The organism is Hymenobacter amundsenii, assembly GCF_002204745.1.
Lineage (GTDB): Bacteria > Bacteroidota > Bacteroidia > Cytophagales > Hymenobacteraceae > Hymenobacter > Hymenobacter amundsenii.
Map to the genome: position 1 here is coordinate 1 of NZ_NIRR01000007.1, position 57,671 is coordinate 57,671.

Here is a 57,671-nt window from a genome sequence, read left to right on the forward strand (position 1 = left end):
GCTGCACTCCAGCATCGACTATCAGACCCCCTATTACGCTCACCAACAGCTTCTTCCACTTAACGCCCTAAACTGTCCAGCGTAACTAGACCACCTCAGTTGACCCCACATAGGGCCGTACCAGAGGGTAATCTATTTAGTTTGGTGATGTCTTAATACACACTTAGTGTTTACGTATTGGCTCCATTCACTGGTACTGCATGATTACCTTACCTTTGCACCCCGACTTTATCCCTTTCAACCGCCCTTACCTGGTGGGTCCAGAGTTAGACTACATCCAGCAGGCGGTGGTAGCGGGTAAGCTTTCGGGCAACGGAGAATTTACGCGGCGTTGCCAGCATTTCTTTGAGCAGCACTACGGCATTCATAAGGCGCTACTAACTAACAGCGGCACTGACGCGCTGGAAATGGCCGCTTTGCTGCTGGATATTCAGCCAGGCGACGAGATAATTATACCCAGCTACACCTTTACTTCCACCGCCAATGCTTTTGTGCTACGCGGGGCCCGCATCGTTTTTGTTGACAGCCACCCCGACCATCCTAACCTCGACTTTGCGCAGCTGGAGCCGCTGATCACACCCCGCACTCGGGCCATCGTACCCGTGTACTACGGCGGCCAGCCTCCTGCTGAGTTACCGAGGCTATTAGCCTTGGCCGAGCGCTACAACCTGTGGGTAGTAGAAGACGCTGCCCAAGCTATCGAAGCGCGCTACGAAGGCCGCCCATTAGGCACTTTTGGTCACCTCGCGGCTTTCTCCTTCCACGAAACCAAAAATCTGAGTGCCGGCGAAGGAGGCTTGCTGGCCATTAATGATCCGCGCTTAGCCGCCCGAGCAGAAATTATTTGGGAGAAAGGCACTAATCGTGCAGCCTTCGCCCGGGGCGAACTGACACCCGACTAAACAGGAGTGTCAGCACGAAAGTCTCACCTCTCACTTCTTGGTACTCACTTCTAAGTTCAAAACAGCTTCTCATTCTCCCTGTGGCGGGTGGCGTCGCGCTGGGTTTTCTTTACTAGGTTCTGGGTCAGGGCCTCGGTGAGGTTGATACCGGTTTGGTTGGCCAGGCAGATAACCACGAACAGTACGTCGGCCAGTTCGTCGGCCAGTACCTTATCCTTGTCCGACTCTTTAAACGACTGTTCTCCGTACTGCCGGGCGATGATGCGGGCCACTTCGCCCACTTCCTCGGTGAGCATGGCCATGTTGGTCAGCTCGTTGAAATAGCGCACGCCGGTGGTCTGAATCCAGGTATCCACTGTTTGCTGGGCCTCGTCAATGGTCATAATTCTTGCATTAAACGTTGTTGGTGCTAACTGTCGAGCACAATAGTCACGGGGCCATCGTTGAGCAGCTCCACCTGCATATCGGCCCCGAACTCGCCGGTGGCTACGGGCTGGCCCAGTAGCTCGGCTACGCGCGCCACGAACTGCTCGTAGAGGGGCTCGGCCAGCGGCGGTGGAGCGGCCCCGGCGTAGCTGGGGCGGTTGCCCTTGCGGGCATCGGCCAGCAGCGTAAACTGGCTCACGATGAGCACCTGCCCGTCCACGTCCTGCACCGAGCGATTCATGCGGCCTTCCTCATCAGCGAAGATGCGCAACTGCACCAGCTTGCGGGCCAGCCGGTCGAGAATAGCGGCATCATCGTCGGGCGCGAAACCAGCCAGTACAAGCAGCCCAGAACCAATTTGGCCGGTAATCCGGCCCTCAACGGTAACGCGGGCGTGGCGGACACGCTGAAGCACTAGGCGCATAGGTAGAACGTGAGAAGTGAGAAACGGGTCGGCGGGCTCCGGCGGAGTTGCGGGCCCACCACCGGATACCGGTGCAAGTTCGGTGGTATCGGCGGCAATCTGCCATCTTCGGGGCAGAAAACCCGCGGGGCCAACCGGCCGGGGCGGGCGTTGCTTTGTTATTTTGCGCCTTGAGCCGTTTGCTGCCTTCTTCCTCGTCCGTCAACCAGTCGCGCCTTTGGCTCGGGGTGGCCCTGCTACTGCTGGTGCCGATGCGCCTGCACGGACTGCTGCACACAGCGCTACCCGATTACGATTCGGTACGCAACTGGCAGGTGGTGCAGGAAATAGCGGCCGGCAACCTGAGCCACCTGTTCCGGCACGGCAGCCCGCTGTTCATGCTGTGCTATGCTCCAGTGGCTTGGTTTACCACCGATTACCGCGTGTTCCTGGTTCTCAATGCCTTGCTGGCCGTGGCAGCGGTGGGGCTGCTCACCCGCTTTATGGTCCGCGCTACCCGCTTGCCCGGCTGGCAGACCGGCCTACTGGTCCTGCTGGTGGGCACCGGCACCTTCCTCACGTTCTCGGGCCGCGACTTCACCATGAGTTCGGCCAGCCTGCTGTGCTTTGCGGGTCTGCTGGGCGGCTACTACCAACGGCTCCGGCAGCCGGGGGCCGTTACGCTTTACCGGGCCGTCGGCTGGCTGGTGCTGGGCCTGGGCTTCAACTACAAATTCATCCTGACGCTGCCCATTCTGGCCGTGCTGGAGTGGTGGCAGGCCGACGGGTTGCTGTGGCAGCGGGGTCACTGGTGGCGCGTGGGGCTGCTGGTGGCCGCGCCCTACGTGGTACTGGGGTTGGTGGGCGTGTTGGCCGGCGTGCCCTGGTATGCTTGGGCGGCCGTGTATTATAAGGTCGCCTTCCCCGATGCAGCCAACGCCGCCGGCCGCACCACCACCATCCAGCCCGATTTTCTGTACTACCTGCGCTATGTGCTCGATTTCGAGTCGGTGCTGGTGTGGGTGGGGCTGCTGGCGCCGCTGGGGCTGCTTTGGCAGGAGTGGCGGGCGGGCCGGTTCGGACGGGGCCGGGCACTGCCCCCCGAACTGTACCTAGCCACCTGGGGCTGGTGCTTGCTGGCGGGTATGTCGCTGCTGCTGAAGGCCCCGCGGGGGCTGCTGTGGGCCTACGGGCTGTGGTATGCGCTGGGCTGGCTGACGCTGCGGCGGCTGCCGGCCCCGGTGCTGGCCGCCCTGGGGCTGCTGGCACTGGCCGGCAATGGCTACCGGCTCCAACGCCACATTTACGCCTACACCGCCCAGTCCACGAGCTACCCGGCCGTAGCCGCCTGGCTGCAAGCCCACGGCGGCGGGCCGGTGGCCAGTACCGTAAGCCTGGGTCTGGCCCCCTTCCGACCCGCTTCCGACACCGTGTGGGTAGTTATGCACGAAGCCGACCTGCCCGCCCTGGCCCGCCAGGGCTACCGCTACGTGCTGCTCGACGCCTACTGGCGCGTGGCCAACGTGCGGCAGTTCGACTCGCTGCGCCGCCGGCCGCCGCTGGCCGCCTGGCCCGAGCCGGCCCTCACCTCGCCCCTACTGTTTCTGGAGCACTCCGAATTTACCGGCCTCAGCTACCAGCAAACCCTGCAACGCTGGCAGCAAGCCCGCCAGGATTCAATGCAATTGCGAGTGTATGAGGTGAGAAGTGAGAAGTGAGAAGTGGAACGTCATTCAGAGCGGAGCGAAGAATCTTGCGTGCTGACGCTGCAATGGTATTACTACTACTGCAACGACCGCACGCGAGATTCTTCGCTGCGCTCTGAATGACGTTCCTTTCCACTCCTATCTTCTTACCGCTTTACCCCTAAACTGTCCAGCCGGTGCTGGTAGCGGCGGGCGTTGCGCAGGTGCTCGGCGTAGGTTTCGGCGAAGTCGGAGAAGCCGCTGCCGTCGGGGCGGGCACAGAAGAAAACGTAGTTGTGGCGAGCGGGGCGCAGCACGGCGTCGAGGGTCTGGCGGTTGGCCGACGTGATGGGGCCGGGCGGCAGGCCCTTGTGTTTGTAGGTGTTGTAGGGCGAATCCACGAGCTTATCGGCGTTAAGCACCCGCTTCACCCCGAAGTTGCCAATGGCCCAGAGCAGCGTGGGGTCGGCCTGGAGGCGCATGCCTTTGCGCAGGCGGTTGAGGTAGGCCCCGGCAATAAGAAACTTGTCGGTGGGCTGGGCCGTTTCGCGCTGCACGATGCTGGCCAGCACGTGCACCTGGGTAATCGTGAGGCCCAGCGAATCGGCCCGGTGGCGGCGTTCGGGCGTCCAGAACCGCTGGTGGGTGGCAGCGGCCGAATCGAGCAGTTGCCGGGCCGAGGAGTTCCAAAGCAGGCGGTAGGGCCCGGGCAGAAACAACGTCAGCACGGTGGTCGTATCGACGCCGTAGCGCCGTTGCAACAAAGCGTTGTCGTTGAGCAGCCGGCGCAGACCAACCGAATCGGCCTCGAAGGCAGCGGCCAATTGGCGAGCCAACTGGGGCTTGTATTTGAAGGCGTTCAGCGTGAAGGCCACCGTGTCCTGCTCGCCCCGGAGCAGCATATCCACCAAGGCCAGGTTGCCCATCCCCGACCGCAGCAGGTAGCGGCCCGGCTTTACCTGGGCGGGGTAGTCGCGCCAGCGGGCCACCCAATCAAACGTCTGCTCATCGCGCAGCAGCTCGTACTTGCGCAGCGAATCGAGCACCGCCCCGTAGCCCGCACCCGTACCGATGTACAGGTAAGCCGGCCCAAAGGCCGACTCGCGCACGTTGGGCCGACGCAATACCCACCAGCCTGCCCCCAGACCTGCCAGCACGGCCACGCTCAGAACAATCAGGAAGAGGAGCCAGAATTTACGCATTGGTTGATTTTCGGGGTATTTTGGGAACGACATCCTCCAGTCTCACTTTCCCCTCACACCTCGTTCACGAGGGCGGCTACGGCGGCCTGCAGTTCCTGCTGGCGCTGGCGGCGCTCCACTTCAAGCGGGGCGGCGGCGCGCACTTCGCAGTCGGGGATGGTGCACCGCTCGCAGGTCTCGTTGACGTCCTTCACCACGATGGCTGGGTCGTCGAGGAAGCGGACTTTCTGGCGCAGGTTCTCATCGCAGAGCAGGCCCACCGTAACGCTCACGGCTGGTTCGGTAGCCGTGCCGGCGCGGGCCAGCGTCAGGCAGAGGTACTCGTCGCCGTTGGGGTAGCGCGAGCGTTGGGCCCCGAGCGTGAACGAGGGCGCTTCGGCGGCGGGCTGTTGGCGCAGCTCGGCCAGTAGGCGCAGCGAAATCCAGCGGCGGCAGTAGTGTTCGTGCAGCTCGTTGCCGTGGGGGTTGTGCAAGCGCGAGAGGTGCAGTTCCTTGGTCAGCTTGTAGTCGGCGGCGCTATTGGCTTGGTCGAAGCGCAGGAAAAACAGGCTCTGGATGCCGAAATGCCGGGGCAGCAGATTGGTGATGCGCTGCATAAACATCTCCGGCGACACGTCGTAGCGGGCCAACAGGTCCAGCAGCAGCGCGGGCTCCCACTTTTTGGCGTTGAAGAAGCCCGTCAGGTCGCGCACCAGCGTTTCCTCCTCCATCAGCAGGGCCCCGGCGAAGTAGGATGCCTTGAAATTGTTGAGCACTTCCTCGAACGAATGCACCGGAAACGAGGCATTCACGTAGGGCCGCTCCTTCAGGCCCGCGTAATTAAAGGCTACCTCGCGGCCCAGAACGAAGCCCTCCTGGGCTCCGCTCAGGCCGGGGCGTAACAGCAGCCGCTTACTTTTGGGCTGAAAAACCGACCGTAGCCGGCCCAGATGAGCATAGTCGCTCAGCCCGGTCCGGTCGAGGGTATAGCCGTACTTTTCGGTGAGCACCTGCTCCAGCCGCCGCCGGTCGAGCGGGGCCGGGGCCGCCAGGCCGTGCTCAACGCTGAACGTGCGCACGTCCTGCTCCAGCTCCTCGAAGTAATTGTCATGCATTTCCTGAAACGAGCGCAGCGCGGCCAGAAAAAAGTGCTCCTGCCGCATCTCGTAGTTGCGGGCAATTTCGAAGAGCGTGCTGATGAAGGCGTTCATCTTGGCCGGGGCGTTGGCAATCAACTCCACGATGCGCAACGGGTCGAGGCCGAACATCTCCAGCGGAAACTCCTTGAGCAAATCCGACTGCAGCAGCTCCGAAATCGGCTCCAGCCGCCGCGGCAGCGTCAGCGACACGAGCTGATCGTAGCTTACCTCCAGAGCCTTGCTCAAACTCAGAATTTTATCGGCCTTGGGGTACTTTTTGCCCTTCTCAATCTCGTTGAGGTAACTCACCGACACGTCGCAGACCTTGGCTAGCTCGGCCGGCGTAAAGCCCCGCTCCTGCCGCAACTCGCGCAGCTTCAATCCAAAAATCAAGCGAACAACCTGGCCGTGACTCAGCATAAGGGAAATGGTGAAATGGTGAGTTGGGGTGTTGCGGTGGAGACAATAAGCTAGTGCCATGCTCGCCTCCGGCTGCGCGGACGCCAGATGGATCATGACAACCTTTTGGGGAATGAAATTCATTCACCGGTAAGCCCGCAAATCTACGGGTTCGAGGATAGTTTTCATCTTTAGCGAATATTCGCTTGTTTAATAAAATTCGCTAATGTACATTTGATTCATTACTACCAGAAACACCTTCATCCCTCATTTTAAACTCCTGCTTATGTCGCCTTTCGCCGAGCCCCAAACTCTTATTCCGTCGTACATCACGCCCGAGCGGGTTAAGTTGACGGGCGACTACTCGCCCGAATACGCTGAAATCCTAACACCCTCGGCCCTGGCGTTCGTGGCTGAACTGCACCGCCGCTTCGAGCCCACCCGCCGCGACTTGCTCGGCCAGCGCCAGGACCGCCAGCGCGCCCTGGCCGCTGGCGAGGCCCTCGATTTTCTACCCGAAACCCGCCTGCTCCGCGAGAAGGACTGGACCGTGGCCGCCCTGCCGGCTAACCTGCTCGACCGCCGGGTGGAAATTACCGGCCCCGTGGAGCGCAAAATGATTATCAACGCCCTCAACTCGGGGGCCAAGGTGTTCATGGCGGATCTGGAAGATTCCAACGCGCCCACCTGGGACAACGTGGTGGAAGGCCAGCGCAACCTGCGCGACGCCGTGCGCGGCACCATTTCGCTCAGCACGCCCCAAAAGGAGTACAAACTTAACGAGCAAACCGCCGTGCTCATGGTGCGGCCCCGGGGCTGGCACCTGCTCGAAAAGCATCTGCTCGTCGATGGCGAAACGGTCAGTGGGTCGCTGTTCGATTTCGGCCTCTACTTCTTCCACAACGCCCACGAGCTCTGCGCCCGCGGCACGGGCCCTTACTTCTATCTGCCCAAAATCGAGAGTCACCTCGAAGCCCGCCTCTGGAACGATGTGTTCAACTTCGCCCAACACGCGCTGGAGCTGCCTAAGGGCACCATTAAAGCCACCGTGCTGATTGAAACCCTGCCGGCCGCCTTCCAGCTCCACGAGATTCTGTGGGAGCTGCGCGAGCACTCGGCCGGCCTCAATTGCGGGCGTTGGGACTACATTTTCAGCTACATTAAGCGCCTGGGCCTCGGGGCCGAATTCCGGTTGCCCGACCGCGCGGCCGTGACCATGAGCGTGCCCTTCATGGACGCCTACTCCCAGCTCGTGATTCAGACCTGCCACCGCCGGGGCGTGCACGCCATGGGCGGCATGGCGGCCCAGATTCCGATCAAGAACGACCCCGAGGCCAACGAGCGGGCCCTCGAAAAAGTCCGCCAGGACAAAGTGCGCGAGGCCCGCAACGGCCACGACGGCACCTGGGTAGCCCACCCCGGCCTGGTCCCGATTGCGCTGGAGGTCTTCAACGAACTCATGCCCCAGCCCAACCAGATTGCCAACAAGCGCCTCGACGTGCACGTAACGGCCCAGGATTTGGTAAAAGCGCCCGAAGGCGACATAACAGAGGCCGGCCTACGCCTCAACATCGACGTGGCCATCCAGTACCTCGAATCGTGGCTGCGGGGCAACGGCTGCGTGCCCATCTATAACCTGATGGAAGACGCTGCCACTGCCGAAATTTCGCGGGCTCAGGTGTGGCAGTGGCTGCATACGCCCGGCACCCAGCTCGCCGACGGACGCCCGGTAACTGTGGAGCTCTACCGCGAACTGCTGCCCGCCCAGCTGGCCAGCATCAAGGAGCAGGTAGGGGCCGAAACCTACGCCCAGGGCAAGTACCTGGAAGCCGCCCGCCTCTTCGACCGGCTGGTGATGAGCGAGCAGTTCATCGAGTTCCTCACCCTGCCCGCCTACGACCAGCTGGCGTAGGGCAGAACGGCACCCAAGAACGTCATGCTGAGCATGACGGGCTAATGGACTGGGCTTACACGCAGTTGTCAGCCCCTTTTCCCCTCAATTTTTTCGGGTTTCCTCAACCGGGGGCGAAGCAGTGCTTTGCCTTCCTAAGGCCCCTTTTGCCCATATTTTCACTCCTTACCCCTACCCTTATGAACAAGCAAGAACGCATTGCCACCATCGAGAAGGACTGGTCGACCAACCCGCGCTGGAAAGGCATCGAGCGGCCCTACACTGCCGCCGACGTGCTGAAGCTGCGTGGCTCGGTAGACATTGAGTACTCGCTGGCCCGCAACGGGGCCGAGCGGCTGTGGCAGCTGCTGCACTCCGAGGAGTACGTGGCAGGCCTCGGGGCCCTCACCGGCAACCAGGCCGTGCAAGAGGTGCAGGCCGGCCTTAACGCCATCTATCTTTCGGGCTGGCAGGTGGCGGCCGACGCCAACAACTCGGGCCAGATGTACCCCGACCAGAGCCTCTATCCCGCCGATTCGGTGCCGGCCGTGGTGCGCCGCATCAACAACGCGCTGCTGCGCGCCGACCAGATTCAGAGCGTGACGGGTGAGGGGGAGGTGCATTGGCTGGTGCCCATCGTGGCCGACGCCGAGGCTGGCTTTGGGGGCAACCTGAACGCGTTTGAGCTCATGAAGATGATGATTGAAGCCGGGGCCGCCGGCGTCCACTTCGAGGACCAGCTTTCTTCGGCCAAGAAGTGCGGCCACCTGGGCGGCAAGGTGCTCGTGCCCACCCAAGAAGCCATCAATAAGCTCGTAGCCGCTCGCCTGGCCGCCGACGTGATGGGCGTGCCCACCCTGGTAGTAGCCCGCACCGACGCCGATGCTGCCGATTTGCTCACCTCCGACATCGACCCGCGCGACCAGCCCTTCGTTCTCCAGGAAGCCGAGCGCACCTCCGAGGGCTTCTTCCGCGTCCGGTGCGGCATGGACGCCGGCATTGCCCGCGGCTTGGCCTACGCCCCCTACGCCGACCTCATCTGGATGGAAACCTCGCACCCCGACCTGGACCAGGCCCGCCAGTTCGCCGAAGCCATCCACGCCGAGTTCCCCGGTAAGCTACTGGCCTACAACTGCTCGCCCTCGTTCAACTGGGCCGCCAAGCTTAGCGTGCAGGAAATGGAAACCTACCGCGAGGAGTTGGCCGCCATGGGCTACAAGTTCCAGTTCATCACGCTGGCCGGCTTCCACGCCCTTAATACCAGCATGTTCGAGTTGGCCTTGGCCTACCGCGAGCGGGGCATGGCCGGCTATTCGGAACTTCAGGAGCGCGAGTTTGCCCTTCAGAAGAAGGGCTTCAAGGCCGTCAAGCACCAGAGCTTCGTGGGCACCGCCTACTTCGATTCAGTCCAGGATCTGGTCACCGCCGGCCGCTCCAGCACCGGCGCGCTGGTCGGCAGCACCGAGGAAGCGCAATTCAATAATCACTAATTAGCGCGGATTTTAACGGATTATACGGATTTTGTAGCCGATTGAAAATCAAGAAAGCCACCTCAGTTGAGGTGGCTTTCTTGATTTTACTATTGAAGAACAGCAACAGCAGGATCAGCTACAAAAATCGTGAAATCCGTTAAAATTCGCGCTAATCCGTGATCCGGCCATCCTTAAATACCGGCACCAAATCGTACTCGTCCTGGCGGATGCAAAAGGCCATGTCCTGGTGGGCTTCGAGGTGGTTGAGGCGGCGCACGTGGGCCGAGCGGAGCAGGTAGCCGCCAAGGTCAGGCGCGGCGGCGGCCCAGAGGTCGAGGGCAGCCAGGGTGGCATCGGAGGCAGTGGTATCGAAATCGGCTTGCAAACGGGCGGCCAGGGCCCCACCGAAGAGGGTGTCTTCGAGGCAGAAGTGGCCCTTCCAACCGGCGCAGACGACCACCACATCCTTGTTCAACTGGCGCAGATGCGCGGCTACGGCCCCCAGATTAAGGAAGGCCCCGACCACGATTTCATCGGCGGCGGCTGAGAGGTGCAGGGCGCGGGTGCCGTTGGTAGTCGTCAGGGCCACGGCCCGACCTTGCACGGCCACTGCCCCATCTAGGTAGCCGAAGGGCGAGTTGCCCAAATCTACGCCGTCGGCCTGCTGGCCGTCGCGCTCGGCGGCTGTCAGGTAGCCCTGGGCGGCCATGGCCCGGCACTCCGCCAGCCCACTGAACGGCACCAAGTGGGTGACGCCCGCCGCCAGCGCCGTCACGATGCTGGAGGTGGCCCGCAGCACATCGACCACCACCGCCACCTTGTCCTTCAGGTCGAAGAGCGGCAGCAGCTCGGGCGAGAAACAGATATCAAAAGTGGGCATTGAACGTCCGAGAAAAAACCTCATGCTGAGCGCAGCCGAAGCATCTCTACCGCAACAGTAATCATATACTATTGCGGTAGAGATGCTTCGGCTGCGCTCAGCATGAGGTTCTGGGTTATATCACCAATTTATCTACACCTCCTCGGTACCGGGCACGAAGGGCAGCTTGACCACCGTGGCGGGCAGGTTTTTGCCGCGTACCTGCACAAAAATCGGGGTACCGGGCTTGGCCAGCGCGGTTTGCACGTAGCCCAGGCCCACGCCCTTGCTCAGGCTCGGCGACTGGGTGCCGCTGGTGACTTCGCCAATGACTTCGCCGGCCTCATTTACCAGCGGGTAGTGGCTGCGCGGGATGCCGGCCCCGTCCATGAGGAAGCCTACGAGCTTGCGCTCCACGCCGGCCTCTTTCTGGGCTTGCAGGCTTTCGGAATTCGTGAAGTCCTTGGTGAACTTGGTGATCCAGCCCAGACCGGCTTCCAGGGGCGAGGTGGTGTCGGTGATGTCGTTGCCGTAGAGGCAGTAGCCCATTTCGAGGCGCAGCGTGTCGCGGGCCCCGAGGCCGATGGGCTTGAGGCCGTAGGGCTGGCCGGCCTCCATCACCGCATCCCAGACCTGCTTGGCGTACTGGTTGGGCACGTACAGCTCGAAGCCGCCCGCGCCGGTGTAGCCGGTGGCCGAGATGATGACATCGGGCGCGCCAGCGAACGTGCCCTGCACGAAGGAGTAGTACGGAATGGCGCTTAGGTCGGCGTCGGTGAGAGTTTGGAGGGCAGCGGCGGCTTTAGGGCCCTGCACGGCCAGCAGGCTCAGCTCGTCCGACACGTCCTGCATGTCGGCGCCTTCTGTGTTGAACTGCTTGATCCAGTTCCAGTCCTTTTCAATGTTAGAGGCATTCACGACCAGCAGGTAGTCTTCCTCGGCCAGCATGTACACCAGCAGGTCGTCCACGATGCCGCCGTCCTGGTTGGGCAGGCAGCTGTACTGGGCCTTGCCGGGGGCGAGCTTGCTGGCATCGTTGCTCGTTACGCGCTGAATCAGGTCGAGGGCTTTCGGGCCGCGCACCCGAAACTCACCCATGTGCGAAACATCGAACATGCCGGCGGCCCGGCGCACGGTGTGATGCTCGTCGAGGTCGGAGGAGTAGCGCACGGGCATGTTGTAGCCGGCGAAGGGCACCATTTTGGCCCCGAGCTGCTGGTGCACGTCGTTGAGGGGAACGGTTTTGAGCGTATCGGACATGAAAGTGGGTGGTGGATGGGAGGATAAAACAGCGGATCAACCCAAAAAACCAAACGGCCGCGCCGCCCGTTCTTTGGCTGGGCGAAAGTAGCCAATTATGCCCGGGTGTTACGGCAATGGTTGCCTATCTTTGACCAACTACCACTTCGGCTTCCGGTCCGCCGCACCCGTATTTCGCCCTTGCCGGGCCTCTCTTGCATGTCCGATGATACCAAGCAGGAATTTGATGCCGCTCGCATCAAGCACCTGCTTTTCAAGTCCAAGCTTCGCTCTTTCCTCTACGGCAGCAATACCGCCGAGGGGCCTATCCGCGACCCCGACCTCTGCTCGCTGGGTCAGTGGATCAATCAGCGCGTGCTCCTGGCCTACGCGCACCTGCCCGAAAGCCGGGAACTCGACCAGGTACACCGGCATATTCATACCGAAGCCAACCGCCTCATGGACCTGCGCCTGAGCGGCCGGTCTGACGAGGCCACAGCCGGCCTGGGCCAGATCAACCAACTGGCCGACCAGATTGTGGTGCTGCTACACACGCTTGAGGCCTCTGTGCAGGCCCATTAACCCGCTCAAGGCCGCGTTATACGGCCCTTTCCTGCATGAAGCTCAAGCTCCAACTTTCGACCAAGTTATTCGCAGGATTCCTCGCCATTTCCCTGCTTTTCGCAGCCGTCGTCTTCATCAACTACCAACTTTCGCGGGCCGTACTGCGCAATTCGCAGCGGGTGGCTAACTCCCAGCGCATCACGGGCGAGGCTACCACGCTGCTGCGCAACATCATCGACATGGAAAGCGGCTTCCGGGGCTATATGCTCATTGGCAACGAAGCCGTACTAGCCCCCTACTACGAAGGCGAACGGAACTTGCTGGGCCGCTTTACCCGGCTGCGCAACGACGTACCTCCCGACGATACCCAGTTTCAGCGCCTGCAACGGGCCCAGATGCTGTTTCAGCAGTGGGCCGCATTTTCGCACTTGCTCATCAGTGAAAAGCGCGAAGCCCTGCGCCGCGACCCCACCCACGTGGGTGTGCGGGGGCTGGAGCACGAGGACCTGGGCAGCAGCCTGACGGGCAAAGTGGTTATGGACCAGATCCGGGTGCTATTTACCGCCTTCGACCGGGAAGAGGCCCAGACCCGTTACAAACAGCGCGTACGACTTCAGGACAGCATCCGCGAAACCCGGGTGCTGTCGGTGGGCGTTACGCTGCTCACCATTGCGCTCGGGCTGCTTTATGCCGCGTATCTGGTGCGGCAGTTTTCGCAGCGCATCAACGGCATGGTCGACCAAGCCCAGCGCATTGCCGGCGGCGATTACTCGACCCAGTTACCGGACACGGAGGGCGACGAGCTGACCAAACTTTCGGCGTCGCTCAGCACCATGACTAATACCATCAACACCAATATCCGGCAGCTGGAGCGGCGCAACCAAGAGCTCGACCAGTTTTCCTACGTGGTATCGCACGATTTGAAAGCACCGTTGCGGGGCATCGAAACAGCTTCGCGCTGGATCGAGGAAGACATGGGCCAGGATGTACCGGCCCACATCAAGGAGTTTCTGGTGCTGATGCGCACTAGAGTGCGGCGCATGGAAAACCTGATTACCGGCATCCTCGACCTAGCCCGGGTAGGCCGCACGCCCCAGGCCGACGAAGCCGTGTTCGTGCGCCAGCTGCTGCGCGAAATCGTGGACTCGCTGGAGCTGCCGGCCGGCTTCGAAGTGGAGCTACCCTTCTACCTGCCCACGCTGCAAACCAACCGCGTGCAGCTCGAACAGGTATTCACCAACCTGATCAGCAACGCTGTAAAGTACCACCACGACCCGGCCCACGGTCGCATTACCATCGGCTGCGTAGAAGGCCCCCAGTTCTACACCTTCGCCATCACCGACAACGGCCCAGGCATCGCGGCCGCGTACCACGAGCGCATTTTCATCATCTTCCAGACCCTGACCGAGCGCGACACGCTGGAAAGCACCGGCGTGGGGCTGGCCATCGTCAAGAAGATGGTGGAGCGCCAGGGTGGTACCATCCGCGTCGAATCGGCCGAGGGTGCGGGCGCTTCCTTCATATTTACCTGGCCCAAAGCCAGCGCCCGCCGCCCGTCGCCGGCTGCCGCCACCGCCCTCACCCCCTAACTGCCGTATAAACCAACTATCCCTTGGTTTTACTTGTCCTATCTGCCTTATGACCCCCGACACGCAACACCCTGCCATTCTGCTCGTCGAAGACGACCAGCTCGATATCATGAACGTGCAGCGCGAGCTACGAAAAAACAACGTCAACGTACCCCTGCACATTGCCCGCAACGGCCGCGAAGCCCTCGATATGCTACGCGGCGAAGGTGGCCAGGAGCGCATTCCGCTCCCGAGCGTGGTGATGCTCGACCTGAACATGCCCCGCATGAATGGGCTGGAACTGCTTGAAATTCTGCGCTCCGACTCCGAATTTGTGAACTTGAACGTCTTCATCACCACCACCTCCGACCTCGAAACCGACCGCCTAAAAGCCCAGGACCTCGCCGTGAGCGGCTACATCATCAAGCCCCTGAGCTTCGACAGCTTCGGCGAAGGCGGCACCACCGTCGATGGGTTCAGCCTGTTTCTGGACCTATTGAAGTTGAAGAGCTAAGCGTTCTGACCCGCGTTATCCTGAACAAAGCGAAGGACCTATACAAAAGCTAACCTCAAGAGGAAATAGCTTTGTATAGTCCTTCGCTTTGTTCAGGATAACGCGGGTTAAGCCTTACAGCAGCCGAAAGCTCATCCGGTGGTGCTCGGTGGGGCCGTGCACCCGAATGGCGGCGCGGTGGGCGACAGTTGGATAGGCCGCGTTCTGGGCCCAACCGTAGGCCGGATAAAGCGCATCCAACTCCCGCATCCGGTCGTCGCGGAAAGTTTTGGCCAGCACCGAAGCCGCAGCGATATTGCGGTAGAGGCCGTCGCCGCCCACGATGCAGGTGTGGGGCAGCGCAGGGTGAGCCCGGAATCGGTTGCCATCGACGAGCAGATGGGTGGGCTGGAGCAGGAGCTGGGCCACGGCCCGATGCATGGCTAAGTAGCTGGCCTGGGCGATATTGAGGTTCGTGATTTCCGCCACCGACGCTTCGGCTACCGCCCATGCCACCGCTTCGCGGCAGATTTCGGTCCGCACCAGCTCCCGTCGCCGGGCCGTCAGCTGCTTCGAGTCGTGGAGAAATTCGGAGGTGAAATCGGGCGGTAGGATAACAGCGGCGGCAAACACCGGCCCGGCCAGGCAGCCCCGGCCAGCTTCATCGAGGCCAGCTTCCAACGGTTCGCCGGTATAGGAAACGAGTAACATCAGCGCTAGTAGTTGTTAATGGTTGATCGTCAAGGCCGCTGATCAGCCTGACGCAGAAAGAACCTTATCGAGCTAAAACGGCCGTAAAGATGGTCGTTCTAACGAGACAAGGTTCTTTCTGCGTCAGGCTGATCAGCGGCCCTGACGATCAACATTTATTACTGGTGGCTACCGGCGCTAGAGCCTTCGCGCGACGGGTCCTGTTCGCCGCGGCGGGTGCCTTGGCTGTCGCGGGGCCCATCGTCGATAGTGGATTCTTCGGCTTCGGTCATGTATACGTTGGTGGTGGGGCCCAGGCCGCCGTTCTTTTTAGCCAAGTCGGCTTCGGCCTCAGCGTGCTTCAGATTGAATAGCGGGTCGCCTTCTTTGGGCGTAGCGGGCTTATTTTGGGGCTTGTTGGCCATAAATAGTTGGTACCGGCCGGAATGTGAACGGCTGGCACCCATAAGATACGCGGCGGTTTCGTGGGGGTTGGGGCAGGTGGCCTACAGGATTTGGGCCCGACAGGCTGGGCACCTGAGGCAGGGGCACTTATCCCGACAGAGCCAACCGGCCAAAAAATTGGGCAATAAAAAAGCCGCTACCCGAGGTAGCGGCCTTTTCCATCGCATTGGCTGGCAAAAAATCATTCATCCACCCTACTAATTTTGCCAGGTCCCAATACTACGCGGTAAGAGCCTTCCTTTCCATAAACCTTACCAGCGCTGAATAATTAGTAGGTCAAAAGTATACGAAAGCGTTGGGCGTTTTGGATTTTTTGGCCCAACAACACGCTTCACCCGGCCAACGAATGGTTCCGCCCGGCGAGCTCAATTGGGCATACGGCCCCACCCCCGCCGACCATAGTATCTTTGGGCCAGATTCATTTTCTGGCTTCTACTTCTTTATGATGGGCTACCCCGCCGACCTAAACGAGCACCACAACCCCTGGCAAGTACGCGGCACCGCCCTTCAATACCAGAACCCCTGGATTGAGGTGCGCGAGGATCAGATAATTAACCCCGCCGGCAAACCCGGTATCTATGGGGTAGTATCGATGAAAAACAAGGCCATTGGCATCGTGCCCGTCGATGCCGAGGGCAATACTTGGCTTGTGGGCCAGTACCGCTACACGCTCAGCGAATACTGCTGGGAGATTCCAATGGGTGGTGGCCCCGTAGAACTCGATGTGCTGGAATCGGCCCAGCGGGAGTTGCGCGAGGAAACCGGCCTGCATGCCCGCCGCTGGACCAACATCATGCGGCTGCATACCTCCAATTCGGTTACCGATGAGGAAGGCTTCGTGTTTCTGGCCCAGGAGCTGGAGCAGGGCGAAGTAGAGCCGGAGGAAACCGAAGACCTACGCCTCTGGAAATTACCGCTTGCCGAAGCCGTGCAACTGGTCATGGATGGCCGCATCACCGATGCCATCAGCGTGGCCGGCCTGCTCAAAGCAGCCCGCCTATTGGGCGTGTAATTTGGTGAGCGGTGAGAAAGAACGTCATTCAGAGTGAAGTGAAGAATCTCGTTTGCTAACGTTGAGCTAGGATTACAACATTGGCACGCGAGATTCTTCACTTCACTCTGAATGACGTTCTACTTACAGCCCCACTACCCTACCACTAAATCCCTCTTAACCTGGCCCTCATTTTTGCGGCCTTAACTTGCCGGAATGACGCAGTTGCTTCGTTACGTTGGTCATCGTTTATACACCACCTGGGCCACGTTCTGGTTCGTGGCGCCGTTTCTGGTCACCTACCCGGTACAGTGGGCGCTGAGCCAGCGACCAGCCGGGCACCCGTACCTGCACGCACTCAACCGGGCCTGGTCGCGCTTTTTTATTGCCGTGTGGGGGGTGCCGGTCGAAACCATCAGGGCCGCCGAAACGGTACCGGCGGGCCAGCCTTGCCTGTACCTGGCCAACCACAGCTCCTTGATTGATATTCCGCTGCTGTTCACCACGCTGCCGGGCTGGCTGCACGTGCTGGGTAAAAGCTCGCTGGCTAAAATCCCACTCTGGGGCCCTATTTTCGGCCGTTCTCACATCATCGTCGACCGCAACAGCGCCGTGAGCCGGGGCCGCTCGATGGTGCTGGCTCGGCGGGTGCTGGCGGCCGGCCACTCGGTTATCATTTTCCCCGAAGGCCAGATTTCGCGCCACCCCGGCCAGCAACTGGAGCCGTTCAAGGATGGTGCGTTTCAACTCGCCATTGCCGCCGGGGTACCCATTGTGCCCATCACCATGCCCCTCAACCACCACTTTCTGCCCGATGTGGGTGGGCTGCGGGTGCGCTGGGCCCGGCTGGCTATTATCGTGCACGCCCCCATCAGCACGACTGGCCTGGGCGCCGCCGACGCGCCCGCCCTTAAGCAACAGGTCTACGAAATTATTGCCAGCGCCCTACGGCCCGAAGCCGGTGGCGTGCCCGGCCCCAGCACTTTCCGGCGGCCAGCAGCCTTGCCCGCTCCGGCCACCGACCGTGCCCACCAAGAGTCGGCCGACCACCAGAAAACGTCGGCCTGAATCAGGGCGAGGCGAGGCAACGGGCGGCAACCCGCCCCCAGACCGTATCTTGCGCCCGGCAACTGCCTTTCACCTTCGATTCTTTTTCCGTGAGCACCGACTTAGCAACCCTCCGCGGCCTAGCCCACCTGGCCCGCCTCGAATTCGACGCCACCAAAGAGCAGCAGATGCTCGGCGACCTGAACAAAATCCTTGACTGGGTGGACCAGTTGAGCCAGCTCGACACCACCGACGTGGAGCCGCTCGTGCATTTATCGCAGGAAATCAACGTGCTGCGCCCCGACGAGGCTCACAACACCGTTAGCCACCAGAACGGCCTGCTCAATGCCCCACGCAAGGATTCCGACTATTTCCGGGTACCCAAAGTGCTCGACTAATTTCCTTTAGTTGTAGTTGTTGGGGCTTCGTTGTCAGGCCGCCGGGCATTGTGCTTGAATAACCACAGCACGATGCCCGGCTACCCGATAACGAAGCCCCGATACTTGATACCCGGTAACCAAACCCTGCTTTGACTCCCGCTCCCTCCTCCCTTACTTCCCGCTGGCCCTGGCCGCTGTTGCTGCTGGCCCTGTGCGCGGGGCTGGCGGCCGGGCTGGCCGGTTGGCACTACTTCACAGCCGAGGATGCGGTGCTGCCCCTGCGGCCCGTCGCCCAACTCACGCCCGTACCCCTGACGGTGGCCGAAGTGGCGGTGGGGCTGGCTCGCCTGCCGGTGCAGGCCAACGGCTACCTGCTCACCCAGACCTATGATGTAGCCGGGCCGTTTCTGCGGCCCGGGGCGGCGCTGGGGCTAGTGGTGCTGCTGGGCGTAGCGCTGGCCTACTTTCTGGCCGCTGCCAGCTCGCTGGCCCGGCCGGCCTTCGTGGCGGGCATGGCGCTGGTCATTTTTCTACTGATGTCGCTCAACGCTGATTTGCTGGGCGTTTTCGTTACCGGGAAGCAGTATGTGCTGCTGGTGGCGCTGGCGGCGCTGGTGGGGCCGGCGTACTACTTCCACGCCTTCCGGCCCGACGTGTCGTTTGGGCGGCGGCTGGGCACCTTTGCTTTCCTCGTGACGGGGCTGGGGCTGCTGGTGTTTCTGCGCAACCCCAACCCCGCCGACTACACGGCCCTGCACCTAAGCGCGTATTTTACGGTAGCCGGGGCCGTGGCCTTTGGGCTGCTAGTGCTGTGGGTAGGGTTTGAAAACGTGCATGGGCTGCTCTGGCTTAATACCCAAGCCGATACGCCCGCTGGCCGATACGGGCTCTGGCCGTTCCTGCTGGCGGCCGGGCTGTACCTGGGGGCACTGCTCCTCTACTATCTCAACCAAAGCCAGTTATTGGTGCTGCCCGGCCTCTACCTCGACCCCTACCTACTGCTGCTGCCGGCCGTGGTGGTGGGCTGGCTGGGCCAACGCCGCCGCGCCGCAACTTACGCGGACTGGGTGCCACCAGGGGCTGCCACCGTGCTGTACCTGGTGCTGGTGCTGCTGGCCGCCGCTACCCTCGGCTATGCCCTGGCCACCACCAACGACCCGCTGCTGCAAGCCGGCCGCGACTTTACGGCGCTGGTATTTCTGGGCTTGGGAACGGCATTTCTGGTGTATGTGCTACTAAACTTCGGGCCGCTACTGCGCCAGAAAAAGGCTGTGCACCGCGTGGTGTTCGAGCCCCGGCGGTTTCCATTCTACGCCATGTACGCGCTGGGCCTCGTGGTGGTCGTGGCCGTGAGTTTGCGCAACAACTTTTTTGTGCTCGACCAGGTGCAGGCCGGCTCGTTCAATAATCTGGGCGATTTGGCCCGCTGGGAAAGTGAGTTGGCACCCGACGACCTCTCGCGGGCTCTGGTGGCTGAGCGTTACTACGCCGAGAGCGACGACCTCGACCAGCACAACCACAAGGCCAGCCTGGGCCGGGCCGCGCTCTACCGCTTCCGCCTCCAGCGCCAAAACGAAATCAATATCCTGCGCCGGGCCCTCGACCGCCGCCCCTCGCCCCGCCTTACGCTGCGCCTGGCGGCCCTCTACAACGAGCCCCGGGACTTTTTCGACCGGTTGGCCGTGCTGCGAGCCGGGCTTCAGGCCCACCCCGCCAACGCCGCCCTCAACGCCGATCTGGCCCAGCTCTATTCCCGCTCCAGCCTAACCGATTCGGTGGCGTTTTACCGTGCCCGGGCGGCGGCCACCGCCCCCAACAACCCCACGCTGGCCGCCAACGAGCTGGCTTACCGCATCCAACAGCAACAGTGGGCGGCCGCCGCCGAGTTGGTAGAGGCCACCGGCAGCAACGCCTCGCCCGCCTTCCAAAGCAATGCCCTGGTACTGGCCCAGCTCACCGGCCAACCGGGCACTGCCAACGTGCTGCCCCCCGATACCACCACCAGCCTCGACGCCACCAACTTCGCCCTGCTCTACCACGACGGGCTGGCCCGCGCCACTCGCCACGATACCACCTTGCTGCCCCTGCTGCCTGCCTTGGCGGCCAACCCGGCCAATGCAGCCTACCTCGACCAGCTGACGCTGCTGCGGGCCTTTAGCCAACACTATGGAGGCCGGCCGGTAGCGGCCCAGAATGCGCTGCTGCCCCTGGCTACCGGCTCAGGGGCGGGCACCGCCTATTACCAGCAGCTGCAGGGGCTATGGCTACTCGACCAGCACCTGCCCGCCCCTGCCGCGGGCCGCCTCCACGAAGCCCGCGAAAACGGCGCGCCCGAAGCCGCCCTGCCCGAAGCCTACGCCCTGGCCCTGACCAGCCAGCCCGATTCGGCCCGACAGGTAGCAAACCAGGCCGCCCCCGGACTTACCCGCCGGTTGTTACAGGCCGCCCTTGACCCTGAGCTGCGCACCACCTATTCTCAGGCGCCCGACTCGGTACAGGCCCAATACCTGGTACTGCGGGGCGATGAGCTGCCGGCCACTGCCCTGCTGCCCGCCGCCGCTGCCATTACCAGCCCGGCCTTGCGGCAAGTAGCGCTGCTGGCGCAGTTGCCCCGGGCCCTGAACGCCGGCCAGCTAGTGCCAGTTGGCCAGACTTTGGACCAGACTGCTCCAGCCGTTGGAGCCGTGGGGGCCTCACCCTGGAACGTGCTGCGGGGCGAGCTGTACGTGCGCGGCCGGCAGTGGCCCCAGCTGCGGGATCTGGTACAAAAAGGAGTTTTTGCAGGCTTCGACACGTTTCAGCGCCTCTACTTCCGGGCCACGCTGGCCGAGGCCGACCAGCAGCCTAAAGAAGCGGGCCGCCTCTATGCCCAACTCGTGCAGCAGGCCCCATTCGTGGAAAACGGCTTGGTGGCCGCCGCCGCTTTCCATACCCGCCAGGGCGATGCTTCAGCCGCCTACAACGTGCTGCTGCGCGGTATCGAGTACAACCCGCAGTCGGTGCCCCTGCTGAAAGCTTTCGTGCTCTCCGCCGTACCAATAGGCCTGGTTGAGTATGCCCAGCAGCCACTTTACCGCCTGGGCACGTTGCTTTCCCCCACAGATTATAGTATATTTCGTACGGAGTATGATGCGGCCCTCGCGGCCCGAACGGCTTCTGACGGTCCCTGGAACTAACCCCTGCCCCCTTCTGGTATGATGCCTCCCGTTATCCAAACCACCGATATTTCCAAGGTTTACCGCATGGGAGCCGAGGAAATTCACGCCCTGCAATCCATTTCCATCACCATCCAGCGGGGCGAGTATGTGGCCTTCATGGGTCCCTCGGGTTCGGGCAAATCCACGCTCATGAACATCATTGGCTGCCTCGATACGCCTTCCGGCGGCCAGTACATCCTCAACGGGAAGGATGTCAGCAACATGAGCGACAACCAGCTAGCCGACGTGCGCAACCGCGAAATCGGCTTCGTATTCCAGTCGTTCAACTTGCTGCCCCGTGCCACCTCCCTCGACAACGTAGCCCTGCCCCTCATTTATGCCGGCTACGGTAAAAGCGAGCGGCACGAGCTGGCCCGCGAAGCCCTGCGCAGCGTTGGCCTCGCCGACCGGGCCCTACACAAGCCTAATGAGCTAAGTGGCGGCCAGCGCCAGCGCGTGGCCATTGCCCGCGCCCTGGTCAACAACCCCAGCATCATTCTGGCCGACGAACCCACTGGCGCGCTGGATACCCGCACCAGCCACGAAATCATGGAGCTGTTCGAAGCCCTCTACGCCCGGGGCAACACCATTATCATGGTAACCCACGAAGAGGATATTGCCATGCACGCCCACCGCATCGTGCGCCTGCGCGACGGGCTGGTGGAAACCGACGAGGTAAACGAGAACATCGTAATCAGCCAGCTTGAAAGGCATTAGTAGACCCCGCCGCCAACTTTTTCGCGGTTGGCGGGTAGTGCTGGTAGCGGGCGGCCGGTTAGCCGTAAAACGTCATGCTCAGCCTCGCTAAGCATGACGTTCTGTTACCAGGGCCCGGCCCACTGCTTTATTCTTCCATCCTCCACCGCTTTCTGCACTTGAAAATCTATACTAAAACCGGCGACCAGGGCCTGACCTCCCTCATTGGGGGCACCCGGGTGCCCAAATCGAGCTTGCGCATCGAGTGTTACGGCACTGTCGATGAGCTCAACTCCTACATCGGCCTCGTCCGCGACCAGGACATTAACGCGTCGCGGCGGCCGCTGCTCAAGGAAATTCAGGACCGGCTATTCACTATCGGCTCTTCCCTGGCTTCCGACCCCGAGAAGTCGAAGATGAAGATTCCCGACCTGCATGCCGAAGACGTGACGCTGCTGGAACAGGAAATGGACCGCATGAACGAAACGTTGCCCGAACTGCGCGTATTCGTGCTGCCCGGTGGCCACCAGTCGGTATCGTTTGCTCATTTGGCCCGTTGCGTGTGCCGCCGGGCCGAGCGGCTGGTGATTCATTTGCGTGAAGATGAGTTTGTGGCCGACCTGGTAGTCATGTACCTCAACCGCCTCTCCGATTACCTGTTCGTGCTCAGCCGCCAGATGGCCCACGAACTGGGGGCCGAAGAAGTGAAGTGGGAACCCCGGATGTAAGGCGCCGGACAACATCCGGCCTAACACTCGTTCGGCAAAAATTCGCCATCTTTAGCAACTGCCCGCTCCCCCTCCCGGCGCGGGTCGGTCTATTTCCCATTCTGGCTTCACCCGGCCCCCTACCCACCCAGCCCACCCACCTTACCATGCTCGACACGCTCACAATCAGCACCCAGCCTACGGCTAAATCGCGCCTGCCCGAAATCGATTTCGATAATCTCGACTTCGGCCGCACCTTCTCCGACCACATGCTGGTAGTAGACTACCACGACGGCGAGTGGCAGCAGCCCCAGATTGTTCCCTACGGCCCGATGACGGTTAGCCCCGCCAACTCGGCCATCCACTACGGCCAGTCGATTTTTGAGGGCCTGAAGGCGTACAAGAGCCAGTCGGGCGAAGTGGCGCTGTTCCGCCCCCTCGATAACTTCCACCGCCTCAACGCGTCGGCCGAGCGCATGTGCATGCCCCAGCTGCCCGAAGAAATCTTCATGCAGGGCTTGCTCCAGCTCGTGCGCCTCGACGCCGGCTGGGTTCCCGAGGGCCCGGGCAGTGCCCTCTATATCCGGCCCTTCATGTTTGCCACCGATGCTATGCTGGGCGTGCGCCCCTCCGAGTCGTACCGTTTCATGATCGTGACCTGCCCGGTGGGCCTCTACTACCCCAAGCCGCTGCGCGTGCGCTTCGAGGAGAAATACGTGCGCTCGGCCGAAGGTGGGGCCGGCTACTCCAAGAACGCCGGCAACTACGGCGCGGCCATGTACCCCACCCGCCTGGGCCAGGAAGAGGGCTATAACCAGCTCATCTGGACCGATGCTTCCGAGCATAAATACGTAGAGGAATCGGGCACCATGAACGCTATGTTCATCATCGACGGCCGCCTCGTTACGCCCGCCCTCAGCTCTTCCATCCTCGACGGCATTACGCGCCGCAGCGTGCTGCAACTGGCCCGCGACTGGGGCATGCAAGTGGAGGAGCGCCAGGTATCGGCCCGCGAAATCATGCAGGCACAGGCCGACGGCACCCTCCAGGAGGCTTTTGGCGTAGGCACCGCCGCCACTATTGCCTCCATAGCCGTTATCGGTTACCAGGGCCAGGACTACGAGCTGCCGGCCGTGGCCGACGATGCCTTCTCGCGCCGGGCCACGGCTGCCCTCGCCGCCATCCGTAAGGGCCAAGCACCCGATGCGCACAACTGGATGGTGCGCGTATAACCGTATAACCAAGGCACCATAATTACTGCCGGAGCCGGTCCTGCCACGTTGGCGGGGCCGGCTCCGCGGTGTTTACCGCTTATATTTTTGCCACCTTTGGCCTTTGCCGGTCCAACTGGGCCGGCCGTTTTTTCATCCACACTTTTTTTCCATGACCCACGACCAGGTGAAGGAATTGAAGGGCCGCGCTGAGGCCCTGAGGAGGTATCTTTGACTACGATGCCCGCAAAGAACAAGTAACCGAAATAGAAGCCCAGTCCACTGCCCCCGGCTTCTGGGACGATTCCAAGGCGGCCGAAGCCACCATGCGCGAGCTAAAGGGCATCAAAGTCTGGACCGACGACTATGAGGCGGTGGAGAAGGTAGTCGACGACGTGGAGGTACTCTACGAGTTCCACCGCGAAGGCGACGTGCCCGAAGACGAGATGCAACGCGAGTTCGGCGCGGCCGAGCAGGCCGTTGAGCGGCTGGAATTCAAGCGGATGCTCTCCGACGAGGAAGACCAGCTTTCGGCCGTCATCGACATCAACCCCGGGGCCGGGGGCACCGAAAGCCAGGACTGGGCCGAAATGCTCATGCGCATGTACATTATGTGGGGCGAGAAGCAGGGCTTTACGGTGCGCCAGCTCAGCTACCAGCCCGGCGAAGGGGCCGGCATCAAATCGGCCTCGCTCGAAATCGATGGCCAGTTTGCCTATGGCTACCTGAAAAGCGAAATTGGGGTGCACCGGCTCGTGCGCATGTCGCCCTTCGACAGCAGCGGCCGCCGCCACACCTCGTTCGCCTCGGTATTCGCTTACCCGGTGATTGATGACACCATCAACATCGAAATCAACCCCGCCGACATCAGCTGGGACACGTTCCGGGCGGGTGGGGCCGGCGGCCAGAACGTGAACAAGGTCGAAACCGCCGTGCGCCTCACCCACGCGCCTTCCGGCATCATCATCGCCGTCCAGATTGAACGCAGCCAGCTCATGAACAAGGAGCACGCCCTGCGCATGCTCAAGTCGCGCCTCTACCAGATCGAGATGGACAAGCGCAATGCGGCCCGCGACGTAGTGGAAGCCGGCAAGAAGCGCATCGACTTCGGTTCCCAGATCCGCAACTACGTGCTGCACCCCTACAAGCTCATCAAAGACCTGCGCACCGGCATCGAGCGCACCGACGTGCACAACGTACTCGACGGGGACCTGGAGGAGTACATTAAAGGGTTTTTGATGCAGAACTAGATACAGTGGTGCTACCTGGCACCCATATATCCATCGATTCTCTTCTTACCAGACACAAAAAAAGGCTGCCCGATTGGACAGCCTCTTTTTGTGTGTACTTCTGAAGGGGTTTAAAACTTGTCCCAGAAGATTTTCGTGTTGACGTTGTCACCCCCGATAGCGGCAGCAGCAGCGGCGTTGTTGGCCGTGTTTAGGTTTTGCTCCACTACGGGATAAGGGAAGCGCACGGGCAGGTTGGAGAGGGCACCCTCTGGCTTAGTCAGCTTCGGGTAGTCCAAACGACGGAACTCGCGGTAGGAATCCACTGGCTGTCCGTAGAGGGCAATCCACTTCTGGACACCAATTTTCTGCTTGTAGTCACCAGTAGCGGTGGCATAAGCAACAGCTGGCTGGGCGAGGTAAGCAGTTGCATCAGCATCGCTGCCACCCCAACGTTTGATAGAAGCCGTTACAGCATTGTTGTAATGCGAGGCAGCCGTACCACCCACTGCAAACCCACGTGCCGACGCTTCTGCCAGCAGGAACTCCACCTGCGAGTAAGAGAGCAGGTAGCTTGGAGCTGTCGGATCTTCCAGCGCAACGCCGGGAGAAGAGAAGGACGCGTAGTTGTTGCCTACCCCATAAATACCTCCTTTGAAGGTACCGCCGTTGGGCTTGAAATAAGCGCCCAGACGTGGGTCCTTCAGCGTGTTGAGACGGTCGATGAAGAAGTTCGTACCAACGAAGTCATACCGACCGCTCTGTACCAGGTCCACATACAGCGGGTTGGTGTTGGGGTTGGAACCAAGGAAGGTAAGTTTCGCGGACTCCTCATTGGAGGAAATCAGTTTGCCAACTGTGGATTCAACCAAAGTTTTGGCCTTGGCCTGATCCACATCGACGATAGTCATGGCCAGCCGTAGCTTCAGCGAGTTGGCGAACTTAACGAAGTTGCCTGTGTCGCCATTGAAGTACAAATCAGCCGCACCCAATCCACCAGCCGACTTATCGAAGCTACCGATGGCAGTATCCAGACGCTTGATCAGATCATCGTAAATCGTCTTGGCATCGTCGTACTTGGGCTGGGGCTTGTTGAAGTCCAGAGCTTCCGAGTAAGGGATGTTGCCGTAAGTATCTACTAATACAGCCCAGGTATACACCTCCAGCGTCTCGATGGCAGCCAGTTGGTTGGCCTTCACCTTGGCGTCCATGGAGTTATCAGCCGTAATGAGCCGCTTGGCTTCATTCAGATCTGCTAGCACGTCGCGGTAAAGCGCCGACCAGAAGTTACGGTTGATATTTCGGGTATTGATGTCGTAGATGCTTTCGTCGAAGTACGTGGTTTGGGCCCAGTACTGCACGTACAGCCGGAACACGTTGGTGTTCACGTTGGCGCTAGCCAACGTAGAAGCCAATTCCCGCTCCGCGCTTGAAACGAGAGAGGTAGATGGAACTACACTAGCTCTCTTTGGGTCGATATTATAATCATCCAGCGAATCGACGCAGGATGTTGCCAGCACCATAGCTGGCAAGATGAAGAAAAGTGATTTTTTCATTGTGAGAGTCAGTTAAAACGGGTGGCGTTAGAAGCTTAGGCGAATATTACCACCAAGCGTCCGAACGGCGGGGAATGAACCAGAAGAGTAACCCTGGCCACGGTTGCCGGAGCTCAAAGCATCTTCTGGGTCAGCATCGGGCAGGTTCTTGTGCAGAATCCACAGGTTACGACCTACCACCGAGAAATCGACTCCACGGATGGCTCCAAATTTCGATACAATAGAAGTCGGCAGCGAGTAGCTCAACGATACTTCGCGCAGCTTTACGAAACCACCGTCGTAAACGAAAGCTCCGGCTGGGTTGCGGCGGTAGCCGTAGAGGCCAAAGTTCGTGTTGCTTACCCGCTTGGTGTTGGGTGTGCCGTCGGCGAGTACGCCGGGAAGAATCACCCCGCCACCTTCGCTAATGGGCAGCCGCGAGGGGTTACCCAAATCGTTGAGACCTGCCGTTTCGGGCTGCATACCCGTTGCCAGACCGTAGTAACGGTCGAGCGAGAAGATGTCGCCACCTTTGCGAATGTCGAGCAGGAAGTAGAAGCCAATACCTTTGTAATTGAACGTGTTGGTCACACCAGCAGTCCACTCGGGGTTTGGGTCACCAATAATCTCATTGGAAGAAACCGTCTGTGCGTAGTAACCGTTGGCGCCCACTACTTTCTGCCCATCCTTATACACGAGGTTAGCACCACGGATAATACCAGCTGGCTGGCCGATGGCATAGTTCGAGCTTACACCACCTTGGTAGGTAGCCAGCACGATGTTATCGAAGTCACCGAAGAGCGAGAGCACCTCGTTGCGATTGCGGGTCCAGTTAGCGTTGACCGTCCAAGAGAAGTCAGCCAGTTTAACCGGCGTCACAAATCCCGAAATCTCCACACCCCGGTTGCGTACTTCACCCGAGTTTACGAAACGGGAGTTGTAGCCGGTAGCGGTAGAAAGCGTTATTGGAAGGATCTGGTCGATGGTGTTGCGCTGGTAAACGGTAAAGTCGAAACCAACCCGATTACGGAGAAAGTTCATTTCTATACCGGCTTCCGAGCTCTTGGTGCGCAAGGGCTTTAAATCGGGGTTATTACGCGTGCCGGGCAGCGAGAACAGTGGGTTGCTGTTGTAAGTTGTAACCTTAGAATAATTGGTTAGCACCGACTGTGGATCAGCCCCTTGGCCTACTTCAGCATAGTTGGCCCGTACTTTGCCATACGAAAGCCACGACACATCTTTCAGCAATTCCGAGAACACGAAGCCCACGGCGGCTGAAGGATACACGAAGGTGTTGTTGCTGCTGGGCAGGGTGGTGGATTTGTCGCGGCGAACGGTGAGGTCAACGAAGACCATCTCCCGGAATCCGAGGGTAGCGCTGGCAAATATACCATCAACGCCAACCCTAGTTTCATCCTCAATCGGTGGTACGGGGTCAGAAACCGAGTTCGACAGCGAATACAGGTCCGGTACAATCAGTCCGCCATTGGTTTCGGCAAAGATTGAGCTGAACTGCTGGCGACGCACGTTGGCGCCCAGCAAACCACGCAGACTGATCGACTCGTTGATGTTCTTTGAGAAGTTGCCGATCAGGTCGTAGTTGTACTCGCGCGAAGTGCGGTTGAAGCGGCTGTAATTGGACAAGCCTACGCTACCGATGGCAATGCGCTCTTCCTGCACCTCATCGTATGAATCGACCGATACCCGGCCCAAAACGTTGAACCAGTCGGTAACCTTGTAGGTGGCGGCAGCATTACCGAATATGCGGTTACGCGAGTCCGTTTCGAAGTTTTTGTTGCGTACCCAATAAGGGTTGTTCCAGTAGATGGGCGTTAGGTTAGTAGGGTCAGCAAAGTTGTACGTTACGTTTCGGCCCGTCCGCTCGAAGGCCGCTTTCTGCTCCTTTAAGTCTACGTTGGTCTGCCACCACTGGCGGAAGTTGGTCATCACGTTACCATCGCCGTAACCCGTGCCGTAACGGCCTTTGCCATCAACGCGCGAATAGTTGACCGACGACGACACCGTAATCTTGGGCGTCAGGTTGAGCGAACCGCCAAAATTGAGGATGTTCTTGTTGACCTCGCTGTTTTCGAGAACTCCCTTATCGCGGATGCTGGTATAGCCCAGCTTGAAGGTGCCGTTTTCGGTTCCACCGTCAACGATAACGCTGTTGTTGAGCGTGAGTGCCGTTTTGAAGAAGGCCTCCGGACCATTATCAGCTGCTACCCAAGGACGGGCTTTGCCGAAGTTAGGCGAGGAAGGATCGAAAGCGTCCCACTGGTACACGTTCAGGTTAGGATCGAAGCGGGCACCGTACGAGGCATCCTCCGACAGAGGCGCTACCAGATCCTCTACCCCGTCGCCATCGATGTCGCGGGAGAGAAAAAAGCCTGAAGCGTCTTCGTAGTAAGTGCCGTAGCCAGCACCGTACTCCTTCTGATACTTCATGAAGGTACTACGGTCAATCCGGCCGCCGGTAGCGCCCGTATTGATGGTCACGCCAATGCCTTTACGGCCTTTCTTGGTCGTGATGATGATGACGCCGTTGCCAGCCCGCTCACCATAAAGCGCCGTAGCGGCAGCACCCTTCAGAATAGTCGTCGAGGCAATGTCGTCGGGGTTGATGTCGGTAGCGGCGTTACCGTAGTCGTAACCACCACGACCCGTTTGCTGGCCCGCGGTGTTGGTGTTGGCGTTGCTGATCGGAACACCGTCGACTACGAACAAAGGCTGGTTGTTGCCAAACAGCGAGCTGGTACCACGAATCAGAATGTTGCTGGAACCGCCGATACCGTTGCTTTGCCGAATGTTTACGCCGGCTACTTTACCCGACAGGCCATTGATGAAGCTAGGGTTACGCGCCTTGGTGATGTTTTCACCATCAACCTGGGTCGCCGCGTAGGGCAGCGAGTTGCGAGTCCGCTCGACGTTCTGGGCCGTTACTATTACCTCATTCAGGACTTTGGAGTCGGTAGCCAATCCGATGTCGATGGTCGACTCTGTGCCGATCGGCCGCTCTACCGGCACAAAGCCGATAGACGAGAAGGTCAGCGTAGTTGCAGTAGAAGGGGCACTAATAGTATAGGAACCATCGGAGTTAGTAGATACGCCAACAGTTGTCCCTTTTACCAATACCGTAACTCCGGGCAGACCCTGACCGGAAGAACGGTCGGTAACCCGCCCGGAGATTTGCCGATTCTGAGCGGCCACCTGCTGCAACAGGACGGGCGCGAGCAGAGCCGCAGTTAATAGAATTTTCCGCATGTGAGTGAAGAAGAATTTGGTGAGTTGATGTTTATCTTAAAGGTAGCGGATTCCATTCAGGACTGAAAAAGTTTGAATGGAAGCCGCTACCTTTTTCTAAAAGTAATGAACTAAGTGAACATTTAATGCAACTATCATCATTATGCTCATCTAACGTTGTTTAAATTTATATTTTTATTAAAATATTTATATTATAATTCGCTCATTAAGTCCTATTCGCTTATTAACCCGTCCGCTAACGTTCGTTCGTTGCTTAGCCGAGGCACTTTGTTCTGGCCTCCCAGCTTGCCCTGGCTCTTCATATAGCGCCGGAAAGCACCAGCTGGTAAGGCCGAGAGTTGCAGAGGAGCCAGAATATGGCCAGCGCGCAGGTCCTCGTAGTAGGAGTTGCGGCGGCGCAGGCCGGCATCGAGGGCAGCGGCGAAAGCAGCGGCATCATGGGGCGGGCGGGCAAATTCCACTAGCCACTCGTGCCGCGAAGGCGTGGCCGGGTCGGCACTTACCAAAGGGGCCACGGTGAACTCGGTTACCTCGGCTTCCGGATAAGCAATCAGGGCCTCGCGCAGGGTTTGTTCCACTTCCTCGCCAATGACATGCTCGCCGAAGGCCGACAGGAAGTGCTTGATGCGGCCCGTCACCAGAACCCGGAAGGGGTAGCGGCTCACGAAGCGCACGGTGTCGCCGAGGCTGTAGCCCCAGAGGCCGGCGTTGCTGGTGAGCACCAGCGCGTACTGGCGGTCGAGTTCCACTTCGGCCAGCGTCAGGCGGGGCGGGTTGGGCTCGAAGAATTGCTCGGCGGGCACAAATTCGTAGAAGATGCCGGCATCGAGCAGCAGGAGCAAGCCGGGGTTGTCGGGCTCATCCTGAAAGGCCAAAAATCCTTCAGAAGCCGGAAACAGTTCCAGGCTGTTCACCGGTCGGCCAATAGTGTCGAAGAGCTTGCGACGGTAGGGCTCAAAGTTGACCCCCCCGTACACGAACAGGTTGAAGTTGGGAAACGCCTCCCCTACCGGCCGGCCAGTGCGGGCTACTACTTTGTCAAAGTACATCTGCACCCAGGGCGGAATGCCCGAAATCAGGGCCATGGGAGCAGGCAGGGTTTCCTCCACGATGCGGTCAAGCTTCGTTTCCCAATCGTCGAGGCAGTTGGTGGCGTAGCTGGGCAACTGGTTGCGGCGCAGGTAGGCCGGCACGTGGTGGTTGACAATGCCCGAAAGCCGGCCCACATGAATGCCGTTGAGCATTTCCAGCTCCGGCGAACCCGACAAAAACATCAGCTTCCCATCCAGAAACTGGCTTTGGCCAGTACGGTGTACATAGTGCAGCAGCGCGTCGCGGGCGCCATTAATATGGTTGGGAATACTCTCCTTAGTAATAGGTATGTACTTAGCGCCGCTGGTGGTGCCGCTGGTTTTGGCCAGGTAAAGCGGTTTGCCCGGCCAAAGCACATCGGGCTCGCCGGCTTTCACGCGGTCGAAATAGGGCTTGAGGCCTTCGTAGTCGCGGACGGGGACGCGGGCAGCCAGGTCGGCGGCCGTGCGGGCGGCGCCCAGGTCGTGGTCGCGGCCGAAGGCGGTGCGGGCACCCTGGGCCAATAGCTCGCGCAGCACCTGCTGCTGGGTGCCAATCGGGTCGTGTTGCCAGTGGGCGTACTGGCGAACAATGTAGGCGGCCAGCGGCCGGCTCAGCGTAGCTTTCAGACCCATGAGAAAGATGATGAAGTAGGGAGATAAGGAGTTTTTCCGCTCCCGTAGCCTAACAGGCCAGCCAAAGATACATTTCCGGACCTATGAGCATGGTCGAGCTTATCCTTTAGGCCTGGTTTTGCGTATTTTCTGGTATTGACATTTTACTTCATCATTTTAGCACTTACTCATGACGCATCAACGAGGCAACGCAGTTTGGAACGGCGACATTAAAGGCAGCGGCGAACTTTCGACCCAGAGCGGCACCGTAAAAGCTCCCTATTCGGTAGGAGCCCGATTTGAAGGCGAGAAGGGTACCAACCCTGAAGAGCTTATTGGGGCAGCCCACGCCGGCTGTTTCACCATGTTTCTCACCGGCAACCTGACCAAGGCCGGCAAGCAGGTCAAGCAGATTCGGACTGAGTCGAAGGTGACGCTCGATACATCGGGCGACGTACCGAAGGTCGTTAAAATCAGCCTCAGCACCGAAGGCGAAGTGGAAGGCCTCTCGCAGGAGGAGTTTCAGAAGCAGGCCGAGTATGCCAAGGAAAACTGCCCCATGTCGGTGCTGCTGAAGGCCGTGCCCGAGATGGAGCTGGCTTTAGCCAAACTGAAGTAATTAGGAGCAAGAAGCGTCATTCCGGAGTTGATGGAGCATTTTTCCAGGTAATACCAAACCGTCTTGATGATGGGTGGTACAGCGGGAAAAGTTCCTCGCTTTCCCCGAAATGACGTTTTTTTCTGCCCACTGCTAACGAACTGTTGGCTTTCCGGCGGCCGCTTTCCGGCAACTAGAAACAACTCCTTACTTTTACGCTCTCCTTCGGTTCTTCTTTGCCTTTATGCACCCAGCTTCTACCCGCATTCGTCTCCGGCCCGCCAACACGCAGCGCATTCCTTTTTGGGGGCAGATTTTTCTGGGCCTGATGTGGGTGGCCTACACCATTTCGCTCATCGTAACGGGCGCCGGGGCCATGGATCTGCAGTTTCTGCACTACGTTTTTCTGGTCTTCAGCCTCGTGTACCTGGGTTATGTGCTGGTGCACAACTCCCCTATTTTCGGCACCCAGAGCTACCTGGAGTTCACCCCTGGCTACATCGTGCACAAAGACGGGCTGTTTCGGGCCAAAGAAGCCTTTCCTGCCGAGGGCATCACCTCCCTCGAACTCGTGCCCCAGCAGCTGCGCGTGCAGCTCCAGGATGGCACTACCCACGCCATGAGCCTGCGCCAGGTGCGCGGCGTCAAGCGTCGCCGCCTCATGCGCGAGCAGGTTCGGGCCTTCGCCGCCAAGCACAACATCACTCTGCGCGATACGCAGGCCTAGTTTTTTCTTGAGCTGTTAGCTTTTAGCTAAAAAGCGAACAAGGCCCCGTATTCAACTGAGTACGGGGCCTTGTTTTGTGCGAGGCAAATAGGTTTTCTAAACTTCAGCTAACAGCTATAAGCTCTCAGCTTAGTAGAATTATCTGCCGGCGAACTTCTTGCGCAGTTCCACAATAGTATTGCGGAACGACTTATCCGAATCAATCAGGTCGGAAACCGTTTGGACGGAGTGGATGACCGTGCTGTGGTCACGGCCGCCGAAGTGGTGGCCGATGCTCTTGAGCGAGTGGCTGGTGTGCTCCTTGGCGAAATACATGGCCACTTGCCGGGCCGTCACGACTTCCTTTTTGCGGGTTTTAGCCTTGAGCAGATCCAGCGGCACGCTGAAGTATTCGGCGCAGGTCTTCTGGATGAAGTCGATGTTGACTTCGGCTTCCACTTCCTCGATAATGTGGCGCAGGGCCTGCTTGGCCATTTCGAGGTCGATTTCGCGGCGGTTGAGGCTACTTTGAGCCACCAGCGAAATCAGTACGCCTTCCAACTCCCGCACGTTGGTATTCACCGAATGGGCCAGATATTCCACCACCTGGGGCGGAATATCGATGCCATCCTGCTGCATCTTGTTCTGGATGATGGCCATCCGGGTCTCGAAGTCGGGGCTCTGCAAGTCGGCCGTCAGGCCCCACTTGAAGCGGGAAAGCAGGCGGTCTTCGAGGCCCACCAAGTCGCGGGGGGGGCGGTCGGAGGTCATCACGATCTGCTTGCCGGCCTGGTGCAGGTGGTTGAAGATGTGGAAGAACATCTCCTGGGTTTTGTCCTTGCCCGACAGAAACTGCACGTCGTCGAGAATCAGGATATCGACCAGCAGGTAGAAGTTGGCGAAGTCCTGAACCTGGTTGGAGCGCAGGCTTTCAATGAACTGGTTGGTAAACTTCTCGGCCGACACGTAGAGCACGAACTTGTCGGTATTCGTAGCCTTGATGTGGTTGCCGATGGCCTGCACCAAGTGGGTTTTGCCCAAACCCACGCCCCCGTAAATCATGAGCGGGTTGAAGCTGGTGGTGCCGGGCTTGTTGGCCACGGCCAGCCCGGCCGAGCGCGACAGGCGGTTACAGTCGCCCTCGATGTAGTTCTCGAAGGTATAAGTGGTGTTGAGCTGCGACTTGAGGTAGTCGCGCTCGATGGTTTTGCTGGCTTCGAACGGGTTGCGCAGCGTAGCCGGCGTGGGCGCGGGCATTACGGCAGCGGCGGCCACGTTGCGGGCCGAGGCTGTTTGGGCACTCTGGGCCATAGCCGTAGCGGCGGGCGTGGCCGACGCCGCGGGCCCGGCGGCCCGGCGGGCGGTGGGCAAATTCAGCGTGCGGGGCTTCTGCTGGGCGTTGCCCTGATCGACGATGATGCTGTATTCCAGCCGTCCATCGGGCCCCAGCTCCTGGTGGATGGCCCGCTTGAGCTCCTCCACGTAATGCTCTTCCAGAAACTCGTAGAAATACGTGCTCGGCACCTGAATCAGGAGCACATTATTGTGCAACTGCACCGGCACGATGGGCTGAAACCACGTGCGGAAGCTCTGCTCACCAATCGTAGATTTGATGACGCGAAGACAGTTGGCCCAGACCGTTTGGCAATCCTTCAGCATCAAGTAAACGGGGCGAAAGCAATGGGTATGCGGTGAGGGACAGGGCTAAACGGCGGGCAGTATCGTCCCCGTTTTTTTCGGGGGGAGACAAAAATGTGGAAAACTATGGAGACAAAAAACCTCCGGGGGGCTTGTATTTCACCCCGTTTTACCACGTCCGTTTTTTAGGGCTATTCAGGCCGTGGTAATCGGAAGCACGGCCGTAGCCGCCACCGTTGGCCGGCGCTTGCCGGGCGTGAAAGAGTAGTCGAGGCGGCCCAGGTTAATGCCCGACCAGCCCACTTGGTTGATGAGTGTAGGATGACCGTTGGGGCTGGCTACGGGCACGGGCGCATCCAGAAACGTGTGGGTGTGGCCGCCCAGAATCAGGTCGATGCCATCGACCTGGGCCGCCAGCTTGTGGTCGTCGATTTTGGGGTTTTCGTACTTGTAACCTAAGTGCGAGAGGCAGATCACCAAGTCGCAGCGCTCGGCTCCGCGCAGCTTGGCCACCATTGCGCGGGAGGTGGCTACAGGGTCGAGGTACTGGGTGGCCCCAAAGTTTTTGTCGGCCACCAGGCCAGCCATTTCAATACCGATACCGAACACGCCGATACGCACGCCCTGCTTTTCGAACACCTTGTAGGGCTGGAATTTGCCAGCCAGGATGGTGTTTGTGAAGTCGTAGTTGGCAATCAGGAACGGGAACGTGGCATTAGGCAACTGCTTTTGCAGGCCTTCGAGGCCATTGTCGAAGTCGTGGTTGCCGAGCGTGCTGGCGTCGTAGGCCATCTGGCTCATGAGCTTGTATTCGAGCTCGCCCTGGAAGAAGTTGAAATAGGGCGTCCCCTGCCAGATGTCGCCCGAGTCGAGCAGCAGCACGTTGGGTTCCTGTTCCCGAACCTGGGCAATGAGCGCCGCCCGCCGGGCCATGCCGCCCATGCCCGCCCACTGGGCCGCATTGTCCGGAAACGGCTCAATGCGCGAATGCATGTCGTTGGTGTGCAGGATGGTTAGGTGCACGGCCCGGCCATCGGCCGCGGCGGCTGGTACTGCTGCCGCGCCCAACACGCCCAGCGAAGCCACGCCCAGGCCGGTATACTTCAGGAAATCGCGCCGATTGATCACAGATTTAATCACAGAGGTGGCAGAGGAAAAGGATGACGCTGATGTGGAAGTCAGCATAAAATAAGAGAAGAGGCGAAGGCGAAGGGCAGTGTTCTATTTTGAAGCAGGAAAGTTGAACGCCCTGATGCAACGAAAATCCTGCTGTTCGGCAACTAACAGATCATGTCGGTATCTGGGTTAGCCTTTTCCTCTGCCACCTCTGTGATTAATTAACGCGGCCTTCGATGCCGGCGGCAATGGGGCGGCCCTGCTGGGTTTGCTCTTTAATGTAGTCGATGATGGCCGTGCGCAGCAGCACGCCAGTATCGCGGGGCTTCAGGGCTTTAAAGAAACTCATGCCGTCGCCGCCGCCGGCCAGGTAATCGGAAATAGCAATGGGGTAGGTCTGGGCGGGGTTGAAAGGCTGACCATTGATGAGAATGGCGGTCGGTTTACCATCGGGAGACACAGTGTAGGTGGCACCCGAAACGGCCATTTTCAGTCGGGCGGCGTAGTCGAACAGCTGCTGCACTACGGGGCCGGGGGCGTCGAGCACGACCAGCTGGTTTTCAAACGGCATCAACTCGAAAACCGAACCCACAGTAACGGGTCCAGCCGGCAGCGGGGCCCGCAGGCCCCCGTTGGTCATGACGCCCAGCGGCACTGGCTGGCCCAGTTCGCGGCTGGCCCGCACCCGCTGCAAATCGCCCACGAAATTGGCCAGCGGCGACTCACCCGAATTTTTGGTCACTGCTACCGGGGCATTGCCCAGCACGGTTGTCATTTGCGCCACCACCCGCTCGCGGTAGGGTGCAATAGTAGCCGTAGCCTGCGCATTGGCAGGAATGGCCGGACCCACCGGCTGGGCCGTAACGGGTGCCAACTGGGCCTGAGGCTGGTAGGTACCACGTTGGCAGGCGGGTGCCAGGGCCACCGCTGCCAACAGGCCCAGGGCCGCCACATGGGAACGAAGAAATTGCATCGGAGTCAGCAAAAAATGGGAAAGCCGGCGCCAAAGATACGGCGGCTTTCTCGCTTAGCTGGCCGTCATCGTTATTTCGTCAGGTCGTAGCCCAGCAACAGATAAAACCGATTGACGCGGCTGCCGAACCCCACGGCGTTACTAAACCCATTGGACCGCTCATATCGCAGCTCCACCCTGGCGTTACGGCGGTTGTCCCATGCCGTAGCCAATCCAACACTGCCAATCAGCCCTTGCTCCAGGGTTCGGGGCTTCACTATCGGCACCCAGGCAGAAGCGGGATAACCATTAGGGTTGGCCGGAATGCGTACTTGGCGCTCCTCATTGTCGTTATTCAGCAGGTAAGAGAAAGAGAAACCGGCTTGCGCGAAGGGCCGAATTTCTCCCCGCGGGAAGGTGTAGCGCATTAGCAAGGGCACTCGGATGCTGGTAAGCTTAACCCTAAACTCATTGTACGTATTCGACCCCGCAATCTGACTTCTCAGCAGGTAGCTTTGCGATTCGTAAAATCCTTCGAGCCGGGCGGAGATGGTTCGGTTGACTCTGGTTAATCCCACAGTCAGCGCCACGCCTATTACCGGGCTGACCTTATCGCTCCACCCTTTGCTCACAAAACCATAAGTTGACTTTTGGCCATTGAGCACTAACCTACTCACTTCTGCTCCACCAATAAGCCCTATTCGCACGCGAGTTTTATACGCTGCGGCGCTTGGCGATACGGAGGCTGCACCCACGCACTGGTTGTAGGTTGTGACGAGCTCGCTCAGGCTGCGTTGATTGTAACGGGCGGCTGCTACTGTAGACTGCAAGGCCAGGCATTGCTGGGTGGCGGCTGCCATCGTGCGGCGGAAGGCATTGGCGGAATTCCGATAGGCTACTTCGTCGTCGGCTATTTTGCGCACGGGTGGCGGCAACAATTCCTGGACCGACTTGCCGGCCGCTGACAGGTAGAAGTGGTCGTTGCTGAGCTCGTCGCGTAGGTAGAGCAGGCTGAGTGCCCCGCGCACCAGTACTTCTAGAAAGACAGGCTGTTGCACAGTGTCGGGAGCCGCCCCATATGGTGCAGTAGGCACGGGCGGCACGGCCACGGATACCGAATCAACCTGGTACACTCGGTCGCCTACTAACCCATAGCCACGCAGTTGCTGGGGCTGATAATCGGTAATCGATGCGGCGTCAGACGGCCGGTAGCGCGCCAGCCGGGCGTTGCGCTGAGACCCACGCGAATCGACCTCGCCGTGAAGTGTGTCGCCGTCGAGCGTCACGACGTAGCCGGGCCGAAAATTTGTCTGAGCCGATGCCACGGTGGCAGTGATGAGTAGCAGCAGCAGGGGTAGTTTTTTAAGCATGTACACGAAAATGATAGGGAATTGAGGACAGTGGATAAGATCTATCCGGAAAAGCCGGGCGAAGATAGGAGTTGACAGTTTCAATGCAAGCCCGTTTTCCGGCCCCTACCCCCTATCTTTAACCCGCCCCCAGGGGCCACCCATTTCTTATCACACCTGCTACCTTATGGCCGATTCGCCGCAACCCGTGCCGGTTTCCTTCCCCGAGTTCTCGCCCGTTACCACCACCCAGTGGCAGCAGCGCCTCACCCGCGACCTGAAGGGCCAGGACCCTGCCACCCTGACCTGGCAAACGCCCGATGGCTTCCCGGTGCAGCCGTTCTACCACCGCGAAGCTCTGGATGAGCTCGGGGGAGCCCCCGCCCCGCTGGTGCGGCAGGCCAGCCCCTGGCGCAACGTGCCTACCTATAGCATAGCGGCCGGCCGGGGCCACGAAACCATTGAGCGGGCGGCGGCGGCGCTGTCGCTGGGGGCCGAAGGGGCTCATTTCGTGCTGGCCCAGGCTGAGGAGTTCGACGTAGAGTACCTGGCCCAGCGTATTCCGCTGGCCGATACGTACGTGGGCTACTCGGTAAGGCGCGGGGCGGCCGGGCTGGTGGAGCGGCTGGCCGCGGCCGGGGTGGCGCTGCGGGGCTTCCTGATCCTCGACCCGCTTACCCACCACGTACCCGACCTGGCTTCCCAGCAGGGCGAATTGCGGACCGCACTCACGAGTTGCCGGGCCTGGCCGGAATTCCGGGCCCTGGGTCTCGATGCGGCTTACTACGGCAACCGTGGGGCCACCGCCACCCAGCAGCTAGCCTTTGCTTTGAGTACGGCCGCCGCCTATTTGAGCGCGCTGCCAACCGAGGAGCTGCCGCTGGCCGACGTGGCCGCCGCGCTGCACCTGCACGTGGCCGTATCCCCAAACTACTTCTTTGAAATTGCCAAGCTGCGGGCGTTGCGCCGGCTCTGGGCCACGCTGCTGCACGCCTACGGCCTGCCGGCCGAGGCCGCCAGCCGGCTCACTATTTTTGCCAGCACCGCCACCTGGAGCCAGACCACCCTCGACCCGCACACCAACTTGCTGCGCTACGCCACCGAGGCCATGAGCGCCGTGCTCGGCGGGGCCGACGCCGTGAGCGTGGGCACCTTCGATAGTCTGTTTCACGAGCCCAACGAGTTTGCCGAGCGCTTGGCCCGCAACCTGCCGGTGCTGCTACGCGAGGAGGCCCACTTGGGCCAAGTGCAGGATGCGGCCGCCGGCTCCTACTACCTCGAAACCCTCACCGACACGCTCGCCCGCGACGCCTGGGCATTGTTTCAACACCTGGAAGCTGCCGGGGGGCTACCCGCCGCTACCGGCCTGGTACTGGAGCAACTCCACACTGCTGCCCAGGCCCAGTTCCGGCGCATTGCCACCGGCGAGCAGGTGGTGGTGGGCACCAACCGCTACCAGAACGCGCACGAGCAGTTCGACTTCAACCCCAAGCGCCTGTTGCGCAGCCCCACCTTCGATACCACCCGCGCCAATTATCCTACCGAAGTGCTGCGCCTGGCTACGGCCCTGCACTTCGAGCGGCGCGAGCTGAAAAAGAAGCGGGCGGCGCTGGTGCTGCTCGGGGCCCACACCAACGAAATCATCCTCGAATCGTTTTTGCGGACGCTGCCGGCGCCGGAGCGGCCCGAGCTGCGCCATGCCCACCCCGAGGGCACGCTGTCGGTGCTGTTTTCCTCGGCCGAGCAGGCAACGCTTATGTACGCCACGCCCGAGCAGTTCGGGCGGGTGGCCCGGGCCATCAGCCAGGTCCCGATTGACGAGTCCAGCTTCATTCCCCCCGCCCTGCTCACCGCCGACCTGGCCACCATGCAGGAAGCCATCCGCATCTTTGGCCTGAAGGAATTTTCGGTGGAGGGCTACAGCACCGAAGATGTGTTGGCCCAGTTGCAGGGGAAGTCAATTAAAAGTGAAAAGTAAAAAACCGCCCGTCCAACTCTTCCTTTTGCTTTCGCAGAGTGAAAAGTGGAATGAGGAAGCCGACAGGCCCCGACACCGCCCCGTGCAACGCTCTGGCCTCCAATTCCTGATTTTTCACTTTTAGTTTTTAAATCATGCGCCCCGATTTCTCCCAGATAGCCTACGACGCGGCCCAGCTGCCCACCCCGCCCGCCGACGCTCCCGATACCACCACCACGCCCGAGGGCATCACGCTCAAGCCATTTTACACGGCCGCCGATGTGCAGCACCTCGACCACCTGGGGTTTGGGGCGGGCATCGCGCCCTACCTGCGCGGGCCTTACAGCTCGATGTACGTGCAAAAACCCTGGACCGTGCGCCAGTACGCGGGTTTCTCAACGGCCGAGGAAAGCAACGCTTTCTATCGCCGCAACCTGGCCGGCGGGCAGAAGGGCCTGAGCGTGGCCTTCGACCTGGCCACCCACCGGGGCTACGACTCCGACCACGCGCGGGTGCAGGGCGACGTGGGCAAGGCGGGCGTGGCCATCGACTCGGTGGAGGACATGAAGCTGCTGTTTGATGAGATTCCGCTCGACCAGATGTCGGTGAGCATGACCATGAACGGGGCCGTGCTGCCGATTATGGCCTTTTATATCGTGGCGGCCGAGGAGCAGGGCGTGGGGCCGGAGAAGCTGGCGGGCACCATTCAGAACGATATTCTGAAGGAGTTTATGGTGCGCAACACCTACATCTACCCGCCGCTGCCAAGCATGCGCATCATTGCCGATATTTTCGAATACACGGCCGCGCACATGCCCAAGTTCAACTCCATCAGCATCTCGGGCTACCACATGCAGGAGGCCGGCGCCACCGCCGACCTGGAGCTGGCCTACACCCTGGCCGACGGCCTGGAGTACGTGCGGGCCGGTTTGGCGGCGGGCCTCAAGATTGACGATTTTGCGCCCCGGCTGTCGTTTTTCTGGGCCATTGGCATGAACCACTTCATGGAAATTGCCAAGCTCCGGGCGGGGCGGCTGCTGTGGGCCAAGCTCATCCAGCAGTTCAACCCCCAGAACCCGAAAAGCCTGGCCCTGCGCACCCACTGCCAGACCTCGGGCTACTCGCTTACCGAGCAGGACCCGTTCAATAACGTGGCCCGCACGGCCGTGGAGGCCATGGCGGCCGTGCTGGGCGGCACCCAGAGCCTGCACACCAACGCCCTCGACGAGGCCATTGCCCTGCCCACCGACTTCTCGGCCCGCATTGCCCGCAACACCCAGCTGTATCTGCAGCACGAAACCGACGTAACCCGCGTCGTGGACCCCTGGGGCGGCTCCTACTACGTGGAAACCCTCACCCACGAGCTGGCTGACAAAGCCTGGGCCCTGATGGCCGAAGTGGAGGAGTTGGGCGGCATGGCCAAGGCCATCGAAACCGGCTTGCCCAAAATGCGCATTGAGGAGGCCGCCGCCCGCAAGCAGGCCCGCATCGACTCGAACAAGGACATTGTGGTGGGCGTGAACCGCTACCGCCCTTCCGAGGAGCAGCAAATCGAGGTGCTCGACATCGACAACGCCGCCGTGCGCGAGTCGCAGATTGCCCGCCTCAAAGCCACCAAAGCCGCCCGCAACGAAGCAGCGGTGCAGGCGGCCCTCACGGACCTCACGGAAGCGGCCCGCGACGAGAACGGTAACCTGCTGGCCCTGGCCGTAGATGCGGCCCGGTTGCGCGCCACGCTGGGCGAAATTTCGGACGCCCTGGAGAAAGTGTACGGCCGCCACCAGGCTACTATCCGGGCCATTTCGGGCGTTTATTCGCAGGAGATGAGCTACGACGAGCAGTTTGCCAAGGCCCGCGCGGCGGCCGATGCCTTTGCCGTGCGCGAAGGCCGCCGCCCCCGCATGATGGTGGCCAAAATGGGCCAGGACGGCCACGACCGGGGCTCCAAAATCATTGCCACCTCCTTCGCCGACGTGGGCTTCGACGTGGACATTGCGCCCCTGTTTCAGACGCCCGACGAGGTAGCCCGCCAGGCCGCCGAAAACGACGTGCACGTGGTAGGCGTGAGCAGCCTGGCCGCCGGCCACAAAACCCTGATTCCGCAGCTGCTCGCGGAGCTCAAGCAGCTCGACCGCGAGGATATCCTCGTCATTGCCGGCGGCGTCATCCCGGCCCAGGACTACCAGTTCCTCTTCGACGCCGGAGTAGCCGGCATCTACGGCCCCGGCACCGTCATTGCCGTGGCGGCCCAGGAGATTTTGGAGAAGCTAGAAAGCAATTAGACAATATAAAGCCTAGCACGATAATTTTTTTTTCAATCTACCTACTTATTAAATTATCTAACATGAATATTTATTTAAAATTATCATCCTGCATTTTAATAGTATTGCTGTGCTTCATTGATAAATTTATAATCTCAGCTCAAGCACAGCAATTACCTAAATATTTATGGGCTAAATCTGGTGGCGGAGCAGATGATTCTCAAGGATTGGATGTAGCAATAGATGCATTCAATAACGCATATGTATTAGGCTCGTTTTCTGGAAAAGCAAATTTTGAGAATATTACACTTACCAGCCAAGGCAATTACGACTTGTATTTAGCCAAATATAACCCAGCAGGCCAACTTATATGGATTCGCCAAGCAGGTGGACTGGGAGATGAATTACCACGCGGTTTAACTGTAGATGCATCAGGCTCAGCCTACATAACTGGATGTTTTGGCCCTATAACGGGCGTATTCAATCAGAATCCAGTCATGAATATTGGAATGCTTACGCTAACCGGCGGATCATCATTCTCAGAAATGTTTTTGGCCAAATATGACTCAGAAGGGAACGTCTTATGGGCGAAAAATACTTTTAGTAACAACGGTAGTAGTGGAGGAAATGCTATAGCCACTGATGACAAAGGCAATGTCTACTTAACAGGCAACATGGCCAGTACTAGCCAATTTGATCAAATTACTTTTATTTCTGGAACTAGCGGGAAACTTTTTTTAGCTAAGTACAACGCGCAGGGCATCGTGCAATGGATAAAAGGTGACCTTGGCACGAGTGCCGATTTCACCAATAGTAACCTCGCTGTTACTTCTACAGGACAAATATATCTAGCAGGCACTTACTATACTGGTTTTACTCTAGGGAATACAACATTACCTGATCCAAGCCTAAATGGAACTGATTTGTATCTGGCCAAATTTAATACCCAGGGTAGCCCAATTTGGATTAAGCCTATTATTGGTGCAGGGTTTGAGCGATGCAATGGCTTATCTCTTGATTTGGCCGAAAACGTGATATTTGCAATATCTTTTCATGAAACCATATCGCATGAGAATCGACTGTTTACGGTCAAAGGACCATCAACTACTTCTAACTCTGACGCTCTACTTTTCAAATACAATTCAAAAGGTGATTTACAGTGGAGTAAACAATTAGGTGGAGAAGTCACCTATGGGCCAAATTCCTACAGCGATTCTGATTACATCAGTTCTATAAGCACAGATTATAAGGGTAATATATACATTAATGCTAGTCTTGTCGGTATGCCTACTCTTACTACCAGTGATGGATCAAGTACTAGAAATAACCACATGGTATGCTACTGTCCTTCTGGAATTATACTATGGACACGAACTACTGGGGCTCATATTAGCGACATAGTAGTTACCTCAGGAGGCGAATTACTGTCTACGGGATTCATTGAATACACACGTTATTTCGATCAGATTGCTTTAACAAGCCTAGGCAGAACTAATATGTATGTGGCCAAGATGGCTGCCAGCACTCTGCCACTCACAAATAGCGAATGCTCATTATCTGTTATTAACTCTACTATACCAAATATCATTACGCCTAACGGAGATGGTCTTAATGACGTATTCTATATCGCAGGCCTGCCAGTTGGCCCTTGGCAATTGCAAATTTATTCTCGCTGGGGCAAGCAGGTGTATAGTACTGATAATTATCAGCAAGATTGGAACGCATCAGGCTTACCTGCTGGAAATTATTATTACTACTTCCAACATTCTAACCAACCCTCTATGCGCGGATGGTTACAAGTTATACGCTAGTTTTTATTCATGCCCATCCACGACCACGAACAAATCGACGCCGATATTGACTACTTCGCCACCGATGCGACGGGCCATGTGCTGCACGTGGCTTCGGGCGGCGGGGTGCTGCCGGCCTCGGTAGCCGCCTCGCAGACCGATTTGCTGGCCCTGCACCAGCACTTCCTCACGCGGCCGGAAACCGGCGTGGCGCAGCTGGCGGAAGGCGTCGATACGGCTGAAGTTTCCGGCGCGGCCCGCTACGCCCGGCGCGGGCTTTTCTCGTTCGCCAAAACCAACCTGCACGACCGGGCCGATGCGCGCTACCAACTGGTGGCCCGCCCGGCGGTGCCGCTGCTGCTGGCCGAACTGCCCCCGGAGCTGGCGCAGCTGCTGAGCCGCACGCAACTGCCCGGCTCGGTAGCGGCTCTCGACCATCTCGACGCGGCAGCTATTGCCTGATTGCCGGGCTACTGCTGAACGGTACACGCCAACGCCCCGCCTCCCGGCAAACCGGAGGGCGGGGCGTTGGGCATTTTGGGAGGGGCCGGTTGGGGCTATTCGGGCAGCACCGTCAGGGCGTGGTCGTTGCCTTTCTGGCGGGCCAGGTCGCGGGCCGATTGGCCTTTATTGTCGCGCAGGGTGGCGTCGGCCCCGGCGTTGAGGAGCAGGTCCAGGAACTCGTGGCGGCCGAACAGCACGGCGAACATGAGGGCTGTGCTGCCCTCGCCGTTGCGGGCGTTGAGCTCGGCCCCGTGGTCGAGGAGCAGTTGGGCCATGCCGGTGTGGCCCTTGAAGGCAACGCCCATCAGCACGGTGTTGCCGCCGCCGACGGGCTGGTTGGGGTCAGCCCCGCCGGCGAGCAGGGCGCGGGTGGCCTCAAGTTGGTCGTCGTAGGCGGCCAGCACGAGGGGTGTGAAGCCACGGCCGTCGGGGGCGTTGGCGTCGGCACCTTCGGCCAGCAGGCGCGTAATAGCGGCCGCATCGCCCTGGCGGACGGCGGTAATTAGCAGGTCTTCGGGGCTAGAGGAAGTGGAATTCATGAGTGATGGTAAGGGTAGGCAAAAAGAATGGTCATGCTGAGCGAAGGAGCAGTCGCAGTCGCAGTCGAAGCATCTCTACTGCTAAGCCAGTCCCGTTGTTACATCACTAAACCCGGTAATAGGAGCAGTGTTACAACGGTGGATTAGCTTGGCAGTAGAGATGCTTCGGCTGCGCCTTCGCTCAGCATGACCGTTCTTTTTGCCTCCATTACCTCATCACCCCATCCACCAATTACGCCATAGCCCGCACCAGCACCCGGCGCAGCGGGGGCCACTGGGCGGCCTTGAACGCGCCTTCGACCAGCCAGGGCGCGCGGGCCAGCAGGCGCATGAGGCGGTAGCGACGGGCCAGGTCGCGGCCCAGGCGGCGCTCCACGGCCGCGGCGTAGGGCGCGAGGGCTTCGGGGCCGAACGCGGCGGCGGCGCAGCAGCGGGCGGCGTGCTCGGCAGCCAGCAGCCCGCTGATAACGGCCGTATCAATGCCGTGGCCCTGCAACGGGTCGATGAGGGCGGCCGCGTCGCCGCAGAGCAGGGCGCGGGTTCCGGTAAGGGGCCGGGCCGAGCCGCCCAGCGGCAACCCGAAACCCTGAATCGGCCCGAGCTGCCGGGCCCGGGTGAAGCGCGGCACCAGGTGCGGGTGGGTTTCGAGCAGCTCCTGCAATACCAGTTTTAGGTCGAGTTTCTGGCGGGCTACATCCGAGGAGAGCATCCCGAAGCCCACGTTGAAGCGGCCCGCGCCCACCGGAAACACCCAGCAGTAGCCGGCGCGGTAGCGGCCCAGGAACAGAAAGTCGCTGGTGGTGGCGGGCACATCGTCTACTTCCTCGAAATAGGCCCGCACGGCGGCGCAGTGCCGGCTACGGTCGAGGGCTGCCGGAGCCAGCGCACGGGCCACGGCCGAGTGGGCCCCGTCGCAGCCGATGAGCAGGCGGGCCGTGAGGTGGGTGCCGTCGGTGAGCTGCACCGCCGCCCCGTTGGCATCGGCCGTTACGGTTTTCACGGGGCTGTTCTCGCGGATATCGGTGGCGGTGTGGCGGCGCACGAGGGTCAGCAGGGCGTCATCGAAATGCAGGCGCGGCGAGTTGAACGCGGGGGCCTTCCAGTGCACGCTCACGCCGGTTCCGGCCGGCGACACGAGGCGGCTGGTGCGCATGTCGGTGCGGTGGCCGGCCGTAAGTTCGCGCAGCTCGGCGGCCCAGGCCGGGTTGAGGCGGGTCAGGGCCTTGAGAGCGGGACTGGGAATGGCGTCGCCGCACACCTTGTCGCGCGGAAATTGGGCCTTATCGAGCAGGCCCACCCGCAGACCGCTGCCGGCCAGCCCCAGCGCGCAGGCCGTGCCCGCCGGCCCCGCTCCCACTATCAGCACGTCGTAATCGTAGGGCATTTGGGAGGTGAGATAGGGCGGTGGCGGAAATGACGGACACAAAGAACGGTCATGCTGAGCGAAGCGCAGCGGAGTCGAAGCATCTCTACCGCTTCGTTGCCATACCAAACAGCCGTCAGGATTACCACTGCGGTAGAGATGCTTCGACTCCGCTGCGCTTCGCTCAGCATGACCGTTCTTTTTGCCGCCTCATCATTTCCCCTTCCCTCCTACCCTTCTACCGCGTCGCGCAGGAAATCAGCAAACGGGCGCAGGGCGCGGAAGGCGGCGGGCACGTACTCGGCTAGGTTGAGCTGGCGGGCCGTGGCATCGGGCACGTGGTGCGACACGACGAAGCTTTTGTGCTTGAGCCACTCGATATCGGCGTGGTCGGGGGCGTAGCCGGCGGGCGGGCGCTTGAGCTTCTCGCCTTCCAGCCCGGAGTAGAACTGTCGGAAGCCGGGATTTTCGAGGATGGCATGCAAGGCGGGGCCGTTGTAGTCGATTTCCTGGCGGATGCGGGCCAGCTGCTCCTTCTCGGGCTGATAGATGCCGCCGGCCAGCAGCGTCTGGCCGGCGGGGCCCAGCTGGAAGTAGTAGCCGGGGCCGACACTCTGCTTACCGCCCACCGCGAAATAGGCGCTGAAGTGGGTTTTGTAGGGCTCCTTGCGCTTGGAAAACCGCACGTCGCGGTAAATGCGGAAGATGCACTTCTTGGGCTCCAGGGTGGCCAGGGCCGGCTCTTCGGCCGCCAGCGCCGCCAGAATCTGCCCGACCAGCACTTCAAATTCGCGGCGCAATTGGTCGTAGGCAGATTTACGGGCTTGAAACCACTCCCGCTCGTTGTGGCGGGTAAGCTCGGTCAGGAAGTCAAAAAGGGCAGACTGGTTCATGGCAGCAAAGGTAGCGGCAGCGGTTGGTTGTCGGGCATCAGAATGCCCCTGCTTTCTAGTAACTGGCTTACTTAACCCGCTTCATTTCCTGGCGGCGCATGGGCATGCCGTCGATGGTGGCAAACAGGGCCGCTGGCGTAACCGGTGCAGTATCACGCCGCTTCACGCCCCCGTCTTTGCCAATGAGCAGCACCCGGAACGAATCCGGCGACCCGCCCAGTTGGCGCAGGTAGTTGCGGTCGGCTTCCGGGAGGCTGGCCCAGGGCAGCTCCTGCACCAGCAGGTCGCGCTCAGTGAGGCCGGCGCGGGCGGGTTGCAGCAACGCCCGCTGCTTTAGCAACTGGGCATCGGTGGCCGTGGGCGCGCAGATGAGCAGCACCCGCTGCCGCCAACGAGCCGCTTTTACAGTGCTGACCAGAGAAGCAGCGGGCGCAGTTTGGGCCTGGGTAATGGCGGCGGGCAGCAGTAGCACAGTCATCAAAAGGAAAATAGAAATTCGAATCAGCATAGGTTCTTAACCCCAGAGCAGCCGGCGTAGTGCCCGGCTTTTTTTGGTGGGTGCAACAAAGGCTTCATACCATCGACTTCTTTTACCAGGACAAAACGTTCCTTCAACCGACCTGTTCAGCCAGCCACCGAAATAGCTGCGCATACGCCCCGGCCCGTACTTCGGCCACGGACAGAAACACATCGTGCACAGCATCGGGAACGGCTTGCAGCGTTACGTGCGGCCCCAGGCGGGGCGCGAGGCGGCGGATGTCGGCCACGTTGAGCACGATATCGGCGCGCCGGAATTCCTCCTGCCACCGCTGGCCGCCGGCGCTACGCCCGGCGTGCAGCACCAGTACGGGCAGCGGCAACTCCAGCCCGCGGCGCACCTGCCGCTGGCCGCGCAGGATAGCGCCCAGCCAGCCCGCATTCACCCCAAAAACGTGGTTGGGCTTCCAGGCCAGGTTGTAGTCCCACTCGCCCCGATAGGCCTGATGCAGGCTCTGGCCGTAGGTATCGGGCAGACCAGCGGGCAGGGGCAAATTGGGCAGCGCCCGGCCCAGCATTCCGGCCAGCGGGGCCATTAGGCGCCGCCGGGGCCACGGCTGATTCAGGGCCAGAAACGGGCTATTGAGTACCAGCGCTGCGAAGATGCCCGGCTGCCGGGCCGCGTACAGGGCCGTAATCAGGCCGCCGGTGGAGTGGCCGCTGAGCACGAGTCGCGTGTGGCCAGCGGCCCGGATTTCGGCCAGGGCCGCATCGAGGTCGGCGTCGTACTCGCGCAGGTTGCGTACGTTGTTGGGGCGCTGGTGGGGCAGCAGGGCCCGGCCGTATTTGCGCAGGTCGAGGGCGAAGAAATGGTAGCCGTGGGTGGCGTACTGCACGGCCATTTCCCGCTGGAAGAAGTAGTCGTTGAAGCCGTGCACATAGAGCACGGCCCCGGCGGCGGGCGCGGCGGGCTCCGGCCGGTAGCGCACCAGCACCGCCTGTATCGGACCTTCGTAGTCGGGCAGTTGGGGCAGCACCAACTGGCTGAAATCGGGGCCGAGTGGGTCGGGCTGGTAGGGAGGTTTCATGCGGGCAGTCTACGCAGAAATAGCGACTCCAACAATTCAACCGCGCCTATATATCAGTCTGGCCCGCCCTCGCGTTAGGAAGACGCCTTCTATTATCCGGAAGCTTTTCGCCTGCTTTTTAATGCGTATTCTTCTCTTGCCAGCGGTGCTGCTGGTAACTGCCCCGGCCGCTTGCCCGGCCACCCAGCACCCTCAATCCGACCCAGCCTTCCGCGCCGAGCAACTGCGCTACCCCCGGGTGCGCGAGGCCTACGCCCAGTATCAGGAGCCGGTGCGGCAACTGCTGCGCCACCACGGGCTGGTTCCAGAGCGGCTGGAGTTGTTCGTGCGGGCCTTCAAGATTGGGCGGCGGGTAGAGGTTTGGGGGCGCAACGCGGGTGCGGGGCCATTCGGGCTGCTGCGCACGTTTGCGCTGGCCGGTACCTCGGGCACGCTGGGACCTAAGCGCCGGGCCGGCGATGGGCAGATACCAGAGGGCTTCTACGCCATCAACCGCTTCAACCCGAACAGCCAGTACCTGCTTTCCCTGGGCCTCGACTACCCCAACGCCGCCGACCAGCTGTGCATCGCCCCCGGCCTAGACCCCGGCGACAACATTTTCGTGCACGGCTCCAACGAAACCATCGGCTGCCTGCCCATCACCGATGCCGGCATCCGGGAGCTGTATGTGCTGGCCGTGGAAGCCCGCGCCGCCGGGCAATTCAGTATTCCGGTGCACATCTTCCCCTTCGAGTTGACACCTGACCAGCTGGCTCGCCGTTCGGCCAGCCCCCACCAGGCCTTCTGGCAGGAGCTGGCCCCAGGCTACCAGTATTTCGAAACCCACCACCGGCTGCCCACCGTGACGGTGGCCGCCGCCGGAGCCTACGTGGTGCATTAAACCCCGCCGCCCCCCGTGGCGTACCTTGCGCCTATGCCCCGACTGCTCTCGATTCACGATTTCCCGATTCCCCAAAACCTGCGCGATTCCGCCGTGCTCGTGCCCGTATTCCGCGACGCGGACGGCGAATTGCAGCTCGTGATGGTCCGGCGCACGGCTTTCGGGGTGCACGGCGGGCAGCTGGCCTTTCCCGGCGGCAAACCCGAACTCACCGACGCCGACCTGCAAGCCACCGCGTTGCGCGAGGCTTTCGAGGAAGTGCATCTGCCACCCACCCACGTGCAGCTGCTGGCCGCTCTGCCCACCGTGGCCGTACCCAGCGGCTACCGCATCAGCCCGTTTCTGGGCCGCATCGAGCGTCCGGCTGTTTGGCAGTGGCAGGCCCGGGAGGTGGATGAAGTGCTGGAAATCCCGCTCCGCCATCTTGCTGATGAACTGAACCACGTGGAAGAAACCTGGGAGCTACTGGGCTGGCCCGGTCCCCGCCGCGTGCCCTTCTACCGCGTCGGGGCCGATTACCCGCTCTGGGGCGCCAGCTACCGCATCATTCAACCCCTGATTCCACGCCTGCTGGCCGGAGAGTGGGCGGTGTAGAAGTGAGAAGTGAGAAGTGAGAAAACGTACGAAAACCAGGTAAACGCAGAACGTCATTCTGAGCGCAGTCGAAGAATCTCTACCGCTTCGTCGCCATAGTAATCCAACGAAGCGGTAGAGATTCTTCGACTGCGCTCAGAATGACATTCTACCTTTCCCCGCTCCCCAAACTGGCACGATATTGCCTTTTAACCGCGCATGAATCCTTTTGCTCCGATGAAACGACTTTCGATTTTGCCTTTGCTGCTACCGGCTCTGCTGCTGCTCTCCGGCGCAGCCTTCGCCCAGCGCGAACAGTCCGTCTGGCTTTTTGGGCAGCAGGCGGGCCTGCAGTTTCCGGCCGATGGGGGCGCGCCTACCCCGCTGCTCACCAGCAAAATGACCACCTACGAGGGGGCGGCCGTGGCCTCCAATCAGCAGGGCCAGCTCCTGTTTTACACCAACGGCGAGGCCGTCTTCAACCGCCAGCACCAGGTAATGCCTAACGGCCGGAAGCTGATGGGGTCTAATTCCAGTACCCAAAGCGCCCTGATTGTGCCCGACCCGGGCAGCGGCAACGTGTTCTACATTTTCACGGTAGGGGCCCAGGGCGGGCCTAACGGCCTGCGCTACTCCACCCTCGACATGACCCGCGACCAGGGCCTGGGCGACGTGGTTCGGCTTAACGCCCTGCTCGTGTCGCCGGTGGCGGAGAAGCTAGCCGCCGTGCGCCACCAGAATGGCCGCGACGTGTGGGTGGTGGCCCACCGCTGGAATTCCAACGCCTTCGTGAGCTTCCTGGTAACGGCCGACGGGGTGCAGAGCAAGCCCGTGATGAGCAACGTGGGTAGCATGCACGCCGGACCCGGCCGCAACGCCATTGGAGCCCTGAAATTCTCGCCCGATGGCAGCAAGCTGGCCCTGGCGCTGTGGCGCGAAGCCAATAAGTACGAGGTGTTCGACTTCGACCGCACCACCGGAAAAGTGGGCAACCCACGCAGCTTCGGCCCTTACCCCGAGGCTTACGGCGTCGAGTTTTCGCCCGACGGCAGCAAGCTCTATGGTTCCAGCAACGGCGAGGGCGGCGGCGAGGCCCAGATCTACCAGATCGACCTGAAAACGGGTAAGTCCGCCGTCGTTGGCAAATCGGCTAACCGCAAAGTAGGCTCTCTGCAGCGCGGCCCCGACGGCAACATCTACGTGGCCCGCGAAGACAATCAATACCTCGGCCTCATCCAGAACCCCAACTCTGCCGAGGCCAAATACATCGACGACGGCATAAAGCTCGGCGGCCGCCGCAGCAAGCTCGGCCTACCCAACTTCATCACGGAACCCAAGTAAGCTGGTGAATGAGTGACAGCGCTGTCGGTATGGGTAGTTGATCCAGTCTTATTTTCTTGCCTGATAAACACGAATTCCCTGCCGTACATACGGCAGGGAATTCGTGTTTATCAGAGCTTTTGACTGCGTGATGAGGAGTACTTCGGACTTTAGCTTGGCGCGCCACCTGCCTCACAATGGCTGCCAGGTTCGCTCAGTCACCAAGTCACGCATCCCTAACTACTGGCTCTTGCCACCCAGCCGGAACCGCAGGAACCCGGCGGCTACCGACAGGTAAGGATTTTCGGAGGCAACTAGGCCCACTACGTCGCGGGTGCTGATGCCGCCTTCGTAAAAGGAGGTGGCAATTGTGAGGCCCAGCGGCACGCTCAGGCCGTAGCCGGCGCCCCCGCTCAGGCCGCTGCTCAGGCGGAGCCAGCGTACGGGCTTGAAATCGAGACCGGCCCCTACGAAGGGTGTAGTGAGGTTACCGGCCACGTTGTTGAGGGGTAGCGTCACGTCGAGGCCGGCCTCGAAGAACTCGCTCAGGCGCACCCCGGCCCCAGCCCGGAGCTTGGTGGGCAAATCGGCCCGGCGCTGCTGGTTGGCTTCGTACAGAAACAGGCTGTCGGTGCCGGCAGCAAAGATTTCGGCGGCTTCCTTGATGAAATTGTAGCTCCCGATACCAGCCGAGCGCAGGCGCTTGAGCTTCTGGTCGTTGGCTGTAACCAGGTTGCCATCCCAGGTCATCTGGCCCAGGTCGGTGAGGGCCAGGCCCAGGCGCACGGCCTTGCCCACTTCGGCGGCCAGGCCCACATCGAAGCCGTGGCCGATGCCCACGGGTCTCAGGCCCGAACCGGTTTTGAGGTTGAAGCTGGGGTTGGCCGCCACGCTGCCGTAGTTCACATCGAAAACCGGCGACAAGGAACTGTAGGCCCGTAAATCGCCGGACTCCACCTGCACATCGATAATGCCGATGCCCTGAATGTAGCGGTAGCCCGCCCCCGCCGACAGCTGGAACAACGGCAGGTCGAGCACGCGGGTACCCCAGGCCACATTGAACTCGTTGAGGGCCGTGAACTGCAGCTCGGTACCCGCCAGGGCCTCCGACACCAGCGGAATATTGCCCGCCGCCACCGACGCGTAAATCGGTGCATCGCGGCCCAGAAACGCAATTTCGGCCGCGTTCTTATTGAACGCCACGTGCCCATCGGTACGTACCCGGTGGCTGACGGCCACGCCCCCGATAACCGGCAGCTGCACCGACAGGCCCAGCGTAGTAGCGGCCCCGCTGAAGTTGGCCACGTTGTCGGAGGTGAAGGCCCGGGCGAATTCCTGCTTCTGGGCCGTTGTGAGGGGCTCGTTGGTATCGAAAACGAACTTGCGCAGCTGCTGGCGCGTGAGCGACTGGGAGCTGACGCCTGCCCCGGCCTCGCCGATGGTGAAGGCCAGCGTGGCCCCGCCCTTTCGGCCCAGGTTAGCCGGGTTGATGCCGATGGCCTGATAATCGGCGGCAAACGTGGTGGCCACGCCCCCCCGGCCGGTGGCCGTGAAGTTGCTCAGCTCGGTTTGGGCCCACGCAGCGGCAGGTAGCGCCAGCAGGCCGGCAGTCAGGAGCAGGAAACGGTTCATAGGCGAAAAAAGTGAGGCGCAGGCCGTAGCTTGCGCGGCAGGTACTGCTAAAGATAACGGCCCTTTCTTCATCCTCGTGCCCAAACGCTTTTCCGCTTCCGAATATACCGCCGGCATCCTGGCCGGCAACCGCGTGCGGCTCAGCCAGGCCATTACGCTGGTCGAGAGCACCCTGCCCTCCGACCAGGCCTTGGCCCAGCAAGTGCTCGACGCGGTGCTGCCCCACGCCGGCCGCTCGGTGCGGGTGGGTATTACGGGCGTGCCGGGGGTGGGCAAAAGCACGTTTATTGAGGCGCTGGGCCTGTACCTGGTGCGCGAAAAAGGCCATCGTCTGGCCGTGCTGGCCGTCGACCCCACCAGCCAACGCAGCGGCGGCAGCATTCTGGGCGACAAAACCCGCATGAACGAGTTGGCAGCCCACCCACAGGCGTTCATCCGACCCTCGCCGGCCGGCCGCAGCCTGGGCGGCGTTACGCGCAGCACCCGCGAAGCCCTGATTCTGTGCGAGGCGGCGGGCCACGACGTAATTTTCGTGGAAACCGTGGGCGTGGGCCAGAGCGAAACCGCCGTGCACGGCATGGTCGATTTTTTCCTGCTGCTGATGCTGGCCGGGGCCGGCGACGAGCTTCAGGGCATCAAAAAGGGCATCATGGAAATGGCCGACGCCATCACCATCACCAAAGCCGACCAGGGCAACGAGCTGGCTGCCCGCCGGGCCCGGGGCGAGTACCAGAATGCCCTGCACCTGTTCCCGCTGGCTGCTTCGCAGTGGAACCCCGAGGTTACCATTAGCTCGGCCCTCACCGGCCAGGGCGTGCCCGATGTGTGGCAGGTAATAGAAAAATATGTGGCCCAGACCCAGGAAAACGGCTACTTCGGCCAGCGCCGCCAAGAGCAAAATCTGCACTGGCTCCACGAAACCATCCGCCAAACCCTGGAAACCCGCTTCTACGCCCGCCCCGAAATTCAGGTGCGGCTGGCCGCCATCGAACAAGCCGTGCGCCAAGGCAGCCAATCGGCCTTCGGGGCCGCCGGGGAACTACTGGAGTTATAGGGATTCGGCGCACATGCCCGGCGAAAAAGCCCCCTGAACACGCTATGCGGTAGCTAATTTCTAGCTTTTAACTACTGCGGGTGTTGCGCCAGCCAAGTCAGATACGTCTTTTTGAGCCACCTGATTTCCGCCCGCTTGTACTCCGGGGTCGTCACGTTGAAATGGTCGCCGGGATAGTAGGCAAACGGCATATCGGCCCCCAACTTCTTCATTTCCTGCTCCATAAGCAGGGCCGAGAAGTTGAGGTAGTAGCTGTCCTCGTTGCCGGCCGAAATCCGCAGCTTACCGTTGAGGTCGGGCCGGAGGTGGGGCCAGTTGCGGCGCACGTATTGCGTGAGGTCGTAGGGCTGCCAGTGCCGGAACACCCGCCGGTCGAGCACGTTGGTGGTGGAGTTGAACAGCGGCCGGGGCAGTCCGTGGCGGCCTTTGGGGCTGAACACGGCATCGAACGACACTTCCTGCTCGCCCCGGTAGAGGATGTCTTCCAGCCGACGCACGATATTGGGCCGGTCGTAGGCCGCCGCTATTGGTGGTAGTTCGCCGTAGGTTACGGAGTCCACCATTTCTACCCGTTTGGCATCGGTGTAAAGGTTGGTGAGCTCGAAGCGGTGGAAGTCGACCGGATCGGGGGCGCTGGCATTGCCGCCGGCGAACAGGCGCGGGTAATGCGTCATCAAATACACCACCGTGTAGCCGCCGCTGCTGTGGCCGCGCAGCAGCCGGGCGCCGTTGGTGCGGTAGCGTTGGTCGAGCAGGGGCAGGAATTCGGTGGTAAAGGCGTTGCCGACGGGCCCGTTGTTGGCGCTGTTGGCGTACACGCTGTGGCCCAGCGAACAGGCGCCATCAAGGTACACCCGGATGCAGGCCATGGTGTCAATCGGGGTGGCGGGCAGCGTGTCGGTGCTCACGGCGCGCGAATAATGGTGGTAGTCGCCCCCAAAGCCGCCCACCGTGAACAGCACCGGGTAGCGGCGGCGCGGGTGGCGGTGGTAGTCGGCGGGCAGAATCACGGCCGCGTTCAACGACACGGGCTTACCCTGCGAACGGCTCAGCAAGGCGGAAGGCGACTTGAATTCCTTGCAAAACGTGCTTTCTACGAATACCGGGGCCGCCACCACCTGGTCGCACACCAGCCGAAAGGTTTCATCAGTGGCCCCCAACGCCACCTGCCGCGCCGCGCTGTAGGGGTTGCCGGTGCTCTGCCCAATGATGCGCCCCTCACGGTTCAAATCCCAGACGGCCTGCACGTAGTAGCTGCCGCGCTCCAGCCGCGAGAGTAGCGTCGGGTAGGAAAGGGCCGAATCGGAGAACGTGATGGTCTGGCCCGGCCGCACATTGCGCACCGCCAACCGGTAGCAGGGCCAGCCGGGTTGGTTTTTGGGCTCCGCATTGCGGCGCGACAGGTAGAGGATAACGTTACCGGTAAACGGCCCAGCATAAGCGGCCGCCGTGTAGCTGACGGCGAACTGCTGGGCTCGGGTGGTTTCCAGCATCATAAACAGTAATAATCCTAACAGGAAGGCACGTTTCATACAGGCCGGTTAATGAATGACAGTAGACCGCACGGGTTGAATTCCCGGGTCCGATGGCTCCGATTGGGCGCTAGAAATCAGGTTGTGGCGCACGCTGCTTTAGGCGAAACATTGGGGCAAAGCAAGCCTAAGGCCGACTGCTTCAGCAGCGCACAATCACTTCTTTACCAGTAAATTAATTGACAAAACCAGGATTAAAACCTGGAAGATTAGCCGGATATGGCCCGGGCGCAGGCAGCGCGCCGCTACCCCCGTTTCGGGCGCAGCGTCAGGTAATCGAGGTAGTAGAGCACCTTGATGGACAGCGAGTTATTGTGGGGCGTATTGAGCGTGTTGTTGAAGTTGGTAAAGTACTGGGGCGTGGCCTCGTCGCCGGCCAGGTAGTTGGAGTTGGCATTTTTCCAGACCACCGTCATCTGCGAGCCCGGCGCGAACCACCACGAGAACACGGCATCCACATTGAAGGCGTTGAAGCTGTTGTCGCGGTTGCGGCGGTAGTCCACGGCTTCCTCCTCGCCGGCCGGGTTCAACCGCGAGAAGTCGCGGTAGCGGGCTACGCTCACGTAGTGGCGGGTGCGGATGGTGAACGACATGCGGTTGGTGAACGTGTAACTGGCCGACAGCGTGTTGGTGGTGGTGGTGCGGCGGCGGCGGCCCAGCAGCACATCGGCCACGCCGTTCTGGAAAAACGGCTGGTCCTGGGCGTCGTCCGAATTTAGGTCGCCAGGGTAGCCAATCTGGTTGCGCTGGAGCTGCCAGTTGAAGTTGTAGCGGAACGAGAGTTGGTTGCTGACCCGGTAGCGCGGGCTCAGGCCTAGTTCGTAGTTATTACGGCCCGTGCGCTGGCCATCAGTGGCGTACCAGCGGGTGGCCAGCTCGATATCATAGGCGAACTTTTTGCGGTAATCGGAACTGCCGAACGTACTCACGCCCAGGTTGGCCGGTACCCGCACGTAGTATACGCCCAGGGGCTGGCGGCGGGGCTCGAAGAAATCGTGCTCCTGCAGATTACCATTAATGTTAATGCCCGTGGAGAAGAAATTCTTCGTAAAAGTGGTATTCACACTGCTATAAAAGCCCACATTCTGATAGCGGGTAGGCTTATAGAGTAGGCTCTGGTAAATGCCCAGGTTGGTGCGCAGGCTGTTCACTTTCCAGAAGGGCGCGTACTTGTTGTAGGCCAGGTACAGCTCCTGGTTGATGGAGTTGTTGGAAAACAGGATGCCCAAGTCGTTGGGGTCGTAGGTGGCCGACTCGATGCCGTGGCTCAGGTTCCAGTTGAAGTTGCCGCTGATTTTGCCCACCCCCAGCTGATACTTGTAGCCGTCGCGGTTATCGACCTGCTCATTCGAGCCGAAGGCCGTGCCCCGGCGGCGCGAGTAGTTCACCTGCCCATCGAGGGCGTACTTGTTGTTTTTATCGGCGAAGCGAAACAGACCGCCCGTTACGTTGGCGTCGTAGGTGCTGCCCCGGCGCGTTACGTTGGTATTGATGAGCGAGACGTAGGAGTTGTTCTTGAGGCTCTGGTCGAGCACGAAGATGTTGTAGTTGGAAAACGGCTGCGTGAGCACCTCGCGGCGGGCGCCGGTGGTGCTGTCCTGCACCGTGGCATACACGTCGTTGCTCAGGGCATTGAACACGCCCACGCCCAGCCCGCTTTTAGTGCGGCCCGATATTTTGGTGGCGTTCAGCAGCCGCGTCACGCCGGGGTTGCTCACCACGTACTCGCCCTGGTGTACCTGCCCATCGGTCCCAACGGTGCGTTGCCGCAGCTGCCCGTCTACATCATAGAAACCCAGGGGCTGGCCGCCTACCCGGCGCGAGTAAAACAGGCCGCCTTTGTTGAACAGCTCGGTGCCCTCGGTGAAAAACGCCCGGTTCTCGTTGTACTGCACCTCAAAGGGCGAGAGGTTAAGCACCTGGTTGTCGCTCTGCACCTGCCCGAAGTCGGGAACCAGCGTGGCATCGAGCGTGAAGCTTTCGTTGATGCCCCATTTCAGGTCGGCCCCACCGTTGAAGCTGGTGCTGGAGTTGCGCGTGCCCTGCTCGTTGTAGGGGTAATGGTTGAAGTAGCTCGACACGTAGGGCGTGAGCGAGAGGCGCAGCGGGGGCTTGATGTCGCGCACGCCCC

General features: G+C 60.6%; 48 protein-coding genes (1 of these 48 running past the window's edge). 25 read left to right on the forward strand and 23 right to left on the reverse strand.

Annotated elements, in window-relative coordinates:
- The first annotated feature begins 200 nt into the window (after positions 1 to 200).
- Entirely contained in the window at positions 201 to 902 is a 702-nt protein-coding gene (locus tag CDA63_RS06355; protein WP_317044039.1) for an aminotransferase class I/II-fold pyridoxal phosphate-dependent enzyme, read from the forward strand.
- A gap of 56 nt (positions 903 to 958) precedes the next feature.
- On the opposite strand, the gene CDA63_RS06360 is transcribed toward CDA63_RS06355, so the two are convergent.
- Both CDA63_RS06360 and dtd read right to left on the reverse strand, forming a co-directional pair.
- The gene (locus CDA63_RS06360) at positions 959 to 1,285 is read right to left on the reverse strand and encodes a nucleotide pyrophosphohydrolase (protein ID WP_088463615.1); all 327 of its coding nucleotides are present in this window, start codon (positions 1,283 to 1,285) and stop codon (positions 959 to 961) included.
- 26 nt (positions 1,286 to 1,311) lie between these two features.
- Positions 1,312 to 1,752 carry a D-aminoacyl-tRNA deacylase gene (dtd, locus tag CDA63_RS06365; protein WP_088463616.1) on the reverse strand — a complete coding sequence of 147 codons (441 nt, stop codon included), beginning with the start codon at positions 1,750 to 1,752 and terminating at the stop codon, positions 1,312 to 1,314.
- Between the two features lie 170 nt (positions 1,753 to 1,922).
- Between dtd and CDA63_RS06370 the strand changes: the two genes are divergently transcribed.
- Positions 1,923 to 3,449, forward strand: coding sequence for a hypothetical protein (locus CDA63_RS06370; protein WP_126546754.1), 1,527 nt, complete (start codon positions 1,923 to 1,925; stop codon positions 3,447 to 3,449).
- Between the two features lie 134 nt (positions 3,450 to 3,583).
- Here the strand turns inward: CDA63_RS06370 and mltG are convergent, their stop codons facing one another.
- A complete protein-coding gene (gene mltG, locus CDA63_RS06375) occupies positions 3,584 to 4,618 on the reverse strand; it encodes an endolytic transglycosylase MltG (RefSeq protein ID WP_165768216.1) in 1,035 nt (344 codons plus the stop codon).
- A gap of 53 nt (positions 4,619 to 4,671) precedes the next feature.
- A complete protein-coding gene (locus CDA63_RS06380) occupies positions 4,672 to 6,156 on the reverse strand; it encodes a helix-turn-helix domain-containing protein (protein ID WP_165768217.1) in 1,485 nt (494 codons plus the stop codon).
- A gap of 265 nt (positions 6,157 to 6,421) precedes the next feature.
- On the opposite strand from CDA63_RS06380, the gene aceB reads away from it, so the two are divergent.
- Both aceB and aceA read left to right on the forward strand, forming a co-directional pair.
- Positions 6,422 to 8,047 carry a malate synthase A gene (aceB, locus tag CDA63_RS06385; RefSeq protein WP_088463620.1) on the forward strand — a complete coding sequence of 542 codons (1,626 nt, stop codon included), beginning with the start codon at positions 6,422 to 6,424 and terminating at the stop codon, positions 8,045 to 8,047.
- A gap of 179 nt (positions 8,048 to 8,226) precedes the next feature.
- On the forward strand, positions 8,227 to 9,516 hold the full coding sequence (aceA, locus tag CDA63_RS06390; protein WP_088463621.1) for an isocitrate lyase: 1,290 nt from the start codon (positions 8,227 to 8,229) through the stop codon (positions 9,514 to 9,516).
- Positions 9,517 to 9,667: 151 nt separating this feature from the next.
- Here aceA and CDA63_RS06395 read toward each other — a convergent pair whose 3' ends face one another.
- Together CDA63_RS06395 and gcvT are read right to left on the reverse strand one after the other, a co-directional pair.
- Complete coding sequence (locus tag CDA63_RS06395; RefSeq protein ID WP_088463622.1) at positions 9,668 to 10,378, reverse strand: 2-phosphosulfolactate phosphatase; 711 nt, start codon at positions 10,376 to 10,378, stop codon at positions 9,668 to 9,670.
- A gap of 132 nt (positions 10,379 to 10,510) precedes the next feature.
- Entirely contained in the window at positions 10,511 to 11,617 is a 1,107-nt protein-coding gene (gene gcvT, locus CDA63_RS06400; protein WP_088463623.1) for a glycine cleavage system aminomethyltransferase GcvT, read from the reverse strand.
- A 198-nt stretch (positions 11,618 to 11,815) separates the two neighbouring features.
- On the opposite strand from gcvT, the gene CDA63_RS06405 reads away from it, so the two are divergent.
- The 3 genes from CDA63_RS06405 to CDA63_RS06415 are packed head-to-tail and all read left to right on the forward strand — an operon-like array spanning position 11,816 to position 14,242.
- Positions 11,816 to 12,178, forward strand: a complete 363-nt coding sequence (locus tag CDA63_RS06405) for a CZB domain-containing protein (RefSeq protein ID WP_088463624.1) — start codon at positions 11,816 to 11,818, stop codon at positions 12,176 to 12,178.
- Positions 12,179 to 12,213: 35 nt separating this feature from the next.
- On the forward strand, positions 12,214 to 13,749 hold the full coding sequence (locus CDA63_RS06410) for a sensor histidine kinase (RefSeq protein ID WP_088463625.1): 1,536 nt from the start codon (positions 12,214 to 12,216) through the stop codon (positions 13,747 to 13,749).
- Positions 13,750 to 13,798: 49 nt separating this feature from the next.
- The gene (locus CDA63_RS06415) at positions 13,799 to 14,242 is read left to right on the forward strand and encodes a response regulator (RefSeq protein ID WP_088463626.1); all 444 of its coding nucleotides are present in this window, start codon (positions 13,799 to 13,801) and stop codon (positions 14,240 to 14,242) included.
- A 114-nt stretch (positions 14,243 to 14,356) separates the two neighbouring features.
- On the opposite strand, the gene CDA63_RS06420 is transcribed toward CDA63_RS06415, so the two are convergent.
- Positions 14,357 to 14,932: a ribonuclease HII gene (locus CDA63_RS06420; protein ID WP_088463627.1), complete on the reverse strand. Its 576-nt coding sequence runs from the start codon at positions 14,930 to 14,932 to the stop codon at positions 14,357 to 14,359.
- Between the two features lie 158 nt (positions 14,933 to 15,090).
- Positions 15,091 to 15,336, reverse strand: a complete 246-nt coding sequence (locus CDA63_RS06425) for a hypothetical protein (RefSeq protein ID WP_088463628.1) — start codon at positions 15,334 to 15,336, stop codon at positions 15,091 to 15,093.
- 482 nt (positions 15,337 to 15,818) lie between these two features.
- Here CDA63_RS06425 and CDA63_RS06430 point away from each other — a divergent pair, with 482 nt between their 5' ends.
- From CDA63_RS06430 to prfB, 8 genes are all read left to right on the forward strand, one after another.
- Positions 15,819 to 16,388, forward strand: coding sequence for an NUDIX domain-containing protein (locus tag CDA63_RS06430; RefSeq protein WP_199797506.1), 570 nt, complete (start codon positions 15,819 to 15,821; stop codon positions 16,386 to 16,388).
- A gap of 195 nt (positions 16,389 to 16,583) precedes the next feature.
- Positions 16,584 to 17,435 (forward strand): lysophospholipid acyltransferase family protein, encoded by an 852-nt coding sequence (locus CDA63_RS06435; RefSeq protein WP_088463629.1) that lies wholly within the window; start codon positions 16,584 to 16,586, stop codon positions 17,433 to 17,435.
- 89 nt (positions 17,436 to 17,524) lie between these two features.
- Positions 17,525 to 17,812 carry an Asp-tRNA(Asn)/Glu-tRNA(Gln) amidotransferase subunit GatC gene (gene gatC / locus CDA63_RS06440; RefSeq protein WP_088463630.1) on the forward strand — a complete coding sequence of 96 codons (288 nt, stop codon included), beginning with the start codon at positions 17,525 to 17,527 and terminating at the stop codon, positions 17,810 to 17,812.
- A gap of 131 nt (positions 17,813 to 17,943) precedes the next feature.
- The gene (locus tag CDA63_RS06445; RefSeq protein WP_126546755.1) at positions 17,944 to 20,970 is read left to right on the forward strand and encodes a tetratricopeptide repeat protein; all 3,027 of its coding nucleotides are present in this window, start codon (positions 17,944 to 17,946) and stop codon (positions 20,968 to 20,970) included.
- A 21-nt stretch (positions 20,971 to 20,991) separates the two neighbouring features.
- Positions 20,992 to 21,708: an ABC transporter ATP-binding protein gene (locus CDA63_RS06450; RefSeq protein ID WP_088463732.1), complete on the forward strand. Its 717-nt coding sequence runs from the start codon at positions 20,992 to 20,994 to the stop codon at positions 21,706 to 21,708.
- A 158-nt stretch (positions 21,709 to 21,866) separates the two neighbouring features.
- Complete coding sequence (locus CDA63_RS06455; RefSeq protein WP_088463733.1) at positions 21,867 to 22,415, forward strand: cob(I)yrinic acid a,c-diamide adenosyltransferase; 549 nt, start codon at positions 21,867 to 21,869, stop codon at positions 22,413 to 22,415.
- A 146-nt stretch (positions 22,416 to 22,561) separates the two neighbouring features.
- Positions 22,562 to 23,626, forward strand: a complete 1,065-nt coding sequence (locus CDA63_RS06460; RefSeq protein WP_088463632.1) for a branched-chain amino acid aminotransferase — start codon at positions 22,562 to 22,564, stop codon at positions 23,624 to 23,626.
- A 151-nt stretch (positions 23,627 to 23,777) separates the two neighbouring features.
- Positions 23,778 to 24,855 (forward strand): peptide chain release factor 2 gene (gene prfB, locus CDA63_RS06465; RefSeq protein WP_199797507.1). Its coding sequence is split into 2 segments (ribosomal slippage): positions 23,778 to 23,837 and positions 23,839 to 24,855, totalling 1,077 coding nucleotides; the frame shifts between segments, so codons are not numbered across the junction.
- A 110-nt stretch (positions 24,856 to 24,965) separates the two neighbouring features.
- Here prfB and CDA63_RS06470 read toward each other — a convergent pair.
- The 3 genes from CDA63_RS06470 to CDA63_RS06480 all read right to left on the reverse strand — a co-directional run bounded on the left by CDA63_RS06470 (position 24,966) and on the right by CDA63_RS06480 (position 31,339).
- Positions 24,966 to 26,390, reverse strand: coding sequence for a SusD/RagB family nutrient-binding outer membrane lipoprotein (locus CDA63_RS06470; protein ID WP_088463633.1), 1,425 nt, complete (start codon positions 26,388 to 26,390; stop codon positions 24,966 to 24,968).
- A gap of 27 nt (positions 26,391 to 26,417) precedes the next feature.
- Positions 26,418 to 29,633 (reverse strand): SusC/RagA family TonB-linked outer membrane protein, encoded by a 3,216-nt coding sequence (locus tag CDA63_RS06475; RefSeq protein WP_088463634.1) that lies wholly within the window; start codon positions 29,631 to 29,633, stop codon positions 26,418 to 26,420.
- A gap of 212 nt (positions 29,634 to 29,845) precedes the next feature.
- Positions 29,846 to 31,339, reverse strand: a complete 1,494-nt coding sequence (locus CDA63_RS06480; protein ID WP_088463635.1) for a GH3 family domain-containing protein — start codon at positions 31,337 to 31,339, stop codon at positions 29,846 to 29,848.
- 169 nt (positions 31,340 to 31,508) lie between these two features.
- Between CDA63_RS06480 and CDA63_RS06485 the strand changes: the two genes are divergently transcribed.
- Positions 31,509 to 31,937 (forward strand): OsmC family peroxiredoxin, encoded by a 429-nt coding sequence (locus CDA63_RS06485; RefSeq protein ID WP_088463636.1) that lies wholly within the window; start codon positions 31,509 to 31,511, stop codon positions 31,935 to 31,937.
- Between the two features lie 223 nt (positions 31,938 to 32,160).
- Entirely contained in the window at positions 32,161 to 32,643 is a 483-nt protein-coding gene (locus tag CDA63_RS06490; RefSeq protein WP_088463637.1) for a hypothetical protein, read from the forward strand.
- 138 nt (positions 32,644 to 32,781) lie between these two features.
- Here CDA63_RS06490 and dnaA read toward each other — a convergent pair whose 3' ends face one another.
- The 4 genes from dnaA to CDA63_RS06510 all read right to left on the reverse strand — a co-directional run bounded on the left by dnaA (position 32,782) and on the right by CDA63_RS06510 (position 37,698).
- Complete coding sequence (gene dnaA, locus CDA63_RS06495) at positions 32,782 to 34,281, reverse strand: chromosomal replication initiator protein DnaA (RefSeq protein WP_088463638.1); 1,500 nt, start codon at positions 34,279 to 34,281, stop codon at positions 32,782 to 32,784.
- Between the two features lie 174 nt (positions 34,282 to 34,455).
- Positions 34,456 to 35,385: a bifunctional metallophosphatase/5'-nucleotidase gene (locus CDA63_RS06500; RefSeq protein WP_088463734.1), complete on the reverse strand. Its 930-nt coding sequence runs from the start codon at positions 35,383 to 35,385 to the stop codon at positions 34,456 to 34,458.
- Between the two features lie 208 nt (positions 35,386 to 35,593).
- Positions 35,594 to 36,349: a 5'-nucleotidase C-terminal domain-containing protein gene (locus tag CDA63_RS06505; protein WP_088463639.1), complete on the reverse strand. Its 756-nt coding sequence runs from the start codon at positions 36,347 to 36,349 to the stop codon at positions 35,594 to 35,596.
- A 71-nt stretch (positions 36,350 to 36,420) separates the two neighbouring features.
- On the reverse strand, positions 36,421 to 37,698 hold the full coding sequence (locus CDA63_RS06510; protein WP_088463640.1) for an outer membrane beta-barrel protein: 1,278 nt from the start codon (positions 37,696 to 37,698) through the stop codon (positions 36,421 to 36,423).
- Positions 37,699 to 37,864: 166 nt separating this feature from the next.
- On the opposite strand from CDA63_RS06510, the gene CDA63_RS06515 reads away from it, so the two are divergent.
- The 4 genes from CDA63_RS06515 (at position 37,865) to CDA63_RS06530 (ending at position 44,147) form a co-directional block, all read left to right on the forward strand.
- Positions 37,865 to 39,655 carry a methylmalonyl-CoA mutase family protein gene (locus CDA63_RS06515; protein ID WP_088463641.1) on the forward strand — a complete coding sequence of 597 codons (1,791 nt, stop codon included), beginning with the start codon at positions 37,865 to 37,867 and terminating at the stop codon, positions 39,653 to 39,655.
- A gap of 134 nt (positions 39,656 to 39,789) precedes the next feature.
- Positions 39,790 to 41,916 carry a methylmalonyl-CoA mutase gene (scpA, locus tag CDA63_RS06520; protein WP_088463642.1) on the forward strand — a complete coding sequence of 709 codons (2,127 nt, stop codon included), beginning with the start codon at positions 39,790 to 39,792 and terminating at the stop codon, positions 41,914 to 41,916.
- 62 nt (positions 41,917 to 41,978) lie between these two features.
- A complete protein-coding gene (locus CDA63_RS06525) occupies positions 41,979 to 43,706 on the forward strand; it encodes a T9SS type B sorting domain-containing protein (RefSeq protein WP_088463643.1) in 1,728 nt (575 codons plus the stop codon).
- A 9-nt stretch (positions 43,707 to 43,715) separates the two neighbouring features.
- Positions 43,716 to 44,147: a hypothetical protein gene (locus CDA63_RS06530; RefSeq protein ID WP_088463644.1), complete on the forward strand. Its 432-nt coding sequence runs from the start codon at positions 43,716 to 43,718 to the stop codon at positions 44,145 to 44,147.
- Between the two features lie 95 nt (positions 44,148 to 44,242).
- Here the strand turns inward: CDA63_RS06530 and CDA63_RS06535 are convergent, their stop codons facing one another.
- From CDA63_RS06535 to CDA63_RS06555, 5 genes are all read right to left on the reverse strand, one after another.
- Positions 44,243 to 44,728, reverse strand: coding sequence for an ankyrin repeat domain-containing protein (locus CDA63_RS06535; RefSeq protein WP_088463645.1), 486 nt, complete (start codon positions 44,726 to 44,728; stop codon positions 44,243 to 44,245).
- A gap of 232 nt (positions 44,729 to 44,960) precedes the next feature.
- Positions 44,961 to 46,112, reverse strand: coding sequence for a geranylgeranyl reductase family protein (locus CDA63_RS06540; RefSeq protein ID WP_088463646.1), 1,152 nt, complete (start codon positions 46,110 to 46,112; stop codon positions 44,961 to 44,963).
- A gap of 209 nt (positions 46,113 to 46,321) precedes the next feature.
- Positions 46,322 to 46,984, reverse strand: coding sequence for a DUF2461 domain-containing protein (locus tag CDA63_RS06545; protein ID WP_088463647.1), 663 nt, complete (start codon positions 46,982 to 46,984; stop codon positions 46,322 to 46,324).
- Between the two features lie 67 nt (positions 46,985 to 47,051).
- The gene (locus tag CDA63_RS06550) at positions 47,052 to 47,462 is read right to left on the reverse strand and encodes a DUF4174 domain-containing protein (protein ID WP_088463648.1); all 411 of its coding nucleotides are present in this window, start codon (positions 47,460 to 47,462) and stop codon (positions 47,052 to 47,054) included.
- A gap of 133 nt (positions 47,463 to 47,595) precedes the next feature.
- The gene (locus tag CDA63_RS06555) at positions 47,596 to 48,549 is read right to left on the reverse strand and encodes an alpha/beta hydrolase (protein WP_088463649.1); all 954 of its coding nucleotides are present in this window, start codon (positions 48,547 to 48,549) and stop codon (positions 47,596 to 47,598) included.
- Positions 48,550 to 48,670: 121 nt separating this feature from the next.
- Here CDA63_RS06555 and CDA63_RS06560 point away from each other — a divergent pair, with 121 nt between their 5' ends.
- From CDA63_RS06560 to CDA63_RS06570, 3 genes are all read left to right on the forward strand, one after another.
- Positions 48,671 to 49,429, forward strand: coding sequence for a L,D-transpeptidase family protein (locus CDA63_RS06560; protein ID WP_126546757.1), 759 nt, complete (start codon positions 48,671 to 48,673; stop codon positions 49,427 to 49,429).
- A 33-nt stretch (positions 49,430 to 49,462) separates the two neighbouring features.
- Positions 49,463 to 50,023: an NUDIX hydrolase gene (locus tag CDA63_RS06565; RefSeq protein WP_088463651.1), complete on the forward strand. Its 561-nt coding sequence runs from the start codon at positions 49,463 to 49,465 to the stop codon at positions 50,021 to 50,023.
- Positions 50,024 to 50,239: 216 nt separating this feature from the next.
- Positions 50,240 to 51,343: a YncE family protein gene (locus CDA63_RS06570; RefSeq protein ID WP_088463652.1), complete on the forward strand. Its 1,104-nt coding sequence runs from the start codon at positions 50,240 to 50,242 to the stop codon at positions 51,341 to 51,343.
- Between the two features lie 219 nt (positions 51,344 to 51,562).
- Here CDA63_RS06570 and CDA63_RS06575 read toward each other — a convergent pair whose 3' ends face one another.
- Positions 51,563 to 52,954, reverse strand: coding sequence for a DUF5723 family protein (locus CDA63_RS06575; protein ID WP_088463653.1), 1,392 nt, complete (start codon positions 52,952 to 52,954; stop codon positions 51,563 to 51,565).
- Between the two features lie 76 nt (positions 52,955 to 53,030).
- Here CDA63_RS06575 and meaB point away from each other — a divergent pair, with 76 nt between their 5' ends.
- Positions 53,031 to 54,008, forward strand: coding sequence for a methylmalonyl Co-A mutase-associated GTPase MeaB (meaB, locus tag CDA63_RS06580; protein ID WP_088463654.1), 978 nt, complete (start codon positions 53,031 to 53,033; stop codon positions 54,006 to 54,008).
- Positions 54,009 to 54,079: 71 nt separating this feature from the next.
- Here meaB and CDA63_RS06585 read toward each other — a convergent pair whose 3' ends face one another.
- Complete coding sequence (locus CDA63_RS06585; protein WP_088463655.1) at positions 54,080 to 55,540, reverse strand: alpha/beta hydrolase-fold protein; 1,461 nt, start codon at positions 55,538 to 55,540, stop codon at positions 54,080 to 54,082.
- 245 nt (positions 55,541 to 55,785) lie between these two features.
- Positions 55,786 to 57,671: the 3' portion of a DUF5916 domain-containing protein gene (locus CDA63_RS06590; protein WP_165768218.1), read on the reverse strand. Its footprint extends 715 nt past the window's final position; only the last 1,886 of its 2,601 coding nucleotides appear in the window; its start codon lies off the right edge, out of view; it ends in the stop codon at positions 55,786 to 55,788.

Coding starts and splice junctions, on each gene's coding strand:
- CDA63_RS06355 (WP_317044039.1), top strand. CDS start 201: ATGATTACCTTACCTTTGCACCCCGACTTTATCCCTTTCAACCGCCCT.
- CDA63_RS06360 (WP_088463615.1), bottom strand. CDS start 1,285: ATGACCATTGACGAGGCCCAGCAAACAGTGGATACCTGGATTCAGACC.
- dtd (WP_088463616.1), bottom strand. CDS start 1,752: ATGCGCCTAGTGCTTCAGCGTGTCCGCCACGCCCGCGTTACCGTTGAG.
- mltG (WP_165768216.1), bottom strand. CDS start 4,618: ATGCGTAAATTCTGGCTCCTCTTCCTGATTGTTCTGAGCGTGGCCGTG.
- CDA63_RS06380 (WP_165768217.1), bottom strand. CDS start 6,156: ATGCTGAGTCACGGCCAGGTTGTTCGCTTGATTTTTGGATTGAAGCTG.
- aceB (WP_088463620.1), top strand. CDS start 6,422: ATGTCGCCTTTCGCCGAGCCCCAAACTCTTATTCCGTCGTACATCACG.
- aceA (WP_088463621.1), top strand. CDS start 8,227: ATGAACAAGCAAGAACGCATTGCCACCATCGAGAAGGACTGGTCGACC.
- CDA63_RS06395 (WP_088463622.1), bottom strand. CDS start 10,378: ATGCCCACTTTTGATATCTGTTTCTCGCCCGAGCTGCTGCCGCTCTTC.
- gcvT (WP_088463623.1), bottom strand. CDS start 11,617: ATGTCCGATACGCTCAAAACCGTTCCCCTCAACGACGTGCACCAGCAG.
- CDA63_RS06405 (WP_088463624.1), top strand. CDS start 11,816: ATGTCCGATGATACCAAGCAGGAATTTGATGCCGCTCGCATCAAGCAC.
- CDA63_RS06410 (WP_088463625.1), top strand. CDS start 12,214: ATGAAGCTCAAGCTCCAACTTTCGACCAAGTTATTCGCAGGATTCCTC.
- CDA63_RS06415 (WP_088463626.1), top strand. CDS start 13,799: ATGACCCCCGACACGCAACACCCTGCCATTCTGCTCGTCGAAGACGAC.
- CDA63_RS06420 (WP_088463627.1), bottom strand. CDS start 14,932: ATGTTACTCGTTTCCTATACCGGCGAACCGTTGGAAGCTGGCCTCGAT.
- CDA63_RS06425 (WP_088463628.1), bottom strand. CDS start 15,336: ATGGCCAACAAGCCCCAAAATAAGCCCGCTACGCCCAAAGAAGGCGAC.
- CDA63_RS06430 (WP_199797506.1), top strand. CDS start 15,819: ATGATGGGCTACCCCGCCGACCTAAACGAGCACCACAACCCCTGGCAA.
- CDA63_RS06435 (WP_088463629.1), top strand. CDS start 16,584: ATGACGCAGTTGCTTCGTTACGTTGGTCATCGTTTATACACCACCTGG.
- CDA63_RS06450 (WP_088463732.1), top strand. CDS start 20,992: ATGCCTCCCGTTATCCAAACCACCGATATTTCCAAGGTTTACCGCATG.
- CDA63_RS06460 (WP_088463632.1), top strand. CDS start 22,562: ATGCTCGACACGCTCACAATCAGCACCCAGCCTACGGCTAAATCGCGC.
- CDA63_RS06470 (WP_088463633.1), bottom strand. CDS start 26,390: ATGAAAAAATCACTTTTCTTCATCTTGCCAGCTATGGTGCTGGCAACA.
- CDA63_RS06475 (WP_088463634.1), bottom strand. CDS start 29,633: ATGCGGAAAATTCTATTAACTGCGGCTCTGCTCGCGCCCGTCCTGTTG.
- CDA63_RS06480 (WP_088463635.1), bottom strand. CDS start 31,339: ATGGGTCTGAAAGCTACGCTGAGCCGGCCGCTGGCCGCCTACATTGTT.
- CDA63_RS06485 (WP_088463636.1), top strand. CDS start 31,509: ATGACGCATCAACGAGGCAACGCAGTTTGGAACGGCGACATTAAAGGC.
- CDA63_RS06490 (WP_088463637.1), top strand. CDS start 32,161: ATGCACCCAGCTTCTACCCGCATTCGTCTCCGGCCCGCCAACACGCAG.
- dnaA (WP_088463638.1), bottom strand. CDS start 34,281: ATGCTGAAGGATTGCCAAACGGTCTGGGCCAACTGTCTTCGCGTCATC.
- CDA63_RS06505 (WP_088463639.1), bottom strand. CDS start 36,349: ATGCAATTTCTTCGTTCCCATGTGGCGGCCCTGGGCCTGTTGGCAGCG.
- CDA63_RS06510 (WP_088463640.1), bottom strand. CDS start 37,698: ATGCTTAAAAAACTACCCCTGCTGCTGCTACTCATCACTGCCACCGTG.
- CDA63_RS06515 (WP_088463641.1), top strand. CDS start 37,865: ATGGCCGATTCGCCGCAACCCGTGCCGGTTTCCTTCCCCGAGTTCTCG.
- scpA (WP_088463642.1), top strand. CDS start 39,790: ATGCGCCCCGATTTCTCCCAGATAGCCTACGACGCGGCCCAGCTGCCC.
- CDA63_RS06525 (WP_088463643.1), top strand. CDS start 41,979: ATGAATATTTATTTAAAATTATCATCCTGCATTTTAATAGTATTGCTG.
- CDA63_RS06530 (WP_088463644.1), top strand. CDS start 43,716: ATGCCCATCCACGACCACGAACAAATCGACGCCGATATTGACTACTTC.
- CDA63_RS06535 (WP_088463645.1), bottom strand. CDS start 44,728: ATGAATTCCACTTCCTCTAGCCCCGAAGACCTGCTAATTACCGCCGTC.
- CDA63_RS06540 (WP_088463646.1), bottom strand. CDS start 46,112: ATGCCCTACGATTACGACGTGCTGATAGTGGGAGCGGGGCCGGCGGGC.
- CDA63_RS06545 (WP_088463647.1), bottom strand. CDS start 46,984: ATGAACCAGTCTGCCCTTTTTGACTTCCTGACCGAGCTTACCCGCCAC.
- CDA63_RS06550 (WP_088463648.1), bottom strand. CDS start 47,462: ATGACTGTGCTACTGCTGCCCGCCGCCATTACCCAGGCCCAAACTGCG.
- CDA63_RS06555 (WP_088463649.1), bottom strand. CDS start 48,549: ATGAAACCTCCCTACCAGCCCGACCCACTCGGCCCCGATTTCAGCCAG.
- CDA63_RS06560 (WP_126546757.1), top strand. CDS start 48,671: ATGCGTATTCTTCTCTTGCCAGCGGTGCTGCTGGTAACTGCCCCGGCC.
- CDA63_RS06565 (WP_088463651.1), top strand. CDS start 49,463: ATGCCCCGACTGCTCTCGATTCACGATTTCCCGATTCCCCAAAACCTG.
- CDA63_RS06570 (WP_088463652.1), top strand. CDS start 50,240: ATGAAACGACTTTCGATTTTGCCTTTGCTGCTACCGGCTCTGCTGCTG.
- CDA63_RS06575 (WP_088463653.1), bottom strand. CDS start 52,954: ATGAACCGTTTCCTGCTCCTGACTGCCGGCCTGCTGGCGCTACCTGCC.
- CDA63_RS06585 (WP_088463655.1), bottom strand. CDS start 55,540: ATGAAACGTGCCTTCCTGTTAGGATTATTACTGTTTATGATGCTGGAA.